This window comes from Burkholderia sp. AU19243, assembly GCF_018148075.1.
GTDB lineage: Bacteria > Pseudomonadota > Gammaproteobacteria > Burkholderiales > Burkholderiaceae > Burkholderia > Burkholderia latens_A.
The window spans coordinates 113,343-171,013 of the sequence record NZ_JAGSTV010000001.1 but is presented as its reverse complement, the minus strand read 5'-3'; the positions used below and the strand labels follow the sequence as shown (position 1 = coordinate 171,013).

52 protein-coding genes and 1 tRNA gene are annotated in these 57,671 nt (G+C 65.2%); 33 read left to right on the top strand and 20 right to left on the bottom strand.

The annotated features are described in order from the left end of the window. Positions 1-53: 53 nt before the first annotated feature. The 3 genes from KDW55_RS00795 to KDW55_RS00785 form a co-directional block, all read right to left on the bottom strand. Positions 54-911 carry a carbohydrate ABC transporter permease gene (locus KDW55_RS00795; RefSeq protein ID WP_040143627.1) on the bottom strand — a complete coding sequence of 286 codons (858 nt, stop codon included), beginning with the start codon at positions 909-911 and terminating at the stop codon, positions 54-56. Continuing rightward, complete coding sequence (locus KDW55_RS00790; RefSeq protein WP_040143626.1) at positions 901-1,839, bottom strand: sugar ABC transporter permease; 939 nt, start codon at positions 1,837-1,839, stop codon at positions 901-903. Before KDW55_RS00790 ends, KDW55_RS00795 begins: the two co-directional genes overlap by 11 nt. A 138-nt stretch (positions 1,840-1,977) precedes the next feature. After that, positions 1,978-3,225 (bottom strand): ABC transporter substrate-binding protein, encoded by a 1,248-nt coding sequence (locus KDW55_RS00785; RefSeq protein ID WP_040143625.1) that lies wholly within the window; start codon positions 3,223-3,225, stop codon positions 1,978-1,980. Positions 3,226-3,655: 430 nt separating this feature from the next. Between KDW55_RS00785 and zwf the strand changes: the two genes are divergently transcribed. From zwf to KDW55_RS00770, 3 genes are all read left to right on the top strand, one after another. Further along, positions 3,656-5,125 (top strand): glucose-6-phosphate dehydrogenase, encoded by a 1,470-nt coding sequence (gene zwf, locus KDW55_RS00780; RefSeq protein WP_040143624.1) that lies wholly within the window; start codon positions 3,656-3,658, stop codon positions 5,123-5,125. A gap of 87 nt (positions 5,126-5,212) precedes the next feature. Next, complete coding sequence (gene pgl, locus KDW55_RS00775; RefSeq protein WP_059543886.1) at positions 5,213-5,893, top strand: 6-phosphogluconolactonase; 681 nt, start codon at positions 5,213-5,215, stop codon at positions 5,891-5,893. Continuing rightward, on the top strand, positions 5,871-7,799 hold the full coding sequence (locus KDW55_RS00770; protein ID WP_040143622.1) for a bifunctional transcriptional regulator/glucokinase: 1,929 nt from the start codon (positions 5,871-5,873) through the stop codon (positions 7,797-7,799). Before pgl ends, KDW55_RS00770 begins: the two co-directional genes overlap by 23 nt. 331 nt (positions 7,800-8,130) lie before the next feature. Here the strand turns inward: KDW55_RS00770 and KDW55_RS00765 are convergent, their stop codons facing one another. After that, the gene (locus KDW55_RS00765) at positions 8,131-9,348 is read right to left on the bottom strand and encodes a Bcr/CflA family multidrug efflux MFS transporter (RefSeq protein WP_040143621.1); all 1,218 of its coding nucleotides are present in this window, start codon (positions 9,346-9,348) and stop codon (positions 8,131-8,133) included. Positions 9,349-9,580: 232 nt separating this feature from the next. On the opposite strand from KDW55_RS00765, the gene KDW55_RS00760 reads away from it, so the two are divergent. From KDW55_RS00760 to KDW55_RS00720, 9 genes are all read left to right on the top strand, one after another. After that, a complete protein-coding gene (locus KDW55_RS00760) occupies positions 9,581-10,033 on the top strand; it encodes a hypothetical protein (protein ID WP_040143620.1) in 453 nt (150 codons plus the stop codon). A 178-nt stretch (positions 10,034-10,211) separates the two neighbouring features. Further along, complete coding sequence (gene hemL / locus KDW55_RS00755) at positions 10,212-11,495, top strand: glutamate-1-semialdehyde 2,1-aminomutase (protein WP_040143619.1); 1,284 nt, start codon at positions 10,212-10,214, stop codon at positions 11,493-11,495. 15 nt (positions 11,496-11,510) lie between these two features. Next, positions 11,511-12,632 carry a bifunctional diaminohydroxyphosphoribosylaminopyrimidine deaminase/5-amino-6-(5-phosphoribosylamino)uracil reductase RibD gene (gene ribD / locus KDW55_RS00750; RefSeq protein ID WP_209825022.1) on the top strand — a complete coding sequence of 374 codons (1,122 nt, stop codon included), beginning with the start codon at positions 11,511-11,513 and terminating at the stop codon, positions 12,630-12,632. A 14-nt stretch (positions 12,633-12,646) separates the two neighbouring features. Beyond that, on the top strand, positions 12,647-13,276 hold the full coding sequence (locus KDW55_RS00745; RefSeq protein ID WP_040143617.1) for a riboflavin synthase: 630 nt from the start codon (positions 12,647-12,649) through the stop codon (positions 13,274-13,276). Between the two features lie 200 nt (positions 13,277-13,476). Beyond that, a complete protein-coding gene (locus tag KDW55_RS00740) occupies positions 13,477-13,995 on the top strand; it encodes a DUF1993 domain-containing protein (RefSeq protein WP_040143616.1) in 519 nt (172 codons plus the stop codon). 178 nt (positions 13,996-14,173) lie between these two features. Beyond that, positions 14,174-15,316 carry a bifunctional 3,4-dihydroxy-2-butanone-4-phosphate synthase/GTP cyclohydrolase II gene (gene ribBA, locus KDW55_RS00735; protein WP_040143615.1) on the top strand — a complete coding sequence of 381 codons (1,143 nt, stop codon included), beginning with the start codon at positions 14,174-14,176 and terminating at the stop codon, positions 15,314-15,316. Positions 15,317-15,369: 53 nt separating this feature from the next. Next, positions 15,370-15,885, top strand: coding sequence for a 6,7-dimethyl-8-ribityllumazine synthase (gene ribH, locus KDW55_RS00730; protein WP_040143614.1), 516 nt, complete (start codon positions 15,370-15,372; stop codon positions 15,883-15,885). After that, positions 15,882-16,319, top strand: coding sequence for a transcription antitermination factor NusB (nusB, locus tag KDW55_RS00725; protein WP_040143613.1), 438 nt, complete (start codon positions 15,882-15,884; stop codon positions 16,317-16,319). Before ribH ends, nusB begins: the two co-directional genes overlap by 4 nt. Positions 16,320-16,389: 70 nt before the next feature. After that, positions 16,390-17,586, top strand: coding sequence for a pyridoxal phosphate-dependent aminotransferase (locus KDW55_RS00720; RefSeq protein ID WP_212197798.1), 1,197 nt, complete (start codon positions 16,390-16,392; stop codon positions 17,584-17,586). Between the two features lie 122 nt (positions 17,587-17,708). Here KDW55_RS00720 and KDW55_RS00715 read toward each other — a convergent pair whose 3' ends face one another. Continuing rightward, a complete protein-coding gene (locus tag KDW55_RS00715) occupies positions 17,709-18,836 on the bottom strand; it encodes a transglycosylase SLT domain-containing protein (RefSeq protein ID WP_059543895.1) in 1,128 nt (375 codons plus the stop codon). Positions 18,837-19,431: 595 nt separating this feature from the next. Here KDW55_RS00715 and KDW55_RS00710 point away from each other — a divergent pair. Both KDW55_RS00710 and KDW55_RS00705 read left to right on the top strand, forming a co-directional pair. Beyond that, entirely contained in the window at positions 19,432-20,988 is a 1,557-nt protein-coding gene (locus tag KDW55_RS00710; RefSeq protein WP_040143610.1) for a UbiD family decarboxylase, read from the top strand. Positions 20,989-21,048: 60 nt separating this feature from the next. Beyond that, on the top strand, positions 21,049-21,720 hold the full coding sequence (locus KDW55_RS00705) for a LysE family transporter (protein WP_212197797.1): 672 nt from the start codon (positions 21,049-21,051) through the stop codon (positions 21,718-21,720). A 109-nt stretch (positions 21,721-21,829) separates the two neighbouring features. Here the strand turns inward: KDW55_RS00705 and KDW55_RS00700 are convergent, their stop codons facing one another. Continuing rightward, positions 21,830-22,123: a hypothetical protein gene (locus KDW55_RS00700; protein WP_059543900.1), complete on the bottom strand. Its 294-nt coding sequence runs from the start codon at positions 22,121-22,123 to the stop codon at positions 21,830-21,832. Between the two features lie 527 nt (positions 22,124-22,650). Here KDW55_RS00700 and KDW55_RS00695 point away from each other — a divergent pair. After that, complete coding sequence (locus KDW55_RS00695) at positions 22,651-23,580, top strand: DUF2520 domain-containing protein (RefSeq protein ID WP_212197796.1); 930 nt, start codon at positions 22,651-22,653, stop codon at positions 23,578-23,580. 76 nt (positions 23,581-23,656) lie between these two features. After that, positions 23,657-24,220 carry a YggT family protein gene (locus tag KDW55_RS00690; protein ID WP_040143606.1) on the top strand — a complete coding sequence of 188 codons (564 nt, stop codon included), beginning with the start codon at positions 23,657-23,659 and terminating at the stop codon, positions 24,218-24,220. Positions 24,221-24,232: 12 nt separating this feature from the next. Here KDW55_RS00690 and KDW55_RS00685 read toward each other — a convergent pair whose 3' ends face one another. The 4 genes from KDW55_RS00685 to KDW55_RS00670 form a co-directional block, all read right to left on the bottom strand. Next, positions 24,233-24,583 carry a DUF190 domain-containing protein gene (locus KDW55_RS00685; RefSeq protein WP_212197795.1) on the bottom strand — a complete coding sequence of 117 codons (351 nt, stop codon included), beginning with the start codon at positions 24,581-24,583 and terminating at the stop codon, positions 24,233-24,235. A gap of 24 nt (positions 24,584-24,607) precedes the next feature. Beyond that, a complete protein-coding gene (crcB, locus tag KDW55_RS00680) occupies positions 24,608-24,994 on the bottom strand; it encodes a fluoride efflux transporter CrcB (protein ID WP_040143604.1) in 387 nt (128 codons plus the stop codon). Between the two features lie 104 nt (positions 24,995-25,098). Then, positions 25,099-25,974, bottom strand: coding sequence for a Sir2 family NAD-dependent protein deacetylase (locus KDW55_RS00675; protein ID WP_212197794.1), 876 nt, complete (start codon positions 25,972-25,974; stop codon positions 25,099-25,101). A 111-nt stretch (positions 25,975-26,085) separates the two neighbouring features. Continuing rightward, positions 26,086-26,691, bottom strand: a complete 606-nt coding sequence (locus tag KDW55_RS00670) for an NUDIX domain-containing protein (RefSeq protein WP_069241066.1) — start codon at positions 26,689-26,691, stop codon at positions 26,086-26,088. An 81-nt stretch (positions 26,692-26,772) separates the two neighbouring features. On the opposite strand from KDW55_RS00670, the gene KDW55_RS00665 reads away from it, so the two are divergent. From KDW55_RS00665 to KDW55_RS00655, 3 genes are all read left to right on the top strand, one after another. Then, positions 26,773-27,528, top strand: a complete 756-nt coding sequence (locus KDW55_RS00665) for a DeoR/GlpR family DNA-binding transcription regulator (protein ID WP_069241065.1) — start codon at positions 26,773-26,775, stop codon at positions 27,526-27,528. 128 nt (positions 27,529-27,656) lie between these two features. Further along, positions 27,657-28,265 carry a chromate transporter gene (locus KDW55_RS00660; RefSeq protein ID WP_212197793.1) on the top strand — a complete coding sequence of 203 codons (609 nt, stop codon included), beginning with the start codon at positions 27,657-27,659 and terminating at the stop codon, positions 28,263-28,265. Further along, entirely contained in the window at positions 28,262-28,798 is a 537-nt protein-coding gene (locus KDW55_RS00655; RefSeq protein WP_040143599.1) for a chromate transporter, read from the top strand. The genes KDW55_RS00660 and KDW55_RS00655 overlap by 4 nt, the downstream gene beginning before the upstream one ends. Positions 28,799-28,832: 34 nt before the next feature. Here KDW55_RS00655 and KDW55_RS00650 read toward each other — a convergent pair whose 3' ends face one another. Continuing rightward, positions 28,833-29,993 (bottom strand): enolase C-terminal domain-like protein, encoded by a 1,161-nt coding sequence (locus KDW55_RS00650; RefSeq protein WP_069241062.1) that lies wholly within the window; start codon positions 29,991-29,993, stop codon positions 28,833-28,835. 488 nt (positions 29,994-30,481) lie between these two features. Between KDW55_RS00650 and KDW55_RS00645 the strand changes: the two genes are divergently transcribed. From KDW55_RS00645 to KDW55_RS00635, 3 genes are all read left to right on the top strand, one after another. Then, positions 30,482-30,766, top strand: a complete 285-nt coding sequence (locus KDW55_RS00645; RefSeq protein ID WP_040143597.1) for a hypothetical protein — start codon at positions 30,482-30,484, stop codon at positions 30,764-30,766. Positions 30,767-30,815: 49 nt separating this feature from the next. Further along, positions 30,816-31,025, top strand: coding sequence for a hypothetical protein (locus tag KDW55_RS00640; protein ID WP_040143596.1), 210 nt, complete (start codon positions 30,816-30,818; stop codon positions 31,023-31,025). Between the two features lie 61 nt (positions 31,026-31,086). Beyond that, positions 31,087-31,293: a hypothetical protein gene (locus KDW55_RS00635; RefSeq protein ID WP_040143595.1), complete on the top strand. Its 207-nt coding sequence runs from the start codon at positions 31,087-31,089 to the stop codon at positions 31,291-31,293. A 161-nt stretch (positions 31,294-31,454) separates the two neighbouring features. Here the strand turns inward: KDW55_RS00635 and KDW55_RS00630 are convergent, their stop codons facing one another. Further along, positions 31,455-31,799, bottom strand: a complete 345-nt coding sequence (locus tag KDW55_RS00630; protein WP_040143594.1) for a cupin domain-containing protein — start codon at positions 31,797-31,799, stop codon at positions 31,455-31,457. Positions 31,800-32,130: 331 nt separating this feature from the next. Between KDW55_RS00630 and KDW55_RS00625 the strand changes: the two genes are divergently transcribed. Continuing rightward, a tRNA-Gly gene (locus tag KDW55_RS00625) sits at positions 32,131-32,205 on the top strand. A 128-nt stretch (positions 32,206-32,333) separates the two neighbouring features. Further along, positions 32,334-33,101, top strand: a complete 768-nt coding sequence (gene trmB, locus KDW55_RS00620) for a tRNA (guanosine(46)-N7)-methyltransferase TrmB (protein WP_040143593.1) — start codon at positions 32,334-32,336, stop codon at positions 33,099-33,101. Positions 33,102-33,194: 93 nt separating this feature from the next. On the opposite strand, the gene KDW55_RS00615 is transcribed toward trmB, so the two are convergent. From KDW55_RS00615 to KDW55_RS00605, 3 genes are all read right to left on the bottom strand, one after another. Continuing rightward, positions 33,195-34,025 (bottom strand): undecaprenyl-diphosphate phosphatase, encoded by an 831-nt coding sequence (locus tag KDW55_RS00615; RefSeq protein ID WP_040143592.1) that lies wholly within the window; start codon positions 34,023-34,025, stop codon positions 33,195-33,197. A 78-nt stretch (positions 34,026-34,103) separates the two neighbouring features. Next, on the bottom strand, positions 34,104-34,685 hold the full coding sequence (locus KDW55_RS00610; protein WP_209821486.1) for a DUF1439 domain-containing protein: 582 nt from the start codon (positions 34,683-34,685) through the stop codon (positions 34,104-34,106). Between the two features lie 139 nt (positions 34,686-34,824). Further along, positions 34,825-35,148 (bottom strand): YkgJ family cysteine cluster protein, encoded by a 324-nt coding sequence (locus KDW55_RS00605; protein WP_040144898.1) that lies wholly within the window; start codon positions 35,146-35,148, stop codon positions 34,825-34,827. Between the two features lie 173 nt (positions 35,149-35,321). Here KDW55_RS00605 and hemN point away from each other — a divergent pair, with 173 nt between their 5' ends. From hemN to urtE, 9 genes are all read left to right on the top strand, one after another. Continuing rightward, a complete protein-coding gene (gene hemN / locus KDW55_RS00600) occupies positions 35,322-36,713 on the top strand; it encodes an oxygen-independent coproporphyrinogen III oxidase (RefSeq protein WP_212159814.1) in 1,392 nt (463 codons plus the stop codon). A gap of 72 nt (positions 36,714-36,785) precedes the next feature. After that, complete coding sequence (locus KDW55_RS00595) at positions 36,786-37,043, top strand: hypothetical protein (RefSeq protein WP_212159813.1); 258 nt, start codon at positions 36,786-36,788, stop codon at positions 37,041-37,043. 104 nt (positions 37,044-37,147) lie between these two features. After that, positions 37,148-37,804: a protein-L-isoaspartate O-methyltransferase gene (locus KDW55_RS00590; protein ID WP_059543935.1), complete on the top strand. Its 657-nt coding sequence runs from the start codon at positions 37,148-37,150 to the stop codon at positions 37,802-37,804. 11 nt (positions 37,805-37,815) lie between these two features. Beyond that, entirely contained in the window at positions 37,816-38,139 is a 324-nt protein-coding gene (locus tag KDW55_RS00585) for a rhodanese-like domain-containing protein (RefSeq protein ID WP_006758748.1), read from the top strand. Between the two features lie 487 nt (positions 38,140-38,626). Then, the gene (urtA, locus tag KDW55_RS00580) at positions 38,627-39,934 is read left to right on the top strand and encodes an urea ABC transporter substrate-binding protein (RefSeq protein WP_059544033.1); all 1,308 of its coding nucleotides are present in this window, start codon (positions 38,627-38,629) and stop codon (positions 39,932-39,934) included. Between the two features lie 185 nt (positions 39,935-40,119). Further along, positions 40,120-41,739 (top strand): urea ABC transporter permease subunit UrtB, encoded by a 1,620-nt coding sequence (gene urtB / locus KDW55_RS00575; protein WP_212159812.1) that lies wholly within the window; start codon positions 40,120-40,122, stop codon positions 41,737-41,739. Position 41,740: 1 nt separating this feature from the next. Continuing rightward, positions 41,741-42,931, top strand: a complete 1,191-nt coding sequence (urtC, locus tag KDW55_RS00570) for an urea ABC transporter permease subunit UrtC (RefSeq protein WP_212159811.1) — start codon at positions 41,741-41,743, stop codon at positions 42,929-42,931. Next, a complete protein-coding gene (urtD, locus tag KDW55_RS00565) occupies positions 42,928-43,785 on the top strand; it encodes an urea ABC transporter ATP-binding protein UrtD (protein ID WP_069241051.1) in 858 nt (285 codons plus the stop codon). The genes urtC and urtD overlap by 4 nt, the downstream gene beginning before the upstream one ends. Positions 43,786-43,789: 4 nt before the next feature. Further along, positions 43,790-44,482, top strand: coding sequence for an urea ABC transporter ATP-binding subunit UrtE (gene urtE / locus KDW55_RS00560; RefSeq protein WP_212159810.1), 693 nt, complete (start codon positions 43,790-43,792; stop codon positions 44,480-44,482). 98 nt (positions 44,483-44,580) lie between these two features. Here urtE and KDW55_RS00555 read toward each other — a convergent pair whose 3' ends face one another. The 5 genes from KDW55_RS00555 to KDW55_RS00535 all read right to left on the bottom strand — a co-directional run bounded on the left by KDW55_RS00555 (position 44,581) and on the right by KDW55_RS00535 (position 57,393). Then, the gene (locus KDW55_RS00555) at positions 44,581-46,062 is read right to left on the bottom strand and encodes a TolC family protein (RefSeq protein ID WP_349252586.1); all 1,482 of its coding nucleotides are present in this window, start codon (positions 46,060-46,062) and stop codon (positions 44,581-44,583) included. Continuing rightward, a complete protein-coding gene (locus tag KDW55_RS00550) occupies positions 46,052-47,470 on the bottom strand; it encodes an HlyD family type I secretion periplasmic adaptor subunit (protein ID WP_212159809.1) in 1,419 nt (472 codons plus the stop codon). The genes KDW55_RS00555 and KDW55_RS00550 overlap by 11 nt, the downstream gene beginning before the upstream one ends. A gap of 21 nt (positions 47,471-47,491) precedes the next feature. Then, positions 47,492-49,618 (bottom strand): type I secretion system permease/ATPase, encoded by a 2,127-nt coding sequence (locus KDW55_RS00545; RefSeq protein WP_212159964.1) that lies wholly within the window; start codon positions 49,616-49,618, stop codon positions 47,492-47,494. An 84-nt stretch (positions 49,619-49,702) separates the two neighbouring features. Continuing rightward, on the bottom strand, positions 49,703-56,662 hold the full coding sequence (locus tag KDW55_RS00540) for a S8 family serine peptidase (RefSeq protein ID WP_212159808.1): 6,960 nt from the start codon (positions 56,660-56,662) through the stop codon (positions 49,703-49,705). Next, the gene (locus KDW55_RS00535) at positions 56,662-57,393 is read right to left on the bottom strand and encodes a hypothetical protein (protein ID WP_212159807.1); all 732 of its coding nucleotides are present in this window, start codon (positions 57,391-57,393) and stop codon (positions 56,662-56,664) included. Before KDW55_RS00535 ends, KDW55_RS00540 begins: the two co-directional genes overlap by 1 nt. Positions 57,394-57,671 lie beyond the last annotated feature (278 nt).

The following is a 57,671-nucleotide window of genomic DNA, read 5'->3' as shown; positions in this document are numbered from 1 at the left end:
CGATGCGCCGCGCGTCGCGCGCGGCCGGTTCGTCGTATCGGATGAAGCCGCGCTTACCCCTTCACCGCGCCCGCCGTCAGGCCGCGCACGAAGTAGCGGCCGGCGACCACGTAGACGAGCAGCGTCGGCAGCGCGGCGATGATCGCGCCGGCCATGTCGACGTTGTATTCCTTCACGCCCGTCGACGTGTTCACGAGGTTGTTCAGCGCGACCGTGATCGGCATCGAGTCGACGCCGGAGAACACGATCCCGAACAGGAAGTCGTTCCAGATCTGCGTGAACTGCCAGATCAGGCACACCATGAAGATCGGCAGCGACACCGGCAGCAGGATCTTCGTGAAGATCGTGAAGAAGCCCGCGCCGTCGATGCGTGCGGCCTTCACGAGCTCGGCCGGCACGCTCACGTAGAAGTTGCGGAAGAACATCGTCGTGAATGCGATCCCGTACACGACGTGCACGAACACCAGGCCCGGAATCGTGTTCGCAAGGCCGAGCATCCCCTGCAGACGCGCCATCGGCAGCAGGATGACCTGGAACGGAATGAAGCAGCCGACCAGCATCATCGTGAACAGCGCATCCGCGCCGCGAAAGCGCCAGTGCGTGAGCACGTAGCCGTTGAACGCGCCGATCAGCGACGAGATCAGCACGGCCGGAATCACCATCTGCAGCGAGTTCAGGAAGAACGGCTTCATCCCGTCGCAGCGCACGCCGGTACACGCGCCGCTCCACGCCTTCACCCACGGATCGACGGTCCAGTGCGACGGCGGCGTCAACAGGTTGCCGGTACGAAGCTGGTCGAGATCCTTGAACGACGTCGACAGCATCACGTAGATCGGGAACAGGAAATACAGCGCGAACAGGATCAGCGCCGCATAGATCACTGCCCGGCTGATCGTCATCTTAGGCTGCATTGCGGGTGCTCCTCGATTCCATATACATCAGCGGCACCAGCACCGCGACCACCGTCGCGAGCATCATCACCGACGACGCCGCGCCCAGGCCCAACTGGCCGCGGTTGAACGAAAACGTGTACATGAACATGGCCGGCAGCGACGACGACGTGCCGGGCCCGCCCGCGGTCAGCGCGACGACCAGGTCGAACGTCTTGATCGTGATGTGGCACAGGATCAGCAGCACCGAGAAGAATACAGGCCGCATGCTCGGGATCACGATCTTGCGGTAGATGGTCGGAAGCGTCGCGCCGTCGACCTGAGCGGCCTTGAAAATCTCGCCGTCGACGCCGCGCAGCCCCGCGAGGAACAGCGCCATCACGAAGCCGGTCGACTGCCACACGGCCGCGATCACGATACAGAAGATCGCCTTGTCCGGATCGTCGAGCCAGCCGAACGAGAAGCTCGTCCAGCCCCAGTCGTGCATCACCTTCTCGAGGCCGAGACCCGGGTTCAGGATCCACTGCCATGCGGTGCCGGTCACGATGAACGACAGCGCCATCGGGTACAGGAAGATCGCGCGCAGCGCGCCTTCGTTGCGGATGCGCTGGTCGAGCAGGATCGCGAGGAACAGGCCGAGCCCGACGCAGATCGCGATGAACGGAATCCCGAACCAGCCGAGGTTCGCGGCGGAAGTCCACCACACATCGTTCTGGAACAGGTCCGTGTAACGGCCGAAGCCGTCGAATTCGTAGTTCGGCAACAGCCGCGAATTGGTCAGCGACAGATAGCCGGTAATCAGGATGAAGCCGTAGATGAACACCACGGCGATCGCGAGGCTCGGCGCGAGCACGAGCTTCGGGATCCAGCGATCGGCGAAGGCCGACATCGGCGACGTGCGCCGCGCGACGGCAGTGCCGGATCCGTTTCCGCTAAGAGGGGCAGCCACTTGATTCGACTCCTGGAACGAGGGCGGCGCAGGCCGGGGCCGGCACCGGTACGGCGCGGGCCCGCGGGCGAGCCCGTTTGCTGCACATGCAAAAACGCCCGGCCGACGATGCGTTTCCGGCCGGGCGCCTGTCGCGCTTTACTTCACCTTCGCGGCTTTCGCGAGCGCGGCCACTGCGCTCTTCGAATCCTGCTGCGAATTCATGAACTTCGTCACGACGTCGGTGATCGCACCGGCCGTCGCATCGCCTTGCGCCATCCCGTGCGCCAGCGACGGCACGAAACCGCCCGACTTGATCGCGGTCTGCTCGTCCGCGTACGACTTCTTCGCGCAGTCGTCGAACTTGTCCATCTTCACGCCGAGACGCACCGGCACCGAGCCCTTCAACAGGCTGAACTGCTCCTGGAACTCCGGCGTCATGATCGTCTTCGCGAGCGCGATCTGGCCCGGCGTCGCGTTCTTCTCGCCCTTCTGCTGGAAGAACACGAACGAGTCGACGTTGAACGTGTACGCGTTCGCGGTGCCCGGCACCGGCGCGCAGATGTAGTCCTTGCCCGCCTTCTTGCCGGCGTTCTCGAACTCGCCCTTCGCCCAGTCGCCCATGAACTGCATGCCGGCCTTGCCGTTGATGACCATCGCGGTCGCGAGGTTCCAGTCGCGCCCGTTGCGGCCAGTGTCGAAGTAGCCCTGGATCTTGCGCACCGTATCGAACACCGACACCATCTGCGGCGACGTCAGCGTCGCCTGGTCAAGATCGACGAGCGCCTTCTTGTAGAACGCCGGCCCCTGCGACAGCACGACGTCTTCCCACAGCGTCAGGTCCTGCCACGGCTGGCCGCCCATCGCGACCGGCTGGATGCCCGCGGCCTTCAGCTTGTCGGCGACCGCGAAGAATTCCGCCCACGTGGTCGGCACCTTCGCACCGACCTTGTCGAGCGCGGCCTTGTTGATGTACAGCCAGTTCACGCGGTGCACCGAGAACGGCGCGGCGACCGTGTGGCCCTTGTACTTGATGATCTTGTCGATTTCCGGCGGCAGGTTCTGCTTCCAGTCGCCCGCGGCGGAATCGATGTTGACGAGCACGCCCTGGTCGGCCCAGTCCTGGATCAGCGGGCCCTTGATCTGTGCGGCCGACGGTGCGTCGCCGCTGATCACCTTGGTCTTCAGCGCGGTCATGGCCGCCGCGCCCGCGCCGCCCGCGACCGCGAAGTCCTTCCACACGTAGCCCTGCTTCTGCATGTCGTCCTTCAGCACGCCGACGGCCTTGGACTCGCCGCCCGAGGTCCACCAGTGCAGCACCGTCACGTTCTCGGCTGCCTGCGCCGCCACGGCGCCAGCCATCAGACCCGCGGCGCAGAGCGCGCCCATGATCGAGCGAACTTTCATTACTTATCTCCTCCAGACTGAATCAACTCGTGAGGCTCCCCGACGGGGAACCGGCTTCTTGATAAACGACGGGGAAATCGAGCCGCGGGACGCATGCAGCGTACGGGGCCGATGACCGGCCGGGCTCTTACAGAAAGCGTGAATCGAGATTCAACGGCGTGTCTCCTCTTTGTGTTTCTGGCCCGCCGCGATGCCGCGGCGCGAGCCCGGGGGCGACGGCGCGCGACCGATGCGCTCCGTCAATGTCCGATACCATTCGGCACAAGGCGCTCCCGAAGGCGAAGCTCGTGCAGTTCGTCGACCGCACATCTTTTTTTCTTCACCCAGGTGCTACCCCTTGCGGCGGATTGTAGTTAAACTACAATTCAGTGTCAAAAATATTTTTATCGCACTACGGATCGCTTCCGAGCACCCCAACTGGCGGAGACACATGCATACCGATTCCAGCTTTACCTTCGTACTTTTCGGCGGCACCGGCGACCTGTCGATGCGCAAGATCCTGCCCGCGCTGTTCGAAGCGCACCGCGGCAACATGCTCGCCGAAGGCGGCCGGATCATCGCCGTCGCGCGACACGAATCGGATCGCGCCCACTATCTCGAGTGGGTCGACACGCACGTGAAACCGCATGCGACGAAGGCAGCCGGCAGCGCATTCGACGAAAGCGCATGGAAGTCTTTCCTCGAGCGCATCGAATACGTGAACCTCGATCTCGGCCGCGCGGAAGACTACGTCGTGCTGCGCGACGCGATCGCGCATCTGCCCGGCATCCGCGTGTTCTATCTCGCGACGGGCCCGTCGCTGTTCGTGCCGATCTGCAAGGCGCTCGCGTCGGTCGGCCTGAACGAAGGCGCGCGGATCGTGCTCGAGAAGCCGCTTGGCTACGACCTGCGCTCGTCGAATGCGATCAACGACGCGGTCGGCGAAATCTTCGCGGAAGACCAGATCTACCGGATCGACCACTACCTCGGGAAGGAGCCGGTCCAGAACCTGCTCGCGCTGCGCTTCGGCAATGCGCTGTTCGAGCCGCTGTGGCGCCGCGAATGGGTCGAGAGCATCCAGATCACGATCGCCGAGGAGCTGGGCGTCGAGGCGCGCGGCGATTTCTACGACAATACGGGCGCGCTGCGCGACATGGTGCAGAACCACCTGCTGCAGCTGCTGTCGATCGTCGCGATGGAGCCGCCGCATTCGATGGATTCGGACTCGGTGCGCGACGAAAAGCTGCGCGTGTTGCGCGCGCTGAAACCCGTCGATCCGCGCGACATCGGCAAGGTCGCGGTGCGCGGCCAGTATCATGCGGGCGTGATCAAGGGCGCGCAGGTGCCGGCATACGCGACCGAGCCGGGCGTGAAGCCGGACAGCCAGACCGAGACCTTCGTCGCGCTGAAGGTCGAGATCGAGAACTGGCGCTGGGCCGGCGTGCCGTTCTTCCTGCGCACCGGCAAGCGGCTGGCCGATCGCGTCGCGGAAATCGTCGTCAACTTCCGTCCGGTGCCGCACTCGGCGCTCGGGCCGACCGCGCTGCGCGCAGGCTCGAACCGTCTCGTGATCCGGCTGCAGCCGAACGAGACGATCCGCCTGTACTGCCTCGCGAAGCAGCCCGGCGAAGGGATGAATCTCGCGAGCGTGCACCTCGACCTCGCGTTCGACCAGTTCTTCAAGGAAGGGCAGATGGAGGCGTACCAGCGTCTGCTGCTCGACGTGATCAACGGCCGCCTCGCGCTGTTCGTGCGCCGCGACGAGCAAGAGGCCGCGTGGCGCTGGGTCGAGCCGATCCTGAACGAATGGGCGCGCACGCTGAAGCCGCCGAAGCCGTACGCGGCGGGCACGTGGGGGCCGGCCGCGGCAAGCGCGATGCTCGCGCAGCACGGCACCTGCTGGCTCGAAGAGGAAAACTGATGCAAACCGTTGCCGCGCACATCGTACGCGCGGCAACGTGCCCCACGATTCATACGAATTGAACAGACAAAGCAGTCCGGAGGAGATGTGATCGAGATCCACGCTTTCGACACCCAGGAAGCGCAAAGCGAAGCGCTCGCGCGCGCCGTCGGCGATGTGCTGCGCGCGGCGCTCGCCAGCCCCGCGCGCCCGACGCTCGCGGTGTCCGGCGGTACGAGCCCGCGCCCGTTCCTGCAAACGCTGTCGCATGCAGCGCTCGACTGGGCCGGCGTCGACGTCACGCTGGTCGACGACCGCTGGGTGCCGGAGAACGACGCGGCCAGCAACGCGCAGCTCGTGCGCGACACGCTGTTGCAGCACGCAGCGGCCCCTGCCCGCTTCCTGCCGCTCGTCGACACGCGCGTGCCGCTCGACGCGCACGTCGCCGCACTCAACGCGAACGCCGATTACCGCGTGCCGACCGTCGCCGTGCTCGGCATGGGCGAGGACGGCCATACCGCGTCGATCTTCGCCGATGCGCCCGAATGGGACCACGCGATCACGACGTCCGAACGCTTCGTCGCCGTGCATCCCGGTGCGGCGCCGCATGCGCGCGTGAGCTATTCGCTCGATGCGCTCAAGCGCGTCGACCGGCTGTTCCTGCTGATCGCCGGCGCCGCCAAGCGCGACGTGCTCGACGCCGCAGCGGCCACGCTGCAGAAAAACGCGATTTCCCAACTGGCCAACGACAAGGGGACCAAGCTCGATGTCTACTGGTGCGCAAAGTAAGGCTGTCGTCGCCGGCCAGCACGCCGACGGCCCGCGCCTGCTCGCGGACGTCGGCGGCACCAACGCGCGTTTCGCGCTGGAAACCGGCCCGGGCGAAATCACGCAGATCCGCGTCTATCCCGGTGCGGACTACCCGACGCTCACCGACGCGATCCGCAAGTATCTGAAGGACGTGAAGATCAGCCGCGTGAATCACGCGGCGATCGCGATCGCGAACCCGGTCGACGGCGACCAGGTCACGATGACCAATCACGACTGGAGCTTCTCGATCGAAGCGACGCGCCGCGCGCTCGGCTTCGACACGCTGCTCGTCGTCAACGACTTCACCGCGCTCGCGATGGCGCTGCCCGGCCTGACCGACGCGCAGCGCGTGCAGATCGGCGGCGGCGCGCGCCGCCAGAACAGCGTGATCGGGCTGCTCGGGCCCGGCACCGGGCTCGGCGTATCGGGCCTGATTCCAGCGGACGACCGCTGGATCGCGCTCGGCAGCGAAGGCGGTCATGCGTCGTTCGCACCGCAGGACGAGCGTGAGGATCTCGTGCTGCAGTACGCGCGCAAGAAGTTTCCGCACGTGTCGTTCGAACGCGTGTGCGCGGGCCCGGGCATGGAGATCATCTACCGGGCGCTCGCCGCGCGGGACAAGAAGCGCGTCGCCGCGTCCGTCGATACGGCCGAGATCGTCGAGCGTGCGCATGCAGGCGACGCGCTCGCGCTCGAAACCGTCGAATGCTTCTGCGGGATCCTCGGTTCGTTCGCCGGCAGCGTCGCGCTGACCCTCGGCGCGCTCGGCGGTGTCTATATCGGCGGCGGTGTCGCGCTGAAGCTCGGCGAGCTGTTCACGCGCTCGTCGTTCCGTGCACGCTTCGAGGCGAAGGGCCGTTTCGCGCACTATCTGGCGAACATCCCGACCTACCTGATCACCGCCGAATATCCGGCGTTCCTCGGCGTGTCGGCCATTCTCGCGGAGCAGCTGTCGAACCGTTCGGGCGGCGCGTCGTCGGCCGTGTTCGAGCGGATCCGCCAGATGCGCGACGCGCTGACGCCGGCCGAGCGCCGCGTCGCCGATCTTGCGCTGAACCATCCGCGCTCGATCATCAACGATCCGATCGTCGACATCGCGCGCAAGGCGGACGTAAGCCAGCCGACGGTGATCCGCTTTTGCCGCTCGCTCGGTTGTCAGGGGCTGTCGGATTTCAAGCTGAAGCTCGCGACCGGTCTCACCGGCACGATTCCGATGAGCCACAGCCAGGTGCATCTGGGCGACACGGCGACCGATTTCGGCGCGAAGGTGCTCGACAACACGGTGTCTGCGATTCTGCAGTTGCGCGAGCACCTGAACTTCGAACATGTCGAGAACGCGATCGAAATACTGAACGGCGCGCGCCGCATCGAGTTCTACGGGCTCGGCAATTCGAACATCGTCGCGCAGGACGCGCATTACAAGTTCTTCCGCTTCGGGATTCCGACGATCGCGTACGGCGACCTGTACATGCAGGCCGCTTCGGCCGCGTTGCTCGGCAAGGGCGACGTGATCGTCGCGGTGTCAAAGTCGGGGCGCGCGCCCGAGCTGCTGCGCGTGCTCGACGTCGCGATGCAGGCCGGCGCGAAGGTGATCGCGATCACGTCGAGCAATACGCCGCTCGCGAAACGCGCGACCGTCGCACTCGAAACCGATCACATCGAGATGCGCGAGTCGCAGCTGTCGATGATCTCGCGGATCCTGCATCTGCTGATGATCGACATCCTGGCGGTCGGCGTTGCGATCCGTCGCGCGTCGACCAACGGCGAACTGCCGGACGCGGTCGCGCAGGCGCGCGCGCGGGCAAGCGACGACGAAACGGCCGACGTGCTCGACTGGCTGAGCCATGGCGCGTCGCCGGCGGCGAAGGACGTCGCGCGGGATTGATACAGGGGTAAGAAAACGCCTCGGTTAAGCAACACCCCGAACGCTGGATGGCCGATCCGCGTTCGGGGTGTTGTGCATTGGGCGGGTTGCTTGACGTGTCGCCGTAGGAATTCACGGATGAACACCGCACGGCACTGTACCGACGATGCCAGCGAAGCCGCGTCGCCATCAGGAAACAGGAGCGGGCTTCGCGTGGCAATCGCTATCCGAACACGCATCAATGAATGCGCGGCAGGCGCTCCGGTGCTCTCGCGCATTCGGGCTCACGCATCGCACGGATCGCGGTTGCGCGTGCGGCCGTCGCCATCCGCCACCGCGCGCGCCGCGCCGATCAAGCGCCGGTCGGCACCGCCCGTCCATGCCAGCGCAGCACGAGGAAGCGTCCGACGAAACACAGCACGCCGGTGACGCCGATCGTCACGCCCATCGCGAACGGCGTACCGTCGGCGAGGGCGCCGATCGCGACGCTCGCGAGCGCGCCGAGAGCGAGCTGCATCGCGCCGAACACGGCCGCCGACGCACCCGCATTGTGCGGATAGCGATGCATCAGATCGGTCGTGCAATTCGCCGACAGGATGCCAACCACGCCGACGACGAAGAACAGGCACACGACGATCGACCACAGCCCGCCCCACCCCGTCAGCGCGACGAGCGCGACCGCGAGCGACGCAACGACGCTCACGAGCGACGCAGCCGAGATGATGCGCAGCGAGCCGAGACGGCCGACGAGCCGCGTGTTGGTGAAGTTGCCGATCATGATCCCGACGACGTTGAGCCCGAACAGCAGCCCGTAGTGCTGCGGCGACACGTGGAAATACTCGATGTACACGAACGGTGTCGCGGTGATGTACGAGAACATCGACGCGAACGCCATCCCGCCGCACAGCATGTGCCCCCACGCGACCGGATCGGACAGGATGCGTCCGTACGATGCGAACGACGCGAGCACCGCCGCGCTCTTGCGCCGCTCCTTCGGCCAGGTTTCGGGCACGCGCAGGTACGCGGTCGCCGCGCACAACGCGCCGAATGCGGCAAGCACGACGAACACGCCGCGCCAGCCGGCGAAGCGCAGAACCTGGCCGCCGAGCAGCGGCGCGAGCAGCGGCCCGACCGCGGTGACGATCGCGACCATCGACAGCACCTTCGCCGCGTCGGTCGGTTCGTGCGCGTCGCGCGCGATCGCGCGTGCGAGCACCGACGCTGCGCCCGCGCCGAGCGCCTGCAGGAAGCGCACGAGGATCAGCATGTCGATCGAGCTCGATACGAAACAGCCGACGCTCGCGAGCGTGAACAGCGCGATGCCCCCCAGCAGCACCGGGCGGCGGCCCCACGTGTCGGACAGCGGGCCGTAAAGCAGCATGCCGATCGAGAAGCCGGCCATGAAACTCGTCAGCGTGCGCTGCGCGGCGCCGGGGCTCACGGAGAAGCCCGCGGCAATCGACGGCAGGCTCGGCAGGTACATGTCGGTTGCGATCGGCCCGCAGGCTGCGAGCGCGCCGAGCAACAGGATCAGCCGGGCATCGGGCCGGCGCCGGACGACGTGAGACATGGGTTTCCGGATTGGAGGCCCGCGCGCGTCGGGGCGCGCGTGGCGGTGAAGACGGGAGGCCGCGCCGCGAACGGCGCGTTCAGGCCCATGATTGTACGCGCAACTTTTTCGCGTGCCGCGCAGGGCCGGAATACGCGCGCACGATCTGCGCCCGGAAATTCGCACGTGGATTCGATTAAGCTTGCTGCTCGCCGCCTTTCTCGTCAGACCATTTCGACGTACGACCCGAACGATGACCGCCTTCCTGCTGATCTGGAGCCCCAAGAAGTGGCCGTGGCCCGAACTGCCCGACGTCGCCGCACGCGTGAAGGCCGGCGAAGCCGTGCACGACGTATGGGGCTGCGGCTTCGCGCGCGGCATCCTGCCGGGCGACCGCGTGTTCCTGCACCGCGTCGCGAACGCGCCGAAAGGCGTGTTCGGCTCCGGCTACGTGACGCGTGCGCCGTACGAGGTCGCCGACCCGGCGACGAAACGGGGCTACCGGCTCTGCATCGACTTCGTGTACGACTGGCTCGTCGACGCGCATCAGGAGGTCGTGATTCCGCGCGACGCGCTGCGCGTGCATCCGTACTCGGTGCAGACCTGGGACGCGCAGAGCTCCGGTACGTCGATCAAGCCGATGGTCGAGGGGCCGCTGGAAAAGCGCTGGGCCGAGCTGACCGGCAAGCGCAGGCCGCCGCGATAAAAAGGGGGCGGGCGCACCTTTCGCGCGTGGCGGCTCCGCCTATTCCCCCCGCACGTACACGCCGCAGGCCAGCCCGCGGGCCTGCCGCGCGCGTCTCTTGTACAATCGGACGATCGTTCCGCCCAGGCGCCGCGGCCCGTGCACCGGCCCCCGCGCCCTTCTCTCGCAGGTTTCGCACATGTCCAACAATCAGATCCTCTTCGAACGCGCCCAGAAGACCATTCCGGGCGGCGTCAACTCGCCGGTGCGCGCGTTCCGTTCCGTCGGCGGCACGCCGCGCTTCGTGTCGCGCGCGCAGGGCCCGTACTTCTGGGATGCCGACGGCAAGCAGTACATCGACTACATCGGCTCGTGGGGCCCGATGATCGTCGGCCACGTTCATCCGGAAGTGCTGGCGGCCGTGCAGAGCGTGCTCGCCGACGGTTTCTCGTTCGGTGCGCCGACCGAAGCGGAGATCGTGATCGCCGAGGAAATCTGCAAGCTCGTGCCGTCGATCGAACAGGTGCGAATGGTGTCGAGCGGCACCGAGGCCACGATGAGCGCACTGCGCCTCGCGCGCGGCTTCACGGGCCGCAGCCGCATCGTCAAGTTCGAGGGCTGCTATCACGGCCACGCTGACAGCCTGCTGGTCAAGGCCGGCTCCGGCCTGCTGACGTTCGGCAACCCGACGTCGGCCGGCGTGCCCGCCGACATCGCGAAGCACACGACTGTCCTCGAGTACAACAACGTCGCCGCGCTCGAAGAAGCGTTCGGCGCCTTCGGCGACGACATCGCCGCCGTGATCGTCGAGCCCGTCGCGGGCAACATGAACCTCGTGCGCGGCACGCCCGAATTCCTGAATGCGCTGCGCACGCTGTGCACGAAGCATGGCGCCGTGCTGATCTTCGACGAGGTGATGTGCGGGTTCCGCGTCGCGCTCGGCGGCGCACAGGCGCACTACGGGATCGCGGCCGACCTCACCTGCCTCGGCAAGGTGATTGGCGGCGGAATGCCGGCCGCCGCGTTCGGCGGCCGCCGCGACATCATGGCCCACCTCGCGCCGCTCGGCGGCGTGTACCAGGCCGGCACGCTGTCGGGCAACCCGATCGCAGTCGCAGCGGGCCTGAAAACGCTGCAGCTGATCCAGGCGCCCGGCTTCTACGATGCGCTCACCGCGCAGACGAAGCGCCTCGCCGACGGCCTCGCGGCCGAAGCGCGCGCGGCGGGCGTGCCGTTCGCGGCCGACTCGATCGGCGCGATGTTCGGCCTGTATTTCTCCGAGCAGGTGCCGACGAGCTTCGCGGAAGTGACGAAGAGCGACATCGAGCGCTTCAACCGCTTCTTCCACCTGATGCTCGACGAAGGCGTGTACTTCGCGCCGTCCGCGTACGAAGCCGGCTTCGTGTCGAGCACGCACGACGATGCGGTTATCGACGCGACGCTCGCGGCCGCGCGCCGTGCGTTCGCGGCGCTGGCCGCCTGACCAGGGCCCGCACGCATGTTCTCGGATACCGATTTCGCCCACATGCAGCGCGCGCTGAAGCTCGCGGCGCGCGGCATGTATACGACCGCGCCGAACCCGCGCGTCGGCTGCGTGATCGTCAAGAACGGCAGTGTGATCGGCGAAGGCTTCACGCAGCCGGCCGGCCAGGATCACGCGGAAGTGCAGGCGCTGAAGGACGCGCGCTCGCGCGGCCATGACGTCGCCGGCGCCACCGTGTATGTCACGCTCGAGCCGTGCAGCCACTTCGGCCGTACACCGCCGTGCGCGAATGCGCTGATCGACGCGCGCGTCGCGAAAGTCGTCGCGGCGATGGAAGACCCGAATCCGCAAGTGTCGGGGCGCGGCCTCGGGATGCTGCGCGACGCGGGCATCGACGTGCGCTGCGGGCTGCTCGCGAACGAGGCGGCCGAGCTGAACATCGGTTTCGTGTCGCGGATGACGCGCGGCCGCCCGTGGGTGCGGATGAAGACCGCCGCGTCGCTCGACGCGCGCACTGCACTGCCGTCCGGCGAAAGCCAGTGGATCACCGGCGAGGCCGCCCGCGCCGACGGCCACGCATGGCGCGCGCGCGCGTGCGCGATCCTGACCGGAATCGGCACCGTACGCGAAGACAACCCGCAGCTGACCGTGCGCGGCATCGATACGCCGCGCCAGCCGCGGCGCGTGCTGGTCGACAGCCGTCTCGACCTGCCGCTCGATGCGCGGCTGCTCGAAGGCGCGCCGCTGCTGATCTTCTGCGGCCGGCTCGATGCAGCCGGCGACCAGCGCGCGAACGTGCTGCGCTCGCGCGGCGCGGAGATCGTGTCGCTTGCGAATGCTCAGGGGAAGGTCGACCTGCCCGCGATGCTGGCGGAACTGGGCGCGCGCGGCGTGAATGAGCTGCACGTCGAGGCCGGCCACAAGCTGAACGGCTCGCTGCTGCGCGAGCGCTGCGTCGACGAGCTGCTGGTCTATCTCGCGCCGAGCCTGCTCGGCAGCGACGCGGCCGGCATGTTCGACCTCGCCGCGCCGGCGAGCCTCGACGCCCGCACGCGGCTTGCGTTCCACAGCGTCGAGCGGATCGGCGACGATCTGCGGATCCTCGCGCGTATCGCGCCGCCCTCTGCGTCCCACTGAACGGAGCCGTCACGATGTTTACCGGAATTGTCGCGGCCGTCGGCCGCATCGAATCGATCGCGCCGCTCGGCGCGTCGCCCGACGCGGGCGTGCGGCTGACCGTGCACGCGGGCGGCCTCGACCTCGCCGATGTCGCGCTCGGCGACAGCATCGCGATCCAGGGCGCGTGCATGACGGTCATCGCAAAGACCGACACGGGCTTCGACGTCGACGTGTCGCGCGAAAGCCTGAATCGCACGGTGGGCCTCGCGCAGCCGGGTGAAGTGAATCTCGAGAAGGCGCTGCGCGCGCACGACCGGCTCGGCGGGCACATCGTGTCCGGCCACGTCGACGGCCTCGGCACCGTCACGCGCTTCGCCCCGGTCGGCGAGTCGCACGAGCTGCGGATCGTCGCGCCGCGCGAGCTCGGCCGCTATCTCGCCTACAAGGGCTCGATCACGGTCAACGGCGTGAGCCTGACCGTCAACACGATCGACGATCGCGCGGACGGCTGCGAATTCTCGATCAACCTGATCCCGCATACCGTCGAGGTCACGACGCTGCGGCACGTGAAGGCCGCCGACAAGGTCAATCTCGAAGTCGACATGATCGCGCGGTATGTCGAGCGAATGCTGTCGGCATCGCAGGGCGTGCATCAGGACTGATTGCGGCGGTTCCGGCTCTGGCCCCCGGAATCCGGTGGACAGGGAATGGCGGCCGCCGCCGCGCCCCTATACCCGGCCGAATGGCCAACGGCGCGCACGGCCGATCGCGTCGCGCTAAGATGCAACGGCAGCGGATCCGGCGCCGCGACGCATCGCGCGCACCGATACCGGCTGCCCCTTTCCCACCAGGAGTCGTCCCCATGTCCATCTCGATGTACCAGGCTTCACTGCCCGTGCTGATCCGCGGCCTCACCAACCTGCAGCACATCCTCGGCAAGGCGCAGGCGCACGCGGCCGAGAAGCAGATCGACCCGTCGGTGTTCATCGGCGCACGCCTCTATCCGGACATGCTGCCGCTCGTCCGCCAGGTGTACATCGCGACCGATACCGCGAAGGGCTGCGCCGCCCGGCTCGCCGGCGTCGACATTCCGAGCTACCCCGACGTCGAGCAGACGTTCGACGAACTGCATGCACGCATCCAGAAGACGATCGACTACCTGAAGGGTTTCGATGCAGCGCAGATCGACGGCAGCGAAGCGCGCCAGATCGTGCTCAAGATGCGTGTGGGTCCGATCGAGTTCACCGGCCAGTCGTATCTGCTGAACTTCGTGCTGCCCAACTTCTTCTTCCACGTGACGACCGCGTACGACATCCTGCGCCACAGCGGCGTCGAACTCGGCAAGCTCGATTACCTCGGCGGCCGCAACGAGCAAGGCTGACGCACGGCCGGCCGGGGCGCCGCGCGGGCTTTCTCGCACGCCGCCGCGCTCCGGGCCGGCTCGCCGCACAGCCCGGCCGCATCGTTTTCGGGCGCGCTCGCGGAGTGCGGGGGCCCGTGCCGGCGGAAACGCGGTCCGACTGGCGTAAAATACGCACTTTCCTCTTTCTCGCCCCTTTATGACGCTCGCCTCCACGCTCGACATCATCGCGGAATTGAAAGCCGGCCGGATGGTGATCCTGGTCGACGAAGAAGACCGCGAAAACGAAGGCGACCTCGTGATCGCCGCCGAATTCGTCACGCCGGAAGCGATCAACTTCATGGCCAAGTACGGCCGTGGCCTGATTTGTCTGACGTTGACGCAGGAGCGCTGCAAGCAGCTGCACCTGCCGCTGATGACCTACCGCAACGGCACGCAGTACGGCACCGCGTTCACGGTCAGCATCGAAGCGGCCGAAGGCGTGACGACCGGCATTTCGGCCGCCGACCGCGCGCATACGATCGCCACGGCGGTCGCGCACGACGTCCGCCCCGAGCACATCGTGCAGCCGGGCCACGTTTTCCCGATCATGGCCCAGCCGGGCGGCGTGCTCGTGCGTGCCGGCCACACCGAGGCCGGCTGCGATTTCACGGCGCTGGCCGGGCTCACGCCCGCCGCGGTCATCTGCGAGGTCATCAAGGACGACGGCACGATGGCGCGCCTGCCCGACCTGCTCGAGTTCGCGAAGGAACACGGTCTGAAGATCGGCACGATCGCCGACCTGATCCAGTACCGCAGCCGCACCGAATCGATCATCGAACGGATCGCCGAGCGCACGATGCAGACCGCGCACGGCACGTTCCGCGCGGTGCTCTACCGCGACCAGCCGAGCGGCTCGCCGCATATCGCACTGGTGCGCGGCACACCGTCGCCCGACGTCGATACGCCGGTGCGCGTGCACGAGCCGCTGTCGGTGCTCGACCTGCTCGAAACGGGCATCTCGACGCACTCGTGGACGCTCGACGCCGCGATGCGCGACATCGCGGAGCGCGACCTCGGGGTGATCGTGCTGCTCAACTGCGGCGACACGAAGGAACATCTGATCGACGTCTTCAAGGCGTTCGACGAAGAAGAAAGGGCCGCTGCGCTGAAGCGCCGGCCGGTCGATTTCAAGACGTTCGGCATCGGCGCGCAGATCCTGCGCGATGTCGGCGTCGGCAAGATGCAGGTGCTGTCGAATCCGCGCAAGCTGGGCAGCATGTCCGGCTACGGCCTCGAAGTCACGGGCTTCATTCCGATGCCCGGCGGCGAAGCCAAGTCCTGCCCGGCGTCCAACGCGTAACCCGCCGCGGCGCTTTCGCCCTATAACCGTTCATCCACACCACGGACCAGATCATGGAAATCGGACAATACCAACCGAATCTCGAAGGCGACGGCCTGCGTATCGGCATCGTGCAATCCCGCTTCAACGAACCCGTCTGCAACGGCCTCGCCGATGCATGCGTCGAAGAACTCGAGCGTCTCGGCGTCTCCGGTGAAGACGTGCTGCTCGTGTCGGTGCCCGGCGCGCTGGAAATCCCTCTCGCGCTGCAAAAGCTCGCGGAAAGCGGCCAGTTCGACGCTCTGATCGCGCTCGGCGCGGTGATTCGGGGCGAGACGTACCACTTCGAGCTCGTGTCGAACGAGAGCGGCGCGGGCATTACCCGCATCGGCCTCGACTTCAACCTGCCGATCGCAAACGCGGTGCTGACGACCGAGAACGACGAGCAAGCCGTCGCACGCATGACCGAGAAGGGTCGCGACGCCGCACGCGTCGCGGTCGAGATGGCCAACCTGACGATGGCGCTCGACCAGCTCGGCGACGACGAGGACGAAGAAGAAGACGAAGACGACGAAGAGGAGCGCGCATGAAGAAGAGCGCCCGCCGACAATCGCGCGAGCTGGCGACGCAGGGCCTGTATCAGTGGCTGCTGTCGAACGCGGCCTCCGGCGAGATCGACGCGCAGCTGCGCGGCGCGCTCGGTTACGACAAGGCCGACAAGGAACTGCTCGACGCGATCCTGCATGGCGTGATTCGCGAGCACGCAGCGCTCGTCGAAGCCATCACGCCGTCGCTCGACCGTCCGATCGACCAGCTGTCGCCGGTCGAACGCGCGGTGCTGCTGATCGCGACGTTCGAGCTCACGCACCATGTCGAAACGCCGTATCGCGTGATCATCAACGAAGCCGTCGAACTCGCGAAGACGTTCGGCGGCTCCGACGGTTACAAGTACGTCAACGGCGTGCTCGACAAGCTCGCCGCGAAGCTGCGCCCCGCCGAAACGCAGGCGCGCCGCAACGGCTGATTCCGTCGCTGGACGGGCGCGCAAGCGCCCGTTTTTCGTTCTCCCTCGCCACTGCCGCCCCGCCCGACCGATGAATACCACCGCCGACTCGCTCCTCACGCTCGCCGCACGCGTCGACGCGATCCAGCCGTTCTACGTGATGGAACTGATGAAGGAGGCACAGCGGCTCGAGTCCTCCGGGCGCGACGTTATCCACATGGGCATCGGCGAGCCGGATTTCACTGCCCCCGAGCCGGTCGTCGAGGCGGCCGCGGCCGCATTGCGCCGCGGCGTCACGCAGTACACGAGCGCGCTCGGCATCGCACCGCTTCGCGAAGCGATTGCCGCTCACTATGTGCGCGCATACGGCCTCACGATCAGCCCGGAGCGGATCGTCGTGACGGCCGGCGCGTCGGCCGCGCTGCTGCTCGCGTGTCTCGCGCTCGTCGGCCGCGACGACGAGGTGCTGATGCCCGACCCGTCGTATCCGTGCAACCGGCACTTCGTCGCCGCGGCCGAAGGCCGCCCGGTGCTCGTGCCGAGCGGCGCGGAAGCCCGTTTCCAGCTCACCGCCGACGATGTCCGCACGCGCTGGGGCGACCGCACGCGCGGCGTGCTGCTCGCGTCGCCGTCGAACCCGACCGGCACGTCGCTGGAGCCGGACGAGCTGAGGCGGATCGTCGAGGCCGTACGCGCCCGCGGCGGCTTCACGATCGTCGACGAGATCTATCAGGGCCTCAGCTACGACGCGGCGCCCGTGTCGGCGCTGTCGTACGGCGACGACGTCGTCACCGTGAACAGCTTCTCCAAGTACTTCAGCATGACCGGCTGGCGGCTCGGCTGGCTGGTCGTGCCGCCCGCGCTGGTCGGCACGTTCGAAAAGCTGTCGCAGAACCTGTTCATCTGCCCGTCCGCGCTCGCGCAGCATGCAGCGCTCGCGTGCTTCGAGCCGGCCACGCTCGACATCTATGAAGCGCGCCGCGCCGAATTCAAGCGCCGCCGCGATTTCATCGCGCCGGCGCTCGAGCGGCTCGGCTTCACGGTGCCCGTCATGCCGGACGGCGCGTTCTACGTGTATGCGAACTGTGGCGGTGTCGCGCATCCGGCCGCCGGCGACAGCGCAGCGCTCACGCACGCCATGCTGCACGACGCGGGCGTCGTGCTGGTGCCTGGCATGGATTTCGGTGTCCATGCGCCGCGCGACTATATCCGGCTGTCCTATGCGACCGCCTACTCACGCCTCGAAGAAGCCGTCGAACGGCTCGCGAAGCTGTTCGGACAGCACTGACGCGCGGCGCCGACGGCGCCCTTCCCCGGCGGATCAGGCACGAACCGCCCTCGGCAGAGGCGAAAAAAAAAGCACCCGGTTCGGGTGCTTTTTCGTTTCAGTGCCGCGAAAGCTGGCGGGTACTATGCGCCAAGCTCCGAATGATCGCCGTGCGACTGCTTCGCGGTATCGACGCTCGCATCGTCCTGCTGCGGCGCGCCCTTCGGCACGGCAGCGGCCTTCGCGGTAATCGGCTGGGCGCCGTCGAGCGTCGCGTGCACGCGCTTCGCGCCGCCCGCCGATGCGGCCACGGCCGCGGTGACGATCGGCTTCGACGGCTGCGCCGGCGCCTGCGGCGCGTTGATTGGCACGCTGCGGCCGCGCGCGACGTCGCGCAGGCGGCTGCGCTCGGCCATCACCTTCGATCCGTACGCATTGTCGTCCGGATTCGTCGAGCCGTTGTACAGGCGCAGGCCGTTCGCGAGCGAGCCGCCGCGGGCGATGCAATCCTTCAGCACCAGTGCACCGACCTGCAGGTTCGCGAGCGGCTGCAGCGCGGTGTCGGTGCCGCCGAAATACTCGAACTTGTCGGAATGGACTTTCGACATCACCTGCATCAGCCCCTGCGCGCCGACGCCGCTTTCAGCGTACGGGTTGAAGCCCGATTCGATCGCCATCACGGACAGCAGCAGCAGCGGATCGAGGCCGACGTCGCGGCCAGTCTGGAACGCCGCCTTGACCAGCTGGCCGAGCGGCTCCTGCGCGACGCGGTACCGGCGCGACAAGTAGGTGGCGACGAGCGCCTGTTCGCGGTTCGACGCAAGCGCGCGATCGTCGCGCGCTTCGGCGGGGACTCGCTGGGTCGGAATCAGCTTCGCAAGCGCGACGGGCGACGGGCCGTTGCGGGCCGGATCGGACGCGTCGTTCTGCGCGGCGGTTTCCGGTGCGACGTCGAGGCCGACGGCGAGCGCATCGGTTTCCGGAGCGTCTTCCTGTTGCGGCTGCGCGCCGGCCGGCGCGAAGTTCGGCAGCGGATGACCGGTCAGCAGACGGGCCGGACCGGCCTGCACGGCCGCGGATACGACCGGCATCAGCTTCGCGGCGAGGCTCCCGCGCACGGTCGGCAGCAGCCACAGCGCAAGTGCGACCGCGACAGCGAAACAGCCGACAACGCTGAATAGATGGTGACTGACACGCGTCCCGCGACGCAGCATGGCGCGCACGAACTGCGCATGCTGCTCACTGGGACGCCACGATAACCAAGCGTTCATTCAGATCATCTCCCATGAACATGACTCGTGCGGCTCGCTCAGCTCGATGGCGAGACGGAAAACGCGCCGCGGAATCACGACGCCGCACGCCTTGGTTGGGACGCGCAAGCATCGGGGAAACGGTATAAGTACCGTTCAGGGCCACGGTGTAAGAGGGCCGGCGCCTTCGCACATCGGGCGAGGCGGGCATACGCGGTGGCACCCACGCAAAAAACCAGCGTCTGGTGGCGCTGGCTGGGACTACGACAAAGGCCGTCGAATACGCCGTGCAGGTTTCGGCGGACGGTGACGCGCTGCGTCAAAGATCGGTGATTGGCGGCTCGAAGCCTTTACCCTGCAGCCAATGTGAGCGGATTCTAGCAGGGTTTTATAGATCGTCAACACTATAAAACCTTGAAATTATAACAAAAAGTAATTTCAAACCGCCCTTCAGTTCCAGAGCCCCGTGCCGTAGGGGCTTCGCGCGGGATCGACTTTTTTCGCCGCCGGGCGTGTACGCAGCCGCCCGGGTAAAATCGCTGGTCGATTCGGGGTCGCAGCGAGCCGCTGCGCCCGCCCATCGCTGCCCGTTGCGCGGGCAGCTCGGACCTTCTTCATGAAATACAAAGACTTACGCGATTTCATCCAACGCCTCGAGGCGCTCGGCGAACTGCGGCGCGTCACTCAGCCCGTGTCACCGGTGCTCGAAATGACCGAGCTGTGCGACCGCGTGTTGCGCGCCGGCGGCCCGGCGCTGCTGTTCAATGCGCCGCCCGGCCACGCATTCCCGGTGCTCGGCAACCTGTTCGGCACGCCGCGCCGCGTCGCGCTCGGGATGGGCGTCGATGCGGGCGACGACGCCGCGCTGGGTTCGCTGCGCGACCTTGGCCGGCTGCTGTCCGCGCTGAAAGAACCGGATCCGCCGAAGAGCCTGAAGGACGCCGGCAAGCTGCTGTCGCTCGCGAAGGCGGTATGGGACATGGCGCCGAAATCCGTGTCGTCGCCGCCTTGCCAGGAGATCGTCTGGGAAGGCGCGGACGTCGACCTGAACAAGCTGCCGATCCAGACCTGCTGGCCGGGCGATGCGGGGCCGCTCGTCACGTGGGGCCTGACGGTCACGCGCGGGCCGAACAAGCCGCGCCAGAACCTCGGCATCTACCGTCAGCAATTGATCGGCCGCAACAAGCTGATCATGCGCTGGCTCGCGCATCGCGGCGGTGCACTCGACTTCCGTGAATTCGCGCTGAGAAACCCCGGCAAGCCCTACCCGGTCGCGGTCGTGCTCGGCGCGGATCCGGCCACGACGCTCGGCGCGGTCACGCCGGTGCCCGATTCGCTGTCCGAATATCAGTTCGCGGGCCTGCTGCGCGGCAGCCGTACCGAGCTCGCGAAGTGCCTGACGCCAGGCGTCGACACGCTGCAGGTGCCCGCGCGGGCCGAGATCGTGCTCGAGGGCTTCATCCATCCGCAGGAAGGCACGCCCGCCGCGGCGCCGGCCGGCGCGCCGCCGCGCCCGGCGGGCAACGCGGCCGCGGCGTACGAGCACGCGCTCGAAGGCCCGTACGGCGACCACACCGGCTACTACAACGAGCAGGAGTGGTTTCCGGTGTTCACGGTCGAGCGCATCACGATGCGCCGCGACGCGATCTATCACTCGACCTACACGGGCAAGCCGCCCGACGAGCCGGCCGTGCTCGGCGTCGCGCTCAACGAGGTATTCGTGCCGCTGCTGCAGAAGCAGTTCACAGAGATCACCGACTTCTACTTGCCCCCGGAAGGCTGTAGCTACCGGATGGCCATCGTCCAGATGAAGAAGAGCTACGCGGGCCACGCGAAGCGCGTGATGTTCGGCGTGTGGAGCTTCCTGCGGCAGTTCATGTACACGAAGTTCATCGTCGTCGTCGACGAGGACGTGAACATCCGCGACTGGAACGAGGTGATCTGGGCGATCACGACGCGCGTCGATCCCGTGCGCGACACCGTGATGGTCGATAACACGCCGATTGACTATCTCGATTTCGCGTCGCCCGTCGCGGGCCTCGGTTCGAAGATGGGGCTCGACGCGACGAACAAGTGGCCTGGCGAGACCAATCGCGAATGGGGCCGTCCGATCGAGATGGACGCAGCCGTGAAGGCGCGCGTCGACCGGCTCTGGCAGGAGATCGGACTCTAAGCCCGCACGGCGGGCGCGCGCCGCCCCGTGCCTCGAACGCACTCCGCCATACTAACGACGATGAGTTTTCCTCCCGCCTCGATGCTGTCCGACGGATTCTTCCTGTCGCTGTCGCTGTGTCTCGACATCGGTCTCGTCAACGTCGCGATGCTGTCGCTGACGCTGTCGCACGGCTTCCGCCCGGGCTTCTGGCTCGGCGTCGGCTCGTGCGTCGGCGACCTCGTGTACGCGGCGCTCGCGCTCGCAGGAATGGCGGTACTGCTGCAGTTCGAAGCCGCACGCTGGATCGTGTGGATCGGCGGCGGTGCGGTGCTGCTGTTCCTCACATGGAAGATGGCGCGCGAAGCGCTCGCACCGGCGAGTGAAGTCAATGGCGGCGATACGGACGACACGCCGCAGCCGCGCGCCAGCGCGCGGCGCAGCTTCATGCGCGGGATGCTGCTCGCGATGTCGTCGCCGAGCGCGATCCTGTGGTTTGCGGCGGTCGGCGGCGCACTGATCGCGAAAGCCGGCGCGACCACACCGGCGACGGCGTCGGTATTCCTGTCCGGCTTCTTCCTCGGCGGCCTCGCGTGGACGCTCTTCATGTGCACGCTCGCCAGCCAGGGCCGCAAGCGTGCAGGCGCGGGGTTGATGCGCGCGTGCCACGTCGCGTCCGCGCTGCTGTTCGCGTATTTCTCGTATAGCGTGATCGTCGGCGGCTATCGCGACCTGATCGTGCACGCGGTGTAATCTCCGGGCCGGACGCGCGCACGGCCGGCGCCGAAATAAAAAACGGCGCAACGTCCGGTGAAGGACGTTGCGCCGTTTTGCCGCGCACGGTCAGTCCGCGCGGGACACGTCAACGACGCCAGTAACCGTGATGGCCCCAGCCGCCGTAACCGTGACGCCAGTACGGACGACCGTAGTAGCCGCCGACGACCACCGCGGGCGGCGCATAGTAGGCCGGCGCCGGCGCGTAATAAACGGGCGGAGGCGGCGGCGCGTAGTAGACGGGCGGCGGCGGTGCATACACGGGATACGCAGGCGCGACCGGGACCCCGATGCCGACCCCGATCGACACGTGTGCCTGCGCGGCGCCCGCGGCACCCAGGCCCAGCGCAGCGGCGGCGATGAACGGAATGAGCTTTTTCACTTCGATTCTCCTGCTGGAGCGGTAATTTGTGCGCCCCTGTCGGCAACGGCGGGCATGCACGTCGCATGCAAGCAATGTAGCGAAAACCCGCCCGTCATGTATTTCGCATTTGTTGCAAATTGCAATTCCAGGCGGCTGCGGGCTCGGCCGGACGCGGCTTTGCGGATCGCCGCTGTTCCTTGCCGGCTGCGCGATTCCGCCCGACTTCGGATCGCGGCCCACGTGCGCCGGTCACACTTACCGGCTCCGGCGAGCACCGCGTGTGTGCTTCCGTAATGAACGATTACAAATTTGAGACAGGATGCCGACGATTCGACAGCGTTCGACAGCGACGGCGAACCGGTTTAAGTAGGGCCAGTTGGAATCGCCGCAGCGACGTGACCGCGCGCGAACCCCGACGCCGTGCTCGTGCGAGGCGCGCGCGCCACCCAACGTCGTCCCCGCGCCGGGTCAAAACCCCCCGTGCCCGGGCGTCCGTTCATTCCTGCGATACTGACGGCTGCCCCGTTTTCGCGTGACTCCCGACCATGGCCATTCCCGCCACTCCCCGCCTCGGCTTCATCGGCGCCGGCCGCCTCGCGCGCTGCATCGCGCGGCGTTTTGCGAGCGCCGGCTTTCCGGTCGTCGCGATCGCGAGCCGCACCGCCGCGTCGGCCGCGGCACTCGCCGCGCACATCGACGGCTGTCGCGCAGTCGGCACGCCGCAGGAAGTCGTCGATGCCGCCGACCTGATCTTCCTGACCGTGCCGGACGACCATCTGGCAGCGACGGCCGCCGTGCTGCGGTTCGATCCGGCGCGCGCGGCCGACCAGGCGCTCGTCCACTGCAGCGGCGCGTCAGCGGTGGATCTGCTGGACCCGGCGAAGCGGCACGGAGCGGCCACCGGCGGCTTCCATCCGCTCTATCTGTTCGGCGGCACGGACGGCGATCTTGCGCGCATCGACGGCTGCTCGGTCACGCTCGAGGCCGACGGCGAACTGCACGCGATGCTGCTGCGGCTGACTGCCGCACTCGGCTGCCATCCGCTGTCGATTCCGGCCGGCGGCCGGATGCTCTATCACGCGGCCGCGCATTACGCGGCGAGCTTCGCGCTGTGCGGGCTGTCGGAAGCGGTCGAACTGTGGCGCGGCCTCGGCTTCGACGAGGAAGCGGCGTTGCGCGCGCTGCTGCCGATGCTCGCCGGCACGATCGAGACCGCGCGCGACAAGGGCCTCGCGAATGCACTCGCGGGCCCGGTGTCACGGGGCGACACCGGCATCGTCGAGCGCCAGCTCGCGCTGCTCGAAGCACGCGGCGGCGATCACGCGACGCTGTATGCGCTGATGACGCGTCGTGCGATCGCGCTCGCCGCGAAGCGCAGCGCGCCGCCGGCCGCACTGCCCGCGCTCGCGCAGGCCGTCGAAACGTCGCTCGCTCGCACCGCACGCCTCGTCTCCCCGTCGCAAGACGAGGCGTGATAAGGTGTCGGCCGATGCGCCGCCATCCGGCGTTGGCGGCCGCACGCTACTCGACTGTATAAAAAGGATGCCAACGATGTTCGGCGAGATCGCCCGTTTTCTGCTCAATACCGTCTTCACCCTGTTCGGCGCCGCGCTGATTCTGCGCGTCTGGATGCAGGCCGTCCGCGTGCCGCCGTACAACCCCGTCACGCAGGCCGTGCTGCAGGCGACCAACTGGCTCGTGCTGCCGCTGCGCCGCGTGATCGCGGGCGTGCGCGGGATCGACTGGGCGAGCGTCGTCGCCGCGCTTCTCACCGCGCTCGTCTACGTGGTGCTGATGGTCGTGATGGCGGGCTTCGATCCGGCCGCGGTGATCGCGACACTGATCGTGGTCGCGCTGCTCACCGTCGTGAAGTGGGCGCTCAACCTCGTGATCTGGATGACCATCCTGATGGCGCTGCTGTCGTGGCTCAATCCGCGCTCGCCGGCGATGCCGATCCTCTACCAGCTCACCGCGCCGTTCCTGAACCCGCTGCGCCGCGTGATCCCGAACCTCGGCGGCATCGACCTGTCGCCGATCCTGCTGTTCGTGATCGTGCAGGTGCTGCTGATGATCGTCACGCGCGCAGCCGTGTCGCTGACGATGTTCGGCATCTGACGCGTCGCCGCATTACGCTGCCGGCCCTTGCGCCGGCGGCGCGCTGAGCGTGTCGATCACGCCGAAGCGTGCCGGAATCATCGCGTAGCACACGCGCACCTTCTCGCGCGACAGCCGCTCGAGCAACTGCTGCGCCTCGTCCTCGGTGACGATGAATTCCACCTCGATCGCGAGCGAACCCTGCAGTTCGAAAAAGCGGTCTTCATGCAGCACGCGATGCCGGCCGAAGCCCGCGACCGCGCGAAACGCCGAGCCGCCCGCGACGCCCATCCGGTTCCCTTCCTCCAGCAACCACTCCCACAGCGGCTTCCAGTGCAGCCGGTGCTGCTCGTGCACGTAGAAGCGCAAGAAGACCCTGTCCATCGCGCCCTCCGGGTGCCGGCGCGCTCAGGCCGCCGCGAACCACGCGCGCGCGGTCCACATGCCGAGCGCCGTCAGCGTGAACGATCCTGTCAAGTGTAGGGCAGCCACCGCGAACGCCCATCCCAATTCGCCCTGCATCGCATGCGTCATCACTTCGACCGAATACGTCGAGAACGTCGTGAGGCCGCCCAGGAAACCCGTGATCACGAACAGCCGCCACTCGGGCGGCAGCCCGACGCGCGTGGTGAACACGACAGCGGCGACGCCGATCACGTAGCCGCCGAGCAGGTTCGCGGCAAGCGTGCCGAGCGGCACCGCCGGAAAGAATGCGTTGAGCGCGAGGCTCAGGAACCAGCGCAGCAACGCGCCGAGGCCGGCGCCGACGAAAATCGCGACGATCGAATAGAACAAGGGAACTCCTCGCTGACGGCGCCGCGTGGCGGGTGCGGCCTACGCCGAACTTTATGCGCAATCGCGCCGCGGCGGCAATGCCGTCGGGCGCCGCCCTGCCCCGCTCACCCGCCGTGCCACGCGTGCTCGAGCGCGGCAAGCGTCGCGAGCGCGCCGCCTTTCAGCCCTATCACGTCCGGACGGCGCGCATGCGCTTCGCGCGCGTTGATGCGAATCACGTCCGCGCCGAGCCGTTCGCTCAGCAGCCGCACGGTCGGAATCGCGGTGCCCGCACCGATCTCGACGACCGTCACCCGGCCGGCCTGCGCGAGCCATGCATCGAGCGCCCGCTGCTGCGCGTCATAGCGTTCGCCGAGCCAGCCGCGATCGCCGAACATCAGGATGTTCGGCCGCGCGAGGCCGCCGCAGCGCGGGCAGCGCGGCAACTCGCCGAGCAGCCGGCACGCGGCCGCGTCGACGTCCGGCGTGAACGGCGCGGCGTCCCATGTGTCGTCGGAGCACGGCCGCAAGCACTGCATCGCATGAATCGATCCATGAATCTCGACGATTCGCGCCGGGTCGAAGCCGGCCGCCTGGAACTGGCCGTCGACATTGCTCGTCAGCACGAAACCGCCCTTGGGCATCGCATCGATCCAGCGCCGCAGGATCGCGAAACCCGCGTGCGGCACCGTGCGCCGGTACAGTTCGAGCCGATGCTCGTAGAAGCCCCACGCGAGCTGCGGATGCGCGCGAAACGCCTGCGGCGATGCGATCTCGTGGAACTCGAAACGCTCGTGACGCAGCGCCGGGTACGCGCGCCAGAACCCGTCCGTGCCGCGGTAATCGGGCAGGCCAGAATCGACGCCGATACCGGCGCCGGCCGTCACGAGCAACGCATCGGCGCGCGCGAGGGCATCGACGGCGGACGCGACGAGGTCGGCAGGCAGTGGCGCGGTGGTGGGGCTGGAATCGAGGGAGTCGGGCGAATCGGAAAGCGGCATGATGGAGCAGCGGTAACGTCGAACGGTGCGCGAGTTGCGTCGCGCGATCATACGCCGGTTCGAGCGCCGCGCCGCTGCTTCATGCGTGCATTGCGTGCCTTATGGCGTGCCTCACGCTGCGGCAGCATGCGCGCCCGCGGGTTCGCGCAGCGCGACGTACTGCAGCAGCATGATCGTCTTCGCGTCGACGATCTCGCCGCGCTCGATGGCGTCGAGCGCCGCGCACAACGGCATCTCGACGACCTCGAGATCCTCGCCCTCTTCCGCGATGCCGCCGCCGTCGCCCGTGCGCAGCGACGCATCGTATTCGCCGACGAAGAAATGCAGCTTCTCCGTCACCGATCCGGGGCTCATGAATGCCTCGAACACCTTGCGCACGCCGCGCACGCGATAGCCGGTCTCCTCCTCGGCTTCCGCGCGAATGCGCGCTTCGGGCGTCGCGTCGTCGAGCAGGCCGGCCGCCGCTTCGAGCAGCATCCCGTCGTGACCGTTGACGAACGCGGGCATCCGGAACTGGCGCGTGAGCAACACGTCGCCCGTCGCGGCGTTGCGCAGCAGGATCGTCGCGCCGTTGCCGCGGTCGTAGGTTTCGCGGCTCAGGCGCTGCCAGGTTCCGTCACGGCGCAGGAAGTCGAACGTGACCTTCCTCAGCACATACCAGTCATCGGACAGCACCGTCGTATCGACGATGCGCACGCGGTCTTGCGTTGCAGCCATGGCGACCTCTCGTTGGACAAGTGACGGCCTGCATGGTAACGTGCAGATTCGTGTAATTTCAAGAAATTTCGTGCAAATACGATGCTGACGACCCAACGCAAGAAAGCGATCCTCGATGCGCTCTCCCGCGACGGCCAGGTGCTGGCGGCCGAGTTGAGCGCGCAATTCGGCGTGTCCGAAGACACGATCCGCCGCGACCTGCGCGAGCTGGCGAGCGAAGGACTGCTGCAGCGGGTGCACGGCGGCGCGCTGCCGGCGTCGCCGGCCGTCGCGCCGTTCGCGCAGCGCGAGACGCTCGATACCGCAGAGAAGCGCCGCATCGCCCGCCGTGCCGCGCAGATGATCGCGCCCGGGCAGGTTGCGATCGTCGACGGCGGCACGACGTCCGCGCTGCTCGTCAGCCAGTTGCCGCCCGACCTGCGCGCGACGATCGTCACGCACAGCCCGAGCGTCGCCGTCGCGCTGGCCGAGCATCCGTCGATCGACGTGATCGTGATCGGCGGGCAGCTCTACAAGCATTCGATCGTCGCGGTGGGCGCCGCGGCAATGGAAGGTATCGCGCGCATCCATGCGGACCTGTATTTCATGGGCGTGACCGGCGTTCATCCGGTCGCCGGGCTGAGCACCGGCGATTTCGAGGAGGCGGCGATCAAGCGCGCGCTGGCCGAGCGCGCGGCGGAGACGGTCGTGCTCGCATCGCAATCCAAATTGCATGCGGCTTCGCAGTTCGTGATCGGCGAGCTCACGCTCGCGCAAACCGTCGTGGTCGAACGGGAGACCGATGCGGCATTGACCGCGCCGATCGAGGCCGCCGGCGTGAGCGTCGTGCGCGCGTAACCGGCGGCAGCCTCCGCTTCAGTGGCGGGATCGTTGAGCCGCGCGCGTCGTCGGCTCGATGTCAGCGTGCCGACAGGCGCCGCTTGCTACCATGGCCGACCCGCCACCCGCCGTGTCGAGTTCGCCCGATGTCTTCCGCCCTGCCCGTCGCACCCGTGCCGCCCGATGGCGATGCGCCGCCCCCCGGCGTCCTCGCGCTGTTCATCGCGTTCGCGCAAATCGGCCTGACCAGTTTCGGCGGCGGATTGAGCGCGCGCATGCTGCGCGACTTCGTGCACGAGCGGCGCTGGCTCGACGAAGAGGCGTTCCTCAACGGCCTTGCGCTGTCGCAGGCGCTGCCGGGCGTCAACGTAAAGAACCTCGCGATCTGGATCGGCTATCGGCTCGCCGGATGGCGCGGCGCAGTGGCCGGCTTCACCGGCATCATCGCGCCGCCGGCCGTGCTGATCGTGCTGTTCGGCGTCGCGTTCTCGACGCTTACGCGCTTCCCGCTCACGCATGTCGCGCTCGCGGGCGCGGCCGCCGCGGCGATCGGTCTGTCGATCTCGATGGCGATCACCGCGGTGCGGCGATTGCCGCGCCGTGTGCTGCCGTTCGCGGTGACGACGCTTACGATCGTCTCGGTGGCGGTACTGCACTGGCCGCTCGTGTGGACCGTGCTGATCGGCGGCGCGCTGAGCGTCGCGCTCGAATACCGCCGGGCGGGCCGCGCGAGCGGCGGGAGCGGCGGCCGATGACCGCTTCGTCGCGCTACGCCGCACTGTTCGGGGTGTTCGCGCCGCTGTCGATCGCAACGATCGGCGGCGGTCAGGCGATCGTCGCCGACATCCAGCGGCAGGTCGTCGACGTGCATCACTGGATGACGGCTACGCAGTTCGTGAACGACTTCGCGATCGCGCGCATGGCGCCGGGCCCCGGCTCGCTGCTCGCGACGCTGATCGGCTGGCAGGTGGCGGGTTTCTGGGGTGCCGCGATCGCGACGCTCGCGCTGTTCGGACCCACTGCGTTCCTGATCTACGGCGTCGCGCATCTGTGGCGCCGGCATCAAGGCGCGCGCTGGCAGATCGCGCTCGAGGCCGGACTGCGGCCGGTTGCCGCCGGCATGATTCTCGCGTCGGTGTGGGTGCTGCTGCAGGCGTTAGACGGCGGCTGGACCGCACGCGCGATCGCGATTGCTTCGACCGTGTTGGTGATGACAACGCGCATTCATGCGCTGCTGTTGATCGCCGTCGGGGCGGTGGTGCTGATCGGCGTGCACGTGATCGGCTGACGGCGCGCACTTCACGCTGAAGCGGGCACTGCGTTCAGCGCTCCACCAAAGCGCGAAACGTGCGATACGCATCGGCATGCAGTTCGAAGCCGATGCCGGGCGCTTGCGGTACGGCCGCGCATCCGGCGTCGACCGATTCACCATCGGCTAGCCCGCTGAACGGATGGAACGCGAACGGACTGACCTCGGCGCCGCCAAGCCCGAGCGCCGCCACGACGTGCAGCGAAAACAGATGGCCGCCGTGCGGCCAGAACGCGTCGCGCCGCCAGCCGCTCGCCACGAAATGATCGACGATCTGCAGGTAGCCGGGCAGGCCGTAGCAATGCACCGGGTCGAACACGAGCACGTCGCGATCGGCGCGCAGGCCGCCATAGCGTTCGAGCAGCTTCGCTTCGGCCAGCGAAAACAGCGCCTCGCCTGCCGCCACCGGCGGCGGATACTGCGCAGTCAGATCCGCATGCAGCGGCAGGTCGTGCGGATCGCAGAGGTCCTCGAACCACCGTAGCCCGAACGGCGCCAGCATCGCCGCGGCGGCGCGGCCGCTCGTCGCGTCGTACGTGTTCATCGCATCGACCGCGAGATGCGAGCTGTCGGCGAGCCGCGCGGCGGCCACTTCGATGCGCCTTTTGTCCTCGTCGATATCGGGCCCGCCGATCTTGATCTTCGCGTGCGTGTAGCCGAGCTCGACGATGCGGCGCATCTCGTCGGACAGGCGTGCGAGATCGTCGTGCGGATAGCGGTAGCCACCGCCCGCGTAAACGCGTACGCGCGTAGCCGCATCGCGCGCGAGCCGGCCGGCGATGAAACGATGGAGCGGCAACCCCGCGATCTTCGCGGCGGCATCCCAGATCGCCATGTCGAGCACGCCGATCGCCACGCAACGTTCACCGTGCCCGCCAGGCTTCTCGCCGGCCATCATTGCGCGCCACGCGCGAAACGGATCGACGTTCGTGCCGGCGTCATCCGCGATCGTGTCGGCGGCGGCCAACAGCCGCGGCGCGAATCGCTCGCGAATCAACCCGCCCTGCGCATGGCGCCCGACCGACGCGTAGCCATAACCGGTTACCGCGCGGCCCTCGCGCACGACGTCGGTCACCACCGCGACGACGCTCGTCGTCAGCCCGCCCGATGGAATCGCCGGATCGGCGTAGCGGGAAACCGGGATCGCTTGCTCGCGGATATCGGTGATGCGCATGGTCGGGTTCCGGTGAAGGCATTGGATGTTCGCTGGCCGAGCACGCATGCATCGTCGCGGCGATTGGCAGATCGCTGCATCATAGGCGGTTGCGCGCCGTGTTGCAGGCTGCGCTCGTGCGGAGCGCCGACGCGGTGTCGGTATTGCTACGTATCGCCCAATCGCGTGGCCGGATATCCGCGTGCGGTCGGCATGTGCGCGATACGCGATGCGCGGCGGCGCGTCATATACGTCCGTCGAAAGCGCGCATTCCGCACCGCCGGCCCCGCCGAGAATTAGATGGACATCCGGCATGAAGCGCGTATGATGAATTTGTCCGAGCACGCTCCCTTCTCTTACTGCTCGCCCCGCCGTCCGCCCTCTTGCGTCGCGCGTTGATCCGCGCGCATTGCAGCCCTTTTCACCCCACCCGTCGCGCCGCCTTGCGGTGATACCGGTCGGATGCGTTCGTCCGCGCGTTTTGTCGCGACCGAACCGAGGAGTTCGTCATGAGCATGCATCTCTATCGCGGGTTCGAAATCTACCCGCTGATTTACCCGCACATTCCGTCGCAGAACGGCAATCCGCACAACTACGACGGCGGCTTCGACGCAGCCGTGAAGATTTGCCTGCGCGGCACCGCCGATACGCTGACCCGCAGCGAAACGTTCCGGCTGCTCGAGCATGCGCCGTTCGAGTCGGCGGGCGAAGCGCGTCGGGCGTCCGTTCGCTATGCAGAGGAAATCATCGACGGCGATCGCGGCAAACAGCCGCTCTTCGACGATACGCAATGACGCATGCTGTCGCGACATGTGACGTTCATCCTTCGATTCGGAGCACGAAATGATCATTGACGAATTCATCGACCTGATCACGCGGCGAGAGGTTTCGCGGATCGACGCCGTGCCGCACGACGGCCTCGCCGGTTCGGCGCTGCGCCATCAACCGGAGTTGCAAATGTTCGCGGCCGTGCGCGCACTGTCGCTCAGCGCCGGCTATTCCGAATTCGAATCCGACAGGATAGCGAGCGCCGTCATGACCCGGCTCGGCTAATGCTCGTTCGGGCAGCGATTGAATCAGGCCGCCGCCTCGCAAGCTGCATCAGGAGAATACCGTGTACCAGCCGCCCGCCGAAGAGCCCCCGTTCTTTCCGTTGACGAAATGCAAAGTCGATTTCGATCGACAGAACGATGCGATCACGCTTCTGCCGAGCTTCTACGCGTTCGGCTGCGAGTACACCAGCCGAGGCCTGCTGATCGGCCGCGACGATGCGTTCAAATTGATTGCTGCGATCGAGAAGGCGCTCAGCATCGACGCGTGAGTTTCTTCGCAAGCGGCCGAAGCGCGTCCGGCCGCGCGTGACTAGTGTTGTGGCAGCCGCGATCTGGCCGTGCACGCTGGCGAAGCGGTGAGGCTGAAACGCCGATCGGCGCATCCCCGTCACCTGCGCCGCGCCGGATTGCGCGCGCTGTTCCGGCCCGCTCACGCGAACACGAAGTACTTGCGCACCGTCTCGACCACTTCCCACGTGCCCTTCATGCCCGGCTCGATCACGAACACGTCGCCGGCCTTCAGGTGCACGGACTCCTCGCCTTCCGGCGTGATGATGCAGTAGCCGTCGAGGAAGTGGCAGTACTCCCATTTCTCGTAGTTCACTTCGAACTTGCCGGGCGTGCAGATCCACGTACCCATGATCTTGCTGCCATCCTTGGACAGGTACGCGTTGAGGTTCACGGTGTGCGGATCGCCGCCGATGCGCTTCCACTTGGTCGCATCCACAACGGGCGTCGGACAGGTTTTGCGCAGAACGGTGATGAAATCGGACATGTCGGCTCCAGACTAGCGATCGGATAAGAGGACTGTCACGTTAGATCGAAAGCCTCGTCGGAGCTTGTATGGTTCCGACACCGACTCGTCCAATTTCGACACCGGCTTGCCGGTTGGTGCGCACACGGGAGTTCCGCCGAGCGTCGGCCGTATCCGAACACCGCGGTTGACGTGGTTGACTCGGTCGCGTCAGCTCACTCGCAACGAATGCCCGCGCGGACTAGCGACCCAATCGCGATCGCCCGTCATTGCCTGATGCGCAGTCGTTTCCGGCAAGCCAAGACGCGTCTCTTGCAACATCCTGGCCAAACCCTGTAGAATTACGCGTTCTGCGGGCGTCGTATAATGGCCATTACCTCAGCTTCCCAAGCTGATGACGTGGGTTCGATTCCCATCGCCCGCTCCACTTTCTGCTGCACTGCAGCCTGCGCGTGAGCCGCCTCGTCGAAGGCGGCTTTTTTGTACCATGTGCCGACACCCGGCGCACTGCTACGCGCAACGGGCCCTCGCCTGCAACCGAGCTTTTCTGTACCGATGATGCACGACGATCCGAACGAAGCCGGCCTGCCGCCGGACGACGCCGCCCTTCCCGACGAAGCCGCCGACGGCGCCGACGAAGTCAATCCGCTGCACCGCCGCCGCATCCGCAGCTTCGTCACGCGTGCTGGCCGCGTGTCGACCGGCCAGCGCCGCGCCCTCGACGAGCTCGGCCCGCGCTTCGTCGTCCCGTACGCGCCGGACATCCCCGACTGGGACGCCGTGTTTGGCCGCAGCGCGCCGCGCATCCTGGAGATCGGCTTCGGGATGGGCGCGTCGACCGCGGAAATCGCCGCGCACCGACCTGGCGACGACTTCCTCGGCGTCGAGGTGCACGAGCCGGGCGTCGGCGCATTGCTGAAGCTGATCGGCGAACAGGATCTGACGAACATCCGCATCATCCAGCACGACGCAGTCGAAGTGCTCGAGCACATGCTGGCACCGGAAAGCCTGGACGGCGTGCACATCTTCTTCCCGGATCCGTGGCACAAGGCGCGCCACCACAAACGCCGGCTGATCCAGCCGCCGCTCGTCGCGCACCTCGCGTCGCGCCTGAAGCCGGGCGCGTACCTGCATTGCGCGACCGACTGGCAGAACTATGCGGAACAGATGCTGGAAGTGCTCGGCGCCGAACCGACGCTCGAGAACACGGCCGCAGACTACGCGCCGCGCCCCGACTACCGCCCCGTCACGAAGTTCGAACGGCGCGGGCTGCGGCTCGGGCACGGCGTGTGGGATCTGGTGTTCCGCAAGCGCGCCGGCTGACCGCACCCCTCCGCCACGCAACGCAAAACGGCCCAACCGGCATCTGCCGATTGGGCCGTTCGTCATTGGGCACGCTGTCGCGCTGGCCCGGCGTCACGCCCAGTTCAGCCATCCGCTGTAGCCGACGAGCAGCACGAACAGCCCGAACGCGATCCGATACCACGCGAACACCGTGAAGTCATGCGTCGCGACGAAGCGCAGCAGCCACCGCACGCACACGAATGCGCTGAAAAACGCGGCGACGAGCCCCAGCGCGAACAACCCAAGCGAATCGACAGTGAACGCATGCCAGTCCTTGACGGTTTCGTAGAGCGTCGCGCCGAATATGATCGGAATCGCAAGAAAGAACGAGAACTCCGTCGCGACGCGCCGGTCGAGGCCGAACAGCATCCCGCCGATGATCGTCGAGCCCGAGCGCGACATGCCGGGCACGAGCGCAAAACATTGCGCGATGCCGACCTTCAGCGCATCGAGCGGCGTCAGCGCATCGATCGACTGCACGCGCGGCGGCACGCTGCGCTCGCGCTGCCGCGCCTCCGCCCACAGGATGATCGCGCCGCCCACGACGAGCGCGAACGCGACGGGCACCGGTGAGAACAGCACCGCCTTGATCTTCTTCTCGAACAGCAGGCCGAGCGCGATCGCGGGAATCGTCGCGATCACGACGTTCAACGCGAAGCGCCGTGCGTCGGGCCGGCTCGGCAACCCGGTAACGACCGACACGATCCGCTGCCGGTATTCCCAGCACACCGCGAGAATCGCGCCGAACTGGATCACGACGTCGAAGGTCTTCGCATGCGCGTCGTTGAAATCCAGAAAGCTGCCGGCGACGATCAGGTGACCGGTGCTCGACACCGGGAGGAATTCCGTCAGCCCCTCGACGACGCCGAGGATCAATGCCTTGCAGATCAGGATCCAGTCCATCCGTGGCCCAACTCCGAAGTGGTCGAAAGAAAGGGCCACGCTACCGCCGCGGCCCGCCCGGCCGCGCGCGGTGCACCGTCACTTTTCGACGATCGCGACGCGTATGCCGTTTGTAAGAATCGTAATTGTACCGGGTTCGTAGTTGACTCCGGCAAATTGCAGTTGCTCGGGCTTGAACGTGTAGATCGGATAGTTGGTCAGCACCTGCGTCGCGAGCAGCCCCGCAGCCGCGCCGACTTGCTGCGCATACATTTGCGCGTCGCCGTCGAGCGCGAGACTGTCGACGGCCGGCGCCCTCAGCACGACCGAACGGCTTGGCGCGTCGTAGGCGAGCTGGCCGGACACGGTGAACTTGCCACTCACCGGTGCGCGCAGAAACGGGCTCGCAAAGTGCGCATCGAGTTGCACGGCGACGCGGTTCTGGTCGGGCAGCAGGCTCACGGCCGGATTCGCGAGCGACACGTCGACGACCTGCGCGACCGTGCGCTGATACGGAAACTTGCGCGCGACGGCTTTCTGCACGTCGCCGCGCGAGAACGTGTAGTGATCGGGGATGAACGGGAACGTCGACGCGCAGGCGGCGAGCGATATCGACACGCCGATGGCGCCGGCGCAGGCGGCGACGAAGCGGCGCCGGCCGGGCGTGCAAGATGCGGTCATGCTGGACAATCTCCTTCGTATATCGGGCGAAGCGGCGGTCTGGCAAGCGGCGCCGGCCCATGAGGCGCGCGGGGGACCGAAGCGAGCGCCGCCGCGCATGCCGCCGGTTCCCGGCGCGCGCCGACGTATATCACCGCGGTCAGCGAATCGGTGATCGGCCGGGCGCCGAAGACGGCTGCGTCGCGACCTCGAGGCGTGCGAGCCACGCAAGCGCATCGTCGCGCGACGCGCCGCACATCTCGACCGAAGGCTGAAGCCCCGAACAGCACGCGGGCCGCTCCGGCCGGCCGAAGATCCGGCAGCGCAAGTCGTCGCCGAGCTGCACGCAGCGCACGCCGGCCGGCTTGCCGCCGGGCATCCCGGGAATCGGCGACGAAATCGACGGCGCGATGCAGCAGGCACCGCACCCCTCGCGGCACGCATGCGGCGGCGGCACATCGGCAGGCGCGGGACGGACAGGCATTTCGACGGACACTCGACACTCTCGACAAACGACAAAAACACGATGCGGCAACCGGACGCAGCAGTGCGGCGGCCCACTGCGCATTGTGCCACCACCGGCTGCGACGTTATTACACAACGCAGCCGAAATGCCCGTTCCTATACTCGAACGCATCTAAAAAGCGCGAGACCATCATGAATTCCGGTTCTGCCGACACGTTGTTCCGTCCCGATTTGCTCGCGAAGTACGGTGCGAACGGGCCGCGCTATACGTCGTACCCCACCGCCCTGCAGTTCCGCGACGATTTCGACCCGGCCGACTATGTGCGCGCCGCGCGCGATCCGGGCGCGTCGTCGAGCGACCTGTCGCTGTACTTCCATATCCCGTTCTGCAACACCGCCTGCTTTTACTGCGGCTGCAACAAGATCGCGACCAACAACCGACGCCGCGCGCGCCCGTATCTCGAGCAACTGAAGCGCGAGCTGGCGCTGCAGGCCGCGCTGTTCGACCCTGCGCGCACGGTCACGCAGCTGCACTGGGGTGGCGGTACGCCGACTTTCCTGTCCGACGCCGAAACGGCCGAATTGATGGCTGCAACCCGCGAACACTTCACGCTCGCACCGGACGCCGACGCCGAGTTCTCGATCGAAATCGACCCGCGCACGGTCACGCCCGCGACACTCGTGCACCTGCGCAACATCGGCTTCAACCGGCTGAGCCTCGGCGTGCAGGATTTCGATCCGGTCGTGCAGCAAGCGATCAACCGGGTCCAGCCGATCGCGATGACGGCCGACCTGCTGTCCGCCGCGCGTACGACCGGTTTCCATTCGATCAGCGTCGACCTGATCTACGGGCTTCCGCACCAGACGGTGGCCGTGTTCGCGCGAACGCTCGAAACGATCATCGAACTCGCGCCCGACCGGCTGTCGGTGTTCGGCTACGCACACATGCCGCACCTGTTCAAGATGCAGCGCCAGATCGACGATGCGGCGCTGCCGCCGCCGGACACGCGCGTCGCGCTGCTCGGCCTCGCGATCGACATGCTGACGGCGGCCGGCTACGTGTACATCGGGATGGACCATTTCGCGCGGCCGTCCGACGAACTGGTGCGCGCGCAGCGAAACGGCACGCTGCAGCGCAATTTCCAGGGCTACAGCACGCGCGCGGATACCGACCTGATCGGCCTCGGCGCGTCGTCGATCGGCAAGGTCGGCGACGTCTATGCGCAGAATGCGAAGGATCTGCCCGCGTATGGCGCGGCGCTCGACGCCGGCCGGCTGCCGATCGCGCGCGGCGTGCGGCTCACGGCCGACGACCGGCTGCGCCGCGACGTGATCACGCAGCTGATGTGCAATCTCGACCTGCCCTTTTCGCACATCGAGGCCGCGCACGGGATCCGCTTCGCCGATCACTTCGCACGCGAGCTCGACGCGCTGCGCGGCTTCGAGCAAGACGGCCTGCTGACCATCGCCGGCGACCGCCTGACGATCCATCCGGCCGGCCGGATGGTCGTGCGCAACATCGCGATGGCGTTCGACGCGTACCTCGGCAGCATGCCGCGCCAGCGCTACTCGCGCACCGTGTGACACCGCATCGCCGCGGGCGCGCGGGCGGTTTGATAAAGTAACGGGTTCAACGCCCCTGCAAGTATCCGCACGATGCGCACCACCAAAGCAACCAACGCGGTCGAACGCCTGAAAACCCGCTCCGGCAACCCGCAGTTCGCGGCGGTCGCGATGGCCGGCGGCCTGTTCTACCTGGTCGACCGCTCGAGCGGCGCCGCCGAAAAGCGCAGCGAACCGCTTCCGCTCGACGAATTCGTCCGGTTCGTCGACGAATTCGGCCCCAAAAAGCCGCGCAAGGTCAGCAAGCTCGACGCCGCGTTCGAGGCGCAGATCAAGAAGAGCAAGGGGTAAAGGTCTGTTGCAGGCCGTCCGAAGGCTTTCCCGCCGTCCCGTTTGGTACAATCACGAAGTTTCTCTATCCCCGCTGATAGCCGACCTGGCTGCGTGACCACACCATGAATATCGAAAACGCGCGTTTCAACATGATCGAACAACAGATCCGGCCGTGGGACGTGCTGGATCTCGACGTCCTTGGTCTGCTGTCGATCGTCAAGCGTGAAAAATACGTGTCGCCCGAACATCGCGATCTCGCGTTCGCGGACCTCGAACTGCCGCTGCCCGGCGGCCGCAGCAAGATGCTGTTCCCGCGCGTCGAAGCGCGCGTGCTGCAGGAACTGGCGGTCAAGAAGCACGAGAACGTGCTCGTGGTCGGCGCCGGCTCCGGCTACCTCGCCGCGCTGTTCGCGCACCGCGCGCAGCACGTGACCGCCGTCGAGATCGATCCGGACATCGCGAAGTTCGCGGCAGACAACCTGCGCAACGACGGCGTAACGAACGCGGAAGTCGTGCTTGGCGACGGCTCGCTCGGCTGGCCCGACAAGGCGCCGTACGACGTCATCTGCGTCGCGGGCGGCCTGCCGCTCGTGCCGCAGCAGATGCTCGAACAGCTGAAGATCGGCGGCCGCCTGTCGGCGTTCGTCGGCGGCCGTCCGGTGATGAAGGCGCAGATCATCACGCGCATCGACGACAAGCAGTACCGTGTCGCGGACGTGTTCGAAACCTACGTCGATCACCTCGTCAACGCGATCGAACCGTCGCGCTTCAAGTTCTGAGCGGCGGCGCCATGCAGATCCTGACACCCGCGATGCTCGCTGAATGGCTGCGCGATCCGGCGCGCCCCGCGCCGGTCGTGCTGGACGTGCGCGAACCGTGGGAAATCTCGACCGCGCAGATCGCCGGCAGCGTGTCGATTCCGATGCAGCAAATTCCCGCGCGCAGCGAGGAACTCGACGACGAAGCGGAAATCGTCTGCGTATGCCATCACGGGATGCGCAGCGCGCAGGTCGCGATGTTCCTCGAATCGCGCGGCTTCACGAAACTGTACAACCTGCAGGGCGGCATCGACGCGTGGTCGCGCGACGTCGATCCGTCGGTGCCGCGTTACTGAGTTTCCGATCTTTGCGCCGGCGCGTGTTCACGCGCCGCCAAGTTGGCCGGCGCGTCGCCGCCGGCTGCACTGATCCGCCGAACGGGCGCGCATTGCGCGCCCGTTTCCATTTCGGCGTCCGGTGCACCGCTCGTCGCGGCACATGACGACTGCGTCGCGCATGCTCGTCGTCGACGGCACGTCCGCCATTACACAACGCTTCAACCGGCGACGCCGCGCGCCAAGCCGCCCGTTCAATGCGCGCCCTCCGCGCCGTCAGGGCGGTGCTGCGTGCGCGGCACATCATGCACCATTTACGCCCGCGCACACGCACCGCAACGGATCGCGCGTGCTGCACGACGCATCATGCGCACCGCGCCGGTACTCGACTCGTTCCCGCACAGGCACGCCCGGCGTGCATCCGCGCGACTGGCACATGCCTTGCGTTATCCCCATGCCGACGCCGCCACCACGGCGCACGCACAACCAACACGTCAAGGGGAACCCGATGAAACGTCGCAGTCTGCTGAAGTTCGGTTCGATGGCTGGTGCGCTCGCGCTGGCGGGCAAGAGTCCGTTCGTGCACGCGGCCGATGCGGGCACGGGCCCGATCAAGGTCGGCATCCTGCATTCGCTGTCGGGCACGATGGCGATCTCCGAAACGTCGCTGAAGGACACGGCGTTGATGACGATCGCCGACATCAACAAGAGCGGCGGCGTGATGGGCCGCAAGCTCGAGCCGGTGGTCGTCGACCCGGCCTCGAACTGGCCGCTGTTCGCCGAGAAGGCGCGCCAGCTGCTCACGCAGGACAAGGTCGCGTGCGTGTTCGGCTGCTGGACGTCGGTGTCGCGCAAGTCCGTGCTGCCGGTGTTCGAGGAGCTGAACGGCCTGCTCTACTATCCGGTGCAATACGAAGGCGAGGAAATGTCGCGCAACGTGTTCTACACGGGCGCCGCGCCGAATCAGCAGGCGATTCCGGCCGTCGAGTACCTGATGAGCGCCGAAGGCGGCAGCGCGAAGCGGTTCTTCCTGCTCGGCACCGACTACGTGTATCCGCGCACGACCAACAAGATCCTGCGCGCGTTCCTGAAATCGAAGGGCGTGAAGGACGCCGACATTCAGGAGGTCTACACGCCGTTCGGCCACAGCGATTACCAGACGATCGTCGCGAACATCAAGAACTTCGCGCAAGGCGGCAAGACGACCGTGATCTCGACGATCAACGGCGATTCGAACGTGCCGTTCTACAAGGAGCTCGGCAACCAGGGGATCAAGGCGACCGACGTGCCGGTAGTCGCATTCTCGGTTGGCGAGGAAGAGCTGCGCGGGATCGACACGAAGCCGCTCGTCGGCCACCTCGCCGCATGGAACTACTTCATGTCGGTGAAGAACCCGACCAACACCAAGTTCAAGGACCAGTTCGCCGCGTGGGTCAACGCGAACAATCTGCCGGGCGGCGCAAAGCGCGTGACCAATGATCCGATGGAAGCCACCTATGTCGGCATCCACATGTGGAAGCAGGCGGTCGAGAAGGCGAAGAGCACCGACGTCGACAAGGTGCGCGTCGCGATGATCGGCCAGACGGTTGCCGCACCGTCGGGCTTCACGCTCACGATGGACGGCAACCACCACCTGCACAAGCCCGTGATGATTGGCGAAATCCGTGGCGACGGGCAGTTCAACGTCGTATGGAAGACGAAGACGGCCGTGCGCGCGCAGCCGTGGAGCCCGTTCATCGCGGGCAACCAGGGCAAGCCGGACGTGGTCAGCTCGATCCCGGCGTTCCTGCGCCGGCAACGCGCGGCGCTGGCCTGATGCAATGCGCGGGCGCTGCGCGTACAGGCAGCGCCCGGGCCGCGCGCGGCTCCGTGGCGCGCACGGTCGCAACGCGTCGAAACCGGCGCGCCGGTGCGGCAGCATGAAGCGCCGTCGCCATTGCCGAAGGTGCAGCCGCCATGCCACCGCGTGAGACCACGTCTCCACGCCCGACAGGAACTCCGATGCCGATACGCTTTCACAAGACCGTCGTCGCGATCGTCGCGTGCGCTGCGTTGCTCTGCGCGCTGCCACGCGCCGCATGCGCGCTGACGGCCGCGGATACCGCCGCGCTCGCCGGCGACGACTTCGACGCGAAGACGGCCGCGATCGAACACCTGACCGCTGATACCGATCCGCGCGCCGTCGCGCTGCTCAATGCGCTGTCGAGCGGCGACGCGCTTGCGACCGGCGACGGCCGCCTGCTGATTCAGACCGGCGATACCGCGCGGGACGCGCTCACCCAGGCTGCGACGCCGGCCGGCGACGCGCAGCCCGTGATGCTGAACAACCTGCTGCGCACGAAAATCGCCGCCGCGCTGTCGGGGCTCGCTCTCGCGTCGCCCGATCTCTCCGCGCGCCGCGACGCGATCGATGCGCTGCTGAAGTCGCCCGATCCGGCGCTCAAGCCGATGATCGACCGTGCACGCGCGAAGGAAACGGATCCCGCGTTGAAACGCCGCCTCGACGCACTATGGGCGATTGCCGCGCTGCACGACGCCGATCCGGCGAAGCGTCTCGAAGCCGTGCACGTGGTGGCCGCGCGCCAGGATCTCGACATGATCGAACAGCTGCGTCCGCTCGTCGCGAAGAACGCGGACGGCAGCTATGCGGAACCCGACGCGCGCGTGCGCGACGCCGCGCAGCAGGGGCTCGACACGCTGCACGCTCTGCAGCGCCGCGGCGAGATCGCGGGCACCGTGTTCGCGGGCCTGTCGCTCGGCAGCGTGCTGCTGCTTGCGGCGCTCGGCCTTGCGATCACGTACGGGCTGATCGGCGTGATCAACATGGCGCACGGTGAATTCCTGATGATCGGTGCGTACGCAACCTATGTCGTGCAGACGCTGATCCAGCGCTATGCACCGGCTGCGTTCGACTGGTATCCGCTCGTCGCGGTGCCCGTATCGTTCGCGGCCGCCGCACTCGTCGGCATCGTGCTCGAACGGCTCGTGCTGCGGCACCTGTACGGCCGCCCGCTCGAAACGCTGCTCGCGACGTTCGGCGTGAGCCTGATCCTGATCCAGGCGACGCGCATGCTGTTCGGTGCGCAGAACGTGCAGGTCGTGAACCCTTCGTGGATGAGCGGCGGCGTCACCGTGATGCAGAACCTGATCCTGCCGTACAACCGGCTTGCGATCCTCGCGTTCGCGCTCGCCGTGGTGTTCGTCGCATGGGCGGTGCTGACGAAGACGCGGCTCGGGCTGTTCGTGCGCGCGGTCACCCAGAACCGCCGGATGGCCGCGTGCGTCGGCGTGAAGACCGCGCGCGTCGACGCGTATGCGTTCGCGTTCGGCGCGGGCATCGCAGGCCTCGGCGGCTGCGCGCTGTCGCAGATCGGCAACGTGGGGCCCGACCTCGGGCAGAACTACATCATCGATTCGTTCATGGCGGTCGTGCTCGGCGGCGTCGGCCAGATCGCCGGCACCGTGCTCGGCGGCTTCGGGCTCGGCCTCGTCAGCAAGGCAATCGAGCCGTTCTGGGGCGCCGTGCTCGCGAAGATCGCGGTGCTCGTGATGATCGTGCTGTTCATCCAGAAGCGTCCGCAGGGGATGTTCGCCCCGAAGGGACGCAGCGCGGAGGCATGACGTGACTTCCTTCACCGATTCGTTGTCGAACCCGGTCGCGGATGCGCCGAAACCCACGTCGGCCGGCGCGCGCGCGGATGAACGCTTCGCGCTCGGGCTGCCGCCCCGCCCCGCGCTGCTGCCGCGCCGCGCATGGCTCGCGCTCGTCGCGCTATGCATCGCGATCGGTATCGGCGTGCCGCTCGCCGCGCTGGTCGCGCCCGAGTCGAGCGCATTCCATCTGTCCGCGTATGCGATGACGCTTGCCGGCAAGCTGATGTGCTACGCGATCGCCGCGCTCGCGCTCGATCTCGTGTGGGGTTATTGCGGCATCCTGAGCCTCGGCCACGGCCTGTTCTTCGCGCTCGGCGGCTATGCGATCGGCATGTACCTGATGCGCGAGATCGGCCGCGACGGCAAGTACGGCAGCGAACTGCCCGACTTCATGGTGTTTCTCGACTGGCATCAGTTGCCGTGGTACTGGAGCGGCACACAGCATCTCGCATGGGCGCTCGCGCTGGTCGTCCTCGCACCAGCCTTGCTCGCCTGGGTGTTCGGCTTCTTCACGTTCCGCTCGCGCGTGAAGGGCGTGTACCTGTCGATCATCACGCAGGCGCTGACGTTCGCCGCGATGCTTCTGTTCTTTCGCAACGAGACGGGCTTCGGCGGCAACAACGGTTTCACCGACTTCAAGCGCATCGCCGGCTTTTCGATCACGTCGCCCGGCACGCGCACCGTGCTGTTGTTGCTGACCTTCGCGACGCTCGTGCTTGCATTCATCGTTGCGCGTGCGGTCGTCACCAGCAAGCTCGGGCGCGTGGTGACCGCGGTACGCGACGGCGAGACGCGGCTGATGTTCCTCGGCTACAGCCCGCTCGCGTACAAGCTGTTCGTGTGGACGCTGTCGGCCGTGCTGTGCGGAATCGCCGGCGCGCTGTACGTGCCGCAGGTCGGCATCATCAATCCCGGCGAGATGTCGCCCGGCAATTCGATCGAAATGGCGATCTGGGTCGCGGTCGGCGGACGCGGCACGCTGATCGGCCCGATCGTCGGCGCATTCGCGGTGAACGGCGCGAAGAGTTTCTTCACCGCGTACTTCGCCGAGTACTGGCTGTTCTTTCTCGGCCTGATCTTCGTGCTTGTGCCGCTGCTGCTGCCGCGCGGGATCATGGGCCTTGTCGACACGCTGCTCGCGAAGGGGAAACGCGGATGAACGGCACGGCCCTCTACCAGTTCACGCCACCGCCCGAGGACGAGCTGCTGGCCGTCAGCGGCAGCGCATCGATGGGCCGCGTCGTGCCTGACGGCATCGATACGTCGCACGGCACGATCCTTTACCTCGAAGACATCGAAGTCAGCTTCGACGGTTTTCGCGCGCTGAACAGGCTGTCGCTCGCGATCGATGCAGGCGAGTTGCGCTGCGTGATCGGTCCGAACGGCGCAGGCAAGACGACGATGATGGACGTGATCACCGGCAAGACGCGTCCCGATGCGGGCAAGGTGTTTCTCGGACAGACGATCGACCTCGCGCGGATGAACGAACCGGAGATCGCACGCGCGGGCATCGGTCGCAAGTTCCAGAAGCCGACCGTGTTCGAACAGCATCCGGTCTGGGAAAACCTGGAGCTCGCGATGCAGACCGACAAGGGCTGGCTTGCGTCGCTGCGCGCGCGGCTCGACCGCACCGCGCAGACGAAGATCGAGGAAACGCTCGCGCTGATCGGCCTCGAAAGCGACGCGTACCGCGCAGCCGGCGAACTGTCGCATGGCCAGAAGCAGCGGCTCGAGATCGGCATGTTGCTGATGCAGCGTCCGGCGCTGCTACTGCTCGACGAACCGGCGGCCGGGATGACCGATCACGAGACGATGGAGCTCGCGAAGCTGCTGAACACGCTGCGCGGCACGTGCTCGATGATGGTCGTCGAGCACGACATGGAGTTCGTCGCGGCGCTCGCGGGCGATAGCGGCCGCGTGACGGTGATGGCCGAAGGCGCGGTGCTCGCGCAAGGCACGCTCGACCAGGTCAAGCGCGACGACGCGGTGATCGAGTCTTACCTCGGACGGTGACGCAATGCTGAAGATCGATGCACTGAACCAGTACTACGGCGGCAGCCATATCCTGCGCAACGTGACGCTCGCCGCCGACGACGGCAAGCTCACCGTGCTGCTCGGCCGCAACGGCGTCGGCAAGAGCACGCTGCTGCGGTGCCTGATGGGCGTCGTCGCGGCCAAGAGCGGCAGCCTGTCGTGGCGCGGCACGTCGCTCGGCGCACTCCCGCCGTATGCGCGCGTCGCGGCCGGGCTCGCATACGTGCCGCAGGGCCGCGACATCTTTCCGCGGCTCACCGTCGAGGAAAACCTGCTCGTCGGCGCGGCGAGCCGCAAGGCGCCGGCAAAGGTGCCGGACCGCATCTACGACCTGTTTCCGGTGCTGAAGGACATGCGCGCGCGACGCGGCGGCGACCTGTCGGGCGGCCAGCAGCAGCAGCTTGCGATCGGCCGTGCGCTGATGAGCGAACCGCAGTTGCTGATCCTCGACGAGCCGACCGAAGGCATCCAGCCGTCGATCATCCAGGACATCGGCCGCACGCTGCGCCAGCTCGTCGACGAATCGAAGATGACGGTGCTGCTCGTCGAACAGTATTACGATTTCGCGCGGTCGATCGCGGACTGCTATTGGGTGATGAGCCGCGGCGAGATCGTTGCGGGCGGCGCCGCGAGCGACATGGAGACGAACGGCGTGCGGGAGCTGATCGCGGTGTAGCGCGGGGGCCGAAAAAAGGGCCTGCCGGGCGTGTTTGATAGCTCGTTGCCAATATTGGCATATGTCGCAATATCGGCGGCGATCTACTGTGACTAGCCTCAATCAAACGACTGCGAATCCTCGCCACTCGCCAAGCTCCACATACCGATCTGGCCCAGTTTCGCCGCCAACTGAAGCCGTGCTGATCGCCAATCTGTCAGCGCCTGAATCCGTTGCCTCTTTGCCCCCGCAAGCGCCGACTGAACGTTCAGCAGCTCGAGGATGCTCCCTGCGCCCATCCTGTAACGATGCTCGGCAGCATCATGCGAACGTTCGGCCAGTGACAACAGCTCCGCGCTGTTCTCCAGATTCTGCATCGAGCTCTGAAGCGCCTGGTAGGCATTCCAGACGTCGAGGCCTGTCTGTTGTCGCGTTTCGTCCAGCGTGTAAGTCTGTAGTTCAACTTGCGCATCTGCCTGTTTCGCCTGGTATGTCCGCGCGAATCCTTCGAAGATCGGGATCGTCATTTGGAGGCCGAGATACCATTCGCGATGCGTCGCGGCGAGCGGGGCAAACCCAAGTTGCAGGCTAGTCGGCTGGTTGTTGTAGTTGTATTGACCGACAATGCTCAAACGAGGCAAGCCTTCTGCCCGAGTCCGAGCAGCCTTCGCTTTTGCCGCCTCGACCTGGGCTTCAGCGGCAAGCACACCCGGATATCGACGCCGGGCCAAGTAGATCAGCTCCGTCACCGAGTCGGAAAATTCCCGATTCGCTGTTACCCCTTCGCCAACATCGGGCAGCACAATCTCTGTTGCAGGCGTCAAGTTCATGTCGGTCGCAAGCGCACCGATCGCGCTCTTCATATCGCTTTCCGCCTTGGTACGATTCACGATGGCATCCGCTAGTGCGGTTTGCGCCTGCAACTGGTCACTGATCGCCGCAATACCTTTGTCCGCGCGAGCCGCCGCCGCCGAGGCGCTCGACCTCGCCGCCAATTCGATCTCCCGTGCCGCCGCTAGCGAAGCTTGGGCCGCCTGAGCTGCGTAGAAGTCCTTCGCAACTTTGGAGAACGCCGTTTGAAGCACTGCTTGTTGATTGGCTCGCGCTGCGACTAACAATTCGGTTGCATCGCGCAAGGCCGCCGATCGGCCTCCGAAGTCGTACAACACCCAGCTCAGCGACACACTGGCGTTGTGACGAGTACTACGGTGATTCGAGTCGTATTGCCGATAACCTGTCACATGATCGACTGTATTGTTGCGCGTCCCTTGCCAAGTGGCTGTCACGGTCGGCAAGAATGCGGCTCGCGCTGCGCCAACGGCTGCGGCTTGAATCTTGACATTTACCCAGGCTTGCCGGGTCTTCGGGTGATTGCACAATGCCCGCTCGACGGCGTCTTTGAGTTTCACGGGTTTCGGTAGCTCGCCGAATGTGCACACGTCGCCCTCGCCGCCGAGCATCTCCGCTACCGGGGTTTCGGATACGGACCGGCCGGTCCCGAACGGATCGAGTGCATACGCGATCGTCGCACAACCCGGCAACCACACAAGAACGGCAAGGCCCCGCAACGGGAGGAACCGCACGAATCGTTTAACGCTCACGCAAGCTCTCCTGCCCGGTCTGAATGACCGGGTCGAGAAAATAGTGCGCGACCGTCCGCTTGCCGGTCTTGATTTCCGCCGTCACGGCCATTCCCGCCGTCAGACTGATCCAGGTGTCGTTCGCGCGGATCCTGTTGGTTGCGATCCGAATCCGCACCGGAAACGTCAGCCCCCGCCGGCGATCCTGAACAGCATCGTTCGAAACGGTCTCGACCGTGCCTTTCAGGTACCCGTATCGGGTATAGGGAAACGCCTCTACCTTGACGATAACTGGCTGGCCCGCTTTGACGAAGCCAATGTCCTTGTTCTCGATGTTTGCCTCAACCTCGAGCGCATCGTCCGGTACAACCTCCATCACCGGCGCGGCCGCAGTCGCTACACCGCCGAGCGTATGGATGCGCAATTGCTGAACTGTGCCGGCAACCGGGGCAGTCAGGCTCAACAGCTTCTGCCGCGTATCGGCCTTGGTTTCGTCGTGACGGCTTTGTTCCACCTGCTGCGTTGCCCTGTCGAGCAAGTCCATCTGCTGACGTCGAAACTGCGATGAAATCGCCGCGATTTCCGCACGTTGTTGGACGATCGCAGCGGCCAGCTCCGTGGCGCGGCTCCGCTGGGCCGCCAGTTCGTGCTCCTGGCTCAGTGCCGTCTGTTCCTTATCGAGATACTCGGTCCTGGCAACGTACTTGTCGGTTGAGAGTACCCGGTAGTCGTTGGCTTGCTGCCTCGCCAGCGGAGTCGTCGCGGCCAGTTTTGCAATTTGCTGGCGGGCGGTCGCGAGTTCGGCTTCCCGCTTCATCAGTTCGGCTTGCGCACTGGCCAACCGATCTCTGTATTCATCGTGAAAACTCACCGCGAAACGCTGTGCCTCACGCTGCTGTTGCTCGCTCGCGCCATCGATTGTCCGAAGCACCGGCGCCATCGAGTGTGCTTGCGCGAACAGTAGCGCACGCGAACGTTCCGCGGTAAGCGCCGCGTCGATTCGAGTCAGGCGAGCCTTGTCCGCGTCCGCCGCCGCCTGCGTCGTATCGAGTTCCATCAGAAGTTGGCCAGCTCGAACACGCTGGCCATCTCGCACCAAGATACGACGGACCACGCCCGTGAGGGCAGGCTGAATCGTCTTGACCTGCTGCTTCGGAACCAGCTTACCGGGAGCAACTGCAACGATATCCAGTTGTCCGATAAGCGCGATTACAACGATCAACCCGGCAAGCGTCACGATGATGCGGGTCGTCCACATTGGAAGCGGGTGGATTGGCGTCTCTACAAGCTCAAGGTGAGCGGGTAGAAAAGCTCGTTCGTGAGGCAATCGGCACTCGAAATCGAGTTCTTTTCGGGTGCGCCACGAGGCGCGAAACACTGTCGCATACCGCCTGAGCAAGGCGTCGAGCGCGCAAATTCGGTATTTCATCGATACAAGACAGGAGTGGCTTCAGGCATTCTGAAGTGAGATCAAATGAGCGTAGTAGCCCCGCAACTCGAGCAGCGACTCGTGCGTGCCTCGTTCAACGATCCGGCCTTTGTCCATCGCGACGATATGATCGGCATGGCGTACCGAACTAAGCCGATGTGCGATGATGATGACGGTTCGCCCCGCACACATCGCTTTCATGTTGTTCTGGATAACGCGCTCGGTTTCGAAATCGAGCGCACTTGTCGCCTCGTCGAAAATGAGAATGCGCGGGTTGGTAACCAGTGCCCGTGCAATCGCGATGCGTTGCCGCTGCCCCCCCGACAGGTTTGAACCATGTTCGCCCACGAGCGTGTCATAGCCCTCCGGCAATTCGGCGATGAAGTCGTGTGCGCCTGCCTGCCGCGCCGCCTCGATCACGATATCGAGCGACGTCCCGGGGTCCGTCACGGCGATGTTTTCGCGAATCGAACGATTGAACAACAGGTTCTCCTGCAGTACGACGCCGATCTGGCGACGCAACCAGGCAGGATCGGCCAGCATGAGATCGATACCGTCGAGGCGGACGCGCCCCTGCTCCGGCACATAAAGCCGCTGCAACAGTTTCGTCAGCGTGCTCTTCCCGGATCCGGAACGGCCCACGATACCAATCACCTCGCCGGCGGCAATATCAAGCGAGACACCGTCGAGAATCGTGGGTCCGTCGGGACGATATCGAAACCGGACATTCTGGAAACTGACGTTGCCACGCACCGCCGGAAGGGTCTGGCGGTTCTGCGTCAATTCGGTACGCGTGTCGAGAATGTCGCCAAGGCGGCTCATCGAAATGCCGACTTGCTGAAAGTCTTGCCACAGCTGTGCAAGGCGCAATACTGGCGCAGCGACATGCTGAGACATCATGTTGAATGCCACCAGTTGGCCGACCGACAGCTTTCCCTGGATGACGAGCCTCGCGCCGAGATAAAGCGTGGCCAGCGACACGAGCTTGCCCACCAACTGGATGAGTTGCTGGCCGACGTTGCCGAGCGACGTCACTCGAAAGCCCGCGGCGACGTAGCCAGCGAGTTGGTTATCCCACCGGCGCGTGAATTGCGGTTCGACGGCCATCGATTTGACCGTTTCGACACCGGATACGGTCTCGACCAAGAAAGCGTGATTGTCCGCCGTCCGCGCGAATTTCTCGTCCAGCCGCCTACGCAGAACCGGCGTAATCGCAATCGATATTGTCGCATAGACAGGCAGGGATATGACGACGACAAGCGTCAACCACACGCTGTACATGCACATGACCGCAAGGAATACGATCGAAAAGACGAGGTCAATCAGCACCGTAACGGCCTGGCCCGTAAGGAAACTGCGAATGCTCTCGAGTTCGCGAACACGAGCAACCGTGTCGCCAACGCGCCTAACGCCAAAATACGCCAAGGGCAATGCGAGCAGATGGCGAAACAGTTTCGCGCCCAATTCGATGTCGATCCGACTCGCCGTATGAGCTAGAACGAAATTCCGTATGCCGGTCAGCAATACCTCGAAGACGGCACTAATCAACAGCGCAACGCAGACGACGTTCAAGGTGTCGAAAGCGCGATTGACCAGAACCTTGTCCATCACGACCTGAAACATGAGCGGCGACACCAGTGCAAAAAGCTGAAGCACCGCGGATACGACCAGGACTTCAGTCAACAAGCGTCGATATTTGACGACGGCCGGAACGAACCAGGAGAAGTCGAACCGCGCCAATCCACCGGCTAGCGCGGCGCGTGACGCAATCAGAATCATCCGCCCGCCGGACCGATCGATGATGTCTGCGGGAGCACAAACATTTGGCCCCGTCGCGCCGCCCTCAACGATCAACGCTTTTTCGTCGTCACATGCTGCGAGCACGAAATGACGGCCAGCCGCATCGAGAACCAATGCCGGCGTAGGCGTGGAGGCGAGCCGATTCATCGATACTCGAACTTCGCGCGCCTTCAGGCCGATCGACCGTGCGGCCAATACCAGATCGTCCGCCGCGAGATGTGACGACGCCAATCCACTCGCGTGACGCAGTTGATCGGCGTCCGTCGCGATTTCGTGAAACTGCGCGATCAGTACAAGTGCCGCCAAACCCGGATCGTGATCGGAATGCGAATGATGTGTGTCGTCCATCTCAAGAAAATTGGCGTGGAAAAATTGCGGCAATAATCGGCCATCCGCGAACCGGATCGCGGATGGCGGTTGAACTTTGAATCGTTAATACCAGTTGGCTGCTAGCGTCGGTTGCAGCGACTTCTGCGTGTCCGGTGTCGGAGCCATGATCCCCGCCGATGGCGGCGCGAATGCGGCCATCGCCTGAACGAGATTCTCGACGCTGTAGCTGGACAGATTCTTGCCGTCACCGGCAACGATATTGCTTGGTCGGTCAGGCGATTTCGCGTACCAGTTCTTCAACGTTACGTCCCCGGCGCCGCCAACGACCGAAATTTTCAGGTCTTGACCCGCACTCCGGAACCAGAGTCGTTCGGACGAAACGTCCGTACCGAACACCAGCTTTCCGAGCGGGCCGACATAGTCGAGTTCGTAGGTGCCGCGCTTCACATGGACGGTCGAGAGACTTCCTGCGATTGTCGCGGCATTGTGGCCATCGCCGAGATCGATGATCGCGGCGGCGCCGGCACTGTAGATGATGTTCTTCCCCGAACCTACCGACAGACTGCGGAACTGGCCGGATATTGCGTTGTTGCCGTTGCCGACAGAAATGCTCGCCGAGCTGTCTGACGTCGTGACGGCATTGTTCCCGTCACCGGCGTTCACGGTTGCTCCCGAGCCGAACAGCTCTATCTTGTTGTCTCCGTTACCTGTCGCAAGCTTCGCGGACGTGCCTGTTATCACGACCTCGTTCGAATCGTTGCCTGCCAAGGTGGCCGACGTGAACGCACCGCTTTGCAACAGGACATGACGCCCGCTCGTTGCGCTCACTTTTGAAAACGCATTGCTCATGTTGACCGCGGCTTGGCTGTCCGTAATATCGAGCGTCTTGAACGACGCTACGTCGATCATATTGGGCTTAACAAGCAATTGAAGCGTCGAAACCGCGGATTCGCCGAATCGAGTCGTCGCGTGAACCTTCACGTCGACCTTACCGTTCGGTCCTGTACCGGCTACGACGCTCAACCGGTTCTGAATCGTGTCGAATTTGAGCCAGTCCGGTAATGGTCGACCGTCTGCCAAAGTTGCCGTGTACGTGACAGCCTCGCCCTGCGGAACGGCGAACAACGTCGATAAATCTTCACTCGTCCACGGCTTCGCGGAATCGAGCATCCGGACAGACATGGATCGCCCGGACAATTTCGGCGTGCCGGCGCCCGGGAATGGAGAAACAACTGGCTTGAGCGGGTCTAGCTGGAATACTGGAGCGACTGCCCGGATCGGTTCGATCTTGACCACATCCAGTTTGATCGGCGCAATCGGCTTGATCGGTTCGATCTTGATCGCATCCAGTTTGATCGGCGCGATCGGCCTGATCGGTTCAATCTTGACCGCATCGAGTTTGATCGGCACGATCGGCCTGATCGGTTCGATCTTGACCGCATCCAGTTTGATCGGCACGATCGGCCTGATCGGTTCGATCTTCACCGGATCGATTTTGATGGGCACCACTGGCTTGACGGGATCGACCTTGATCAACGGAATTGAAACGCCTCCCCCCGGAGCCGGGGTGATGGTTGGCGTCACCGCCTGATCTTCCGGTGGCTGTGTGTCCGAAGGTGGAGCGGTCACGATGCCGGCGAAGCCCGGCACTTGCGTCGCGAAAATGAAATCAGCTTCATCCAGTTGCGCGGTATCAATGGCATCGAGATAGATGAGCTCGAGCGGCGTCCCGTTCGTGCCAAGCGACTTGCTGGCCAGACTGACGCCATGAATTTGCGAAAGGCCGTTGATCGTGGCCCGGTTCTGCTGGGCGATCACCAGATCGCTGAAGCTCGTGATGCCTGTTTGGCTCAGGTCGATCTTGTCGATGCCGTGCTTGAATCCGCGTAACGCATTGCGATAATTCGATACGCCGTCCTGTTTCGCGATGACGAACGTATCCGACTTGGCGGCGTCATGGCTGTAGACGACGCCGGCGAGCGACGCGATCAGACGCCCCTGGGCGTCAGTGGTGTAGCTGACGCCCTTCGCGCCGCCATTCAGGACAACTGTGCCGCCTGCGTCCGGCAGTCTTTCGTCCCGAACCGCGCAGTCGACGTAGTTTGCGGGTGCAATAAAGCTATCCTGGAACAGGAAATGATCGGCGGTCAATGTGGCAACCTGCAGGTTCTTGACGACGATCTGCTGCCCATTGCCGACATCGATGCGCACATCGGAGCGCTGTTGGGACAGGACGAGATCGCTGAACCTTCTGCCCGCAAAGCCGACGAGATCGATTTTCTCACCGCGCGCGGCTTCGAAGTTTTCAATGGTATCGAGACCGTTTGCCCGGCGGTGCACGACGAAGAAATCCTTACCCTTCCCACCCGTCAGCGTGTTCGTTCCGCGCCCGCCATCGAGCAACGCGTCGCCATCCCCGGCAACGAGCCGATCATCGCCGTCGCCCGTCACGATATTCTGGATGGCGCCGGGATTTCGGATTGTCAATGCCGCACCGCCGATGCTCGCCGCCCCGGTGGTCAAATCGATCGACGTGTCGCCGGAGACTGCCGCGGCATTGATCGTGTTTCGTCCGCCACGCGTACCGTTCACGCCGTCGTCAAGAACGGCGCGAGCCGCGCTCCCCTCGCTCAGACTGCGATATTCATCGGTGTAGAAGTACGTGTCGTCCGATGCCGACCGATTGCCATACAGTCGCAGCGACCATTGATTGAGGGTGACGGGCAAACCAGTCGCCGAGTCCGTCACCTCGAGCGTCCAGGTGCCGCCCGAACGCTCACCCCAGTCATGCGTCGACACGAACGTGTATTTGAACGCACCCGAACGTGGATTGCCTACGTCGGCATTGCCAGTGCCCGGCGCCTTGCCTGCCCGGTCGAGAAGAATGCTCTCGGTCCCGTCCGGAGAAATCAGCTTCACGACCAGATCGCCCAGCTGCCCGACGTGAGCATCGAAATCGATTTCTGCATGCTGGACCGTCAGGCCAGACTGCATCGTCAACATCGAACTGAACGTCGAACCCGCCGAAATGACCCGTGCGAGCGTGCCACTCGTCGCGGCATAAACACGCTCGTTCGCTGCGGTACTCCGCCTGGCCCACGACTCGGCCAGGCGTACCGCCGCGCGCGCATCGACTTTGCCGAAACCGTAGTCGTGACTCGCATGCATGCCGCCACCGTTCCAGTTGCGCGCACCGTTTTCGCTCCACTTCGTCGCGGTGTCGCGCACACGTTTCGCCGACAGCGCAAGGATTTCCTGGACGTCACGATACCCGAGGTTCGGATTGGCCTGAAGCATGAGTGCGACCACGCCAGAAACGATCGGCGCGGCGAAACTCGTGCCTTGCATGTCACTGTATTGGCTACCGAACGTGGACCCTCGGTCAGTCTCCAGGATATGACTGGTCGACACGACGTTGCTGCCGGGCGCCGAAACCAGCAGGCTGGCGCCCGGACTCGAGAACGGCGACGAGCCGGGCTGCAACGTCGACAGGTCGCTTTGCGCGTTAATCGCGCCGACTTCGATCGTGAATCGATTGTTGTTGGTGAGCGAACCTTGCGCGCTGCCGCCTTTTTCCCGTGCATTCCCTCCGGCCGCAACGATCACGGTGCCGAGGCCGCCGCGACCGTTGCCCGCCGCGTATTGTGCATTCGCAAGCAACGCACTCTCGGTATTGATTTTCCCCGCCTGCAAGTTGCTCCACACGAAATCGTTGACGAATCCCCAACTGTTATTCGCAACGTCGTAATTGACCATGTTGCCGAGGCCGGTCAAGTCAGCCCCGCTGTTCGCGAGATAGTGGCCTCCGATGGTCGCGTCGTATGCGACGCCGACACCGCCTTGTCCGTTCCTGGCCGCAACCATGACGCCGGCAACCATCGTCGCATGATTCGACACGGCCTGCGGCAGCGTTCCGTTGCTCGTCTGAGTCGCAAGCCACGCGCGATCGATATTCGGCGCGAGATCCGGATGACGGATGTCGAGAATTTCCGGTGTGGTAGCGAACTGGCCGCCCGGTTCGAATTGTCCGATACGCACCCCTTTACCCGTATAGTCTTGCCAGACAGGGATGATGTTGACGTCGCTCAAATACCACTCTTGTGACGTCAACGGGTCGTCGGGGACTTCAGGGGGCGACAACGTCACCGTCGCCCGCATGGGCGCGGTCGCGCCGCTATTCAGATCCACTACTGTCGCCGCAGGATTGCCGGCTGCATCGACGATTCCGTACTTGAAGCTCATCACCCCGTTAAAGGCGCGATCGGGCGTGAACAGGACGTCGCCCGACTGCGTAAGCGACGCCGTTCCGCCAACGGCGTCGCCAACGGACGCGATCTTCAACGGCCCCTGGCTGTTCAGCCGCTGATCGTTCGAAAGCAGTTGGGCGGCGGCGATCAGATGAGGACGGGTGTGGTCGAAAGCCTGTCCTGCCTGATCGACACGGAGCGAATCCGACACGGGCATCGGATTCGGAAGCGTCAGATCGACGGCCGAAATATTCGAGAAATTCAGCTTCTGAACGTTCTTCAACGTGAGTGAGCCGTCTCGTCGAGCATGACGGTCAACAATCGTATAGCCTGTTTCGGTTCGCGTGATCGCATAGTCTCCGTGATTGCCGTGCAGCGTGACGACATTGGTGCCGCCGCCGCCGTCGATGATCGCGTCGCCGTGACCCGCCTCGATGACGTCGTCGCCTGCACCGCCGAAAATACGATCGGCGCTGCCGCCCGCATGGATGATGCTGCCCGCTGCCGACGCATAAATCGTGTCGCCGTTCGGTCCCGCATAGATCACCGCTTTCCCGGTGCCGCCGATGATCGTGTTGTGCCCCGATCCGCCAACCAGCACATCGTTCCCGCCACCGCCGATGATCGTCGTGTTGCCTTGACCGCCCTTGATGAACGCACTGCTGTTGCCGCCGCTGATGAGGACGTCGTCTCCGCGTCCACCTTCGGCGATCGTCAGACCGGCCTTTGCCAAGTTGAGCGTCACGCCCTGATCGCCGACGATGATCGCGATATCGCGGCCGCCGTTGCCGCGGATGTGGTCCGGGTTGTCGCGCGCGCTGATGACGAACACGTCGTCGCCTGCGCCGCCCCGATAGGTATTGCTGCCGCCGCCACCGACGAGCCAACTGCCGGACGGCGCCGCGATCAGCGTCGTGTCGCCCTTGCCGGCGTAGACGTTGTCAACCCCGAGCTTCGCGGCATCGAGCGTCTCGCTTGCCACGCTCGCGCTCGTGAATGCCGTCCGCGTGACGCTGCCCGTCGTCGACGTCACTCTGGTGCCGCCGTCGACTGGCGCAAACATGCTCCCCACCGGGTCGGCAAGGAAGTTCACGGCCATCAGCTGACGTATCACGCCATTGATCGTGAACGTTCCTCGGCCGATCACCTCGTTACCATTTTGCGTCTCGCCCGATGCGCGCGATATCGGCTTGACGTTGATCTCCGTGATGCCGAGTTCATCGAGCGTCTTCAGTTCGCCTCTGTCGGACTTGCCGTCATGGTTGGCGTCCACCCATACGCGAAGCTTGCTCCATATCGCATCGTTACAGTCGACGACCCCGTCACGATTCGAGTCAACGCCTTCCAGCGCACCGAAGCCGTCCTTAAACTTCGTCTGCCCCGGTGCCCCGTTCGTGCCCGCTTTGCCTCCGAAATACTCCGACATCATCTGACTCGCATTCGTGATCTGGCCGCTGCCGTCGTCGATCACCAGAATGCCGGTTGCGGAGTCTGCCCATCCGGTACGTTTCAACATGCCGCTATGGTCGACATCAAACAGCACACCGTCCTCGATGCCGGTCGTGTTGGCACCGTTACCGGTCAGGTCGAGCAGAATCGGATCGATGTAGGTGTTGATCGTGGTCATCGCCGACAGGCCGTTGAGCACGGCGGAGTTCAGGCCGGCAGCGTTCGGCTTTCTCGTCGATACCGGGTCGACGTAAAACTGTCCCAAGTAGGACCCCGGCTTCGCGTTCGGGTCGAGCTGGAACGCACCCGGACGCACGCCGCCCGATGCAAGGCTTCCCATCTGGGCTGACGTGAAATCGGTCTTGTTCAATGTGCCATCCGAGAACGAGATCTTGCTCGTCGCGCTGTTCTGGACGAAGCCGTTGGCCACATCTTGCGAGGCCTGGTGTTGGTTCACCGAACCGGTCTGCGGGCGCGGGCTCGAATTGATTTCGATGTTGATGAGATTCCGCACAGGCCCCGTAATGCCGGGCAATTCGAATCTGGTTTTCAACCTTGCCGCATCCTCTGCAAGTGCGACGGCATCGTCGGGGTGGAACACCAGATTTCCCGCCGCCTGAAATATGTCGCTCCACAGGGGCGTAAAGTCGACATTGGGAGTCTTGCCACCAATGGGGCGGGCGTACGGCGCATCAGGCTGCGGCTCGAGCATGCACGCGAGAATCGTACGCTTATCGAGATCGAGCGCCATGCCCCAGTTGTCGACAAGGTACTTGGCCGTCGCCTTGGCTGCGGCCACGAATCCAGCAGAAATCGCCTGGCAGTCGCGAGTCAGCGGATGACTGACGTCGATCCCGTAATCCGACAGGTAGGTCGGAACTTTCAGGACGTTCCGAGTGAAAAGAGTCCCGCCCCATATCGCGAAATTCAGATTCTTGTCGGAATAGACGCGCTGGATTTCGCGCAGGCCGGAGCCGGCGTCGATCTCGACAATTCTATTTGGGGAAAATTGATTGGTATCGAAAACACCCCCAGCGCCTTGGATTTGCCTAAAGACCGTCCGTGCAATCGTATCGGAAACTGCTTGGAACAGCCTGTTGTCCAATTCGGCGCCCTGTGATTTCGCGGCGGCAAACATGTAATTGTAGATCCAGGTTCCAGCCGGACTAGGCGAGAAAAGTTGGATATTGACATCACCAGCCTTTGAAAACCAGTTGATCGTCCCGGGATCGACGTCCGCGCGATCTTTGATGTCGCGATAGATCGCCAAATAAGCGTTATGAAAATTAACGTTCTTGTTTCCAGGTCCATCACTGAGAGCTCTATTAACCAGATATATGGTATTATCACTGAGATTAAATTGCATCACCTCACCTTCCCCGTATAAAATGAATCAATTAGGGCTCGCAGCCCCAAGTCCACTTCGACAGCGTCCCCTAAACCTTCACTTCTAACAAAAAAATAGGAGATAGTTGCACCACTTTCGGTACGAGCAACATGATGACAGATGGCATCATCAGCATACGATTTGTCTAGAGAGCAATCAAATACGATCGACATTCCACCTATATTTTTACGATAGAATTCGATCCTAGAATTGTCTGGTCCAATCTCAAACAACTGAAATCCATACGGACCATTTTTCGGATATGGCTCACGAAATAACCGCTTGAAATTATTGAACCCTATCTCACTAACCGCCAAATTTTCCGTAACATACACATCATAAATTCGACAGTGCCCCCCATTAAGCTTGAGCATACAGTCTTTCGTGCCCGGTCCAAACGGCTTGAACCCTGGGTAGACAACACGAATGGATACATTTTTTTGCGCGCCCCCGTTCCAGTCGTCCATGTTGTAGAGGTAATTTCGCGGAATCCGATAACGCGCTCCAGCCAATTCAATATCGATCGGCGTCGCATCCATCGACATCTCGTCCTCGAGCAATCCAGCGTAGGATGCTCGATCGGGTAATCCAATTCCGATGCTCATCACGATGGCTAGCGCCAAGCCTCGGAGGATGTTCTTTACTGAGCCGAACTGCATTTCATTCAAATTACCGAATAGCACGCGTGTGTCGAAATCAAATATCACCATGCGACCCGACTTCAACCGCCCGAGATCACGAAAACATTCATTAATTGAAGATAACAAGCACTTCATATCAAACTTCGGCCGCGATCCGGTCGACCCAAACATATCGAGTTGAAAGCCTGGACCGTAACGCTCCCGGTATGGCCTCGGCATAAAAATTTCGCACCATCGCAGTCCATCTCGCACCCCTTCGCCCCAACGGCCTCACAGGTCAATTAGCGAGGCACCAAGTCGTACAATGCCTCGAACTGTCACATCAAGCTCCTCTTCATCGCCGCTAG

Coding starts and splice junctions, on each gene's coding strand:
- KDW55_RS00640 (WP_040143596.1), top strand. CDS start 30,816: ATGATCATTGACGAATTCATCGACCTGATCACGCGGCGAGAGGTTTCG.
- KDW55_RS00765 (WP_040143621.1), bottom strand. CDS start 9,348: ATGTCTCACGTCGTCCGGCGCCGGCCCGATGCCCGGCTGATCCTGTTG.
- KDW55_RS00595 (WP_212159813.1), top strand. CDS start 36,786: ATGCGCACCACCAAAGCAACCAACGCGGTCGAACGCCTGAAAACCCGC.
- urtE (WP_212159810.1), top strand. CDS start 43,790: ATGCTGAAGATCGATGCACTGAACCAGTACTACGGCGGCAGCCATATC.
- KDW55_RS00655 (WP_040143599.1), top strand. CDS start 28,262: ATGACCGCTTCGTCGCGCTACGCCGCACTGTTCGGGGTGTTCGCGCCG.
- KDW55_RS00660 (WP_212197793.1), top strand. CDS start 27,657: ATGTCTTCCGCCCTGCCCGTCGCACCCGTGCCGCCCGATGGCGATGCG.
- ribH (WP_040143614.1), top strand. CDS start 15,370: ATGGAAATCGGACAATACCAACCGAATCTCGAAGGCGACGGCCTGCGT.
- KDW55_RS00745 (WP_040143617.1), top strand. CDS start 12,647: ATGTTTACCGGAATTGTCGCGGCCGTCGGCCGCATCGAATCGATCGCG.
- KDW55_RS00760 (WP_040143620.1), top strand. CDS start 9,581: ATGACCGCCTTCCTGCTGATCTGGAGCCCCAAGAAGTGGCCGTGGCCC.
- KDW55_RS00645 (WP_040143597.1), top strand. CDS start 30,482: ATGAGCATGCATCTCTATCGCGGGTTCGAAATCTACCCGCTGATTTAC.
- KDW55_RS00610 (WP_209821486.1), bottom strand. CDS start 34,685: ATGACCGCATCTTGCACGCCCGGCCGGCGCCGCTTCGTCGCCGCCTGC.
- KDW55_RS00550 (WP_212159809.1), bottom strand. CDS start 47,470: ATGAAATACCGAATTTGCGCGCTCGACGCCTTGCTCAGGCGGTATGCG.
- hemN (WP_212159814.1), top strand. CDS start 35,322: ATGAATTCCGGTTCTGCCGACACGTTGTTCCGTCCCGATTTGCTCGCG.
- urtD (WP_069241051.1), top strand. CDS start 42,928: ATGAACGGCACGGCCCTCTACCAGTTCACGCCACCGCCCGAGGACGAG.
- KDW55_RS00690 (WP_040143606.1), top strand. CDS start 23,657: ATGTTCGGCGAGATCGCCCGTTTTCTGCTCAATACCGTCTTCACCCTG.
- KDW55_RS00785 (WP_040143625.1), bottom strand. CDS start 3,225: ATGAAAGTTCGCTCGATCATGGGCGCGCTCTGCGCCGCGGGTCTGATG.
- KDW55_RS00545 (WP_212159964.1), bottom strand. CDS start 49,618: ATGGACGACACACATCATTCGCATTCCGATCACGATCCGGGTTTGGCG.
- KDW55_RS00590 (WP_059543935.1), top strand. CDS start 37,148: ATGAATATCGAAAACGCGCGTTTCAACATGATCGAACAACAGATCCGG.
- ribD (WP_209825022.1), top strand. CDS start 11,511: ATGTTCTCGGATACCGATTTCGCCCACATGCAGCGCGCGCTGAAGCTC.
- KDW55_RS00740 (WP_040143616.1), top strand. CDS start 13,477: ATGTCCATCTCGATGTACCAGGCTTCACTGCCCGTGCTGATCCGCGGC.
- KDW55_RS00715 (WP_059543895.1), bottom strand. CDS start 18,836: ATGAACGCTTGGTTATCGTGGCGTCCCAGTGAGCAGCATGCGCAGTTC.
- KDW55_RS00630 (WP_040143594.1), bottom strand. CDS start 31,799: ATGTCCGATTTCATCACCGTTCTGCGCAAAACCTGTCCGACGCCCGTT.
- KDW55_RS00795 (WP_040143627.1), bottom strand. CDS start 911: ATGCAGCCTAAGATGACGATCAGCCGGGCAGTGATCTATGCGGCGCTG.
- KDW55_RS00685 (WP_212197795.1), bottom strand. CDS start 24,583: ATGGACAGGGTCTTCTTGCGCTTCTACGTGCACGAGCAGCACCGGCTG.
- hemL (WP_040143619.1), top strand. CDS start 10,212: ATGTCCAACAATCAGATCCTCTTCGAACGCGCCCAGAAGACCATTCCG.
- KDW55_RS00710 (WP_040143610.1), top strand. CDS start 19,432: ATGAAATACAAAGACTTACGCGATTTCATCCAACGCCTCGAGGCGCTC.
- KDW55_RS00670 (WP_069241066.1), bottom strand. CDS start 26,691: ATGGCTGCAACGCAAGACCGCGTGCGCATCGTCGATACGACGGTGCTG.
- KDW55_RS00720 (WP_212197798.1), top strand. CDS start 16,390: ATGAATACCACCGCCGACTCGCTCCTCACGCTCGCCGCACGCGTCGAC.
- urtA (WP_059544033.1), top strand. CDS start 38,627: ATGAAACGTCGCAGTCTGCTGAAGTTCGGTTCGATGGCTGGTGCGCTC.
- nusB (WP_040143613.1), top strand. CDS start 15,882: ATGAAGAAGAGCGCCCGCCGACAATCGCGCGAGCTGGCGACGCAGGGC.
- KDW55_RS00650 (WP_069241062.1), bottom strand. CDS start 29,993: ATGCGCATCACCGATATCCGCGAGCAAGCGATCCCGGTTTCCCGCTAC.
- KDW55_RS00675 (WP_212197794.1), bottom strand. CDS start 25,974: ATGCCGCTTTCCGATTCGCCCGACTCCCTCGATTCCAGCCCCACCACC.
- KDW55_RS00695 (WP_212197796.1), top strand. CDS start 22,651: ATGGCCATTCCCGCCACTCCCCGCCTCGGCTTCATCGGCGCCGGCCGC.
- KDW55_RS00605 (WP_040144898.1), bottom strand. CDS start 35,148: ATGCCTGTCCGTCCCGCGCCTGCCGATGTGCCGCCGCCGCATGCGTGC.
- KDW55_RS00585 (WP_006758748.1), top strand. CDS start 37,816: ATGCAGATCCTGACACCCGCGATGCTCGCTGAATGGCTGCGCGATCCG.
- urtB (WP_212159812.1), top strand. CDS start 40,120: ATGCCGATACGCTTTCACAAGACCGTCGTCGCGATCGTCGCGTGCGCT.
- ribBA (WP_040143615.1), top strand. CDS start 14,174: ATGACGCTCGCCTCCACGCTCGACATCATCGCGGAATTGAAAGCCGGC.
- KDW55_RS00540 (WP_212159808.1), bottom strand. CDS start 56,662: ATGCAATTTAATCTCAGTGATAATACCATATATCTGGTTAATAGAGCT.
- trmB (WP_040143593.1), top strand. CDS start 32,334: ATGATGCACGACGATCCGAACGAAGCCGGCCTGCCGCCGGACGACGCC.
- KDW55_RS00535 (WP_212159807.1), bottom strand. CDS start 57,393: ATGGTGATATTTGATTTCGACACACGCGTGCTATTCGGTAATTTGAAT.
- KDW55_RS00770 (WP_040143622.1), top strand. CDS start 5,871: ATGTCTACTGGTGCGCAAAGTAAGGCTGTCGTCGCCGGCCAGCACGCC.
- KDW55_RS00665 (WP_069241065.1), top strand. CDS start 26,773: ATGCTGACGACCCAACGCAAGAAAGCGATCCTCGATGCGCTCTCCCGC.
- zwf (WP_040143624.1), top strand. CDS start 3,656: ATGCATACCGATTCCAGCTTTACCTTCGTACTTTTCGGCGGCACCGGC.
- KDW55_RS00615 (WP_040143592.1), bottom strand. CDS start 34,025: ATGGACTGGATCCTGATCTGCAAGGCATTGATCCTCGGCGTCGTCGAG.
- KDW55_RS00705 (WP_212197797.1), top strand. CDS start 21,049: ATGAGTTTTCCTCCCGCCTCGATGCTGTCCGACGGATTCTTCCTGTCG.